The sequence below is a fragment of the Lentzea sp. NPDC036955 genome, from assembly GCF_055608005.1.
Genome location: NZ_JBVJRC010000011.1, coordinates 281227 through 338897 on the forward strand (window position 1 = coordinate 281227; position 57671 = coordinate 338897).

Sequence of the window (57671 nt, forward strand, 5' to 3'; positions counted from 1 at the left end):
TGACGGCGCTTTGGCCATCAGGGCAAGGGATTCTGCCGACTTCCTGGTCTTCGGCCGGGTCTCAGAGCCGCACGGGCTCCGTCCAGGTAACCGATCAGAGCGACAGGCGCACCTCGCCACGTGATTGCGGCGAGAGATGACGTCGCCTTCGAATCTGGCCATCTGCCGCAGGTCGGCGAGGTGCCACGCCCGCACCGCATCGCTGCCGAAACTGAACGCGACCTGGCCCGCGGTGACCAACTCCATTATCTGCTGGGTGTGCCCGGACAGCGTCGCCACTGTGGCCGGTGAGACCCCGTGGCCGGTGGCGAACCGGACCTGCCAGCCGTCTGCGGCCAGCGCGTTGAGCTTGTCGTGCAGTTCGTGCGCGAAACCGGGCCGCGTCGGTCGCGAGCTGGCGACGTCGGGTGCTCGCATCAGCTTCCAGGTGCAGGTGCTGGGAGACCCGGTAGATCGAGGACACCAGCCGCCCGCGCCGGGTTCTGGTGTGCCGTAGGGACGCCAGAACCCGGGACGGGTTGGCGTGGACGACGAAATTCAGGTCGTCGAGCAGATCGTCCAGCATGCCGGCGGCAACGGCGTGGTCTGGCAGGTGCCGCAGTGTGTAGAAGTCGACCTCGCTCCAGCCCTGACGGGCCAGGGCCTTAATAATGGCGGCATCCAGTGATCTGTGCTGTTCCTGGAGATGTTCGTCCAGCACGTGGTGGTAGAGGCGGTAGTAACCGTCGTTCCGTTCCACGAGGTAGTTGGCCGCGCTCTGGAAGACGATGTCGAGGTCGGGAAGTGTGTGCTTGTGTCCACTGTGGAGTGCGTCCGCGATGGTTAGCCAGGTGTCGTCGAGAGACAGTCCTTCGCCTCGCGCGAACGCCAGCGCGGTCAGCACCCGCCGCACCAGTGCCCGGTCAGGTCCACACGCGTCGAGATACTTGTCCAGCGCTTGGCCGACCGTTTCAGGCAGTTCGGCGACGTCGAACTCGTCGCGCTCGGCGAGCCAGCGGGTGGTCAGCTGGGCGATCAGGAAATTGTGCTGGGCCCGCGCGGCGACAACGCGGGCGTTTGAGCGCGAGAGCTGGGGCAGCCTGCGGCAGACGTAGTCGACGACATCGGGTTCGTGAAGATACCGCGGCGAATCGAGGTCAACCCCATGGTGCCGAACGGCCGAACGCGGTCAGAATCCGTTCGCGCTCACTGCCTGTCGGCGCGGTGGGGACAGCCGCCAGCACGCGCGTCACGCCGCTGTCCGTGAGCTCGCGCAGCAGGGTGGCGATGTCGCGGGCGGCGTCAACCGTGGACATCTCCTCGACCGCGTCGACCAGGATTACCGGCACGCGCCGACGGGAGCGCAACGCCACGATCAACTCTGCGCACGTGGCGCAGTCGAGGTCGAGGCCGTGAGCGAGCCGAGCCAACACCTCATCGCGGGTGAGGCCGGACGCGTGCACGACGACGTCGAACGCGCCCGCGGGCGGCAACGGTCCCGGCGTCGGCACTGGGCGATCGGCCGCTACCAGAAGGGTGTGCGAGCACGGCCGACTTGCCGGAGCTGGGACCGCCGGTGACGACGAGCAACGGCTTGCCCGTGCCGAGCCAGCCGCAGATCGCCTCGCGCGCGGCCTCGCGGCCAGTGAAGCACCACTCGCCGGACTCCGACTCCACCTCGGAACCACGCGCCCTGGGCAGCCAATGCGTGTGCAAGCCGGCGTCGAGGTCGAGCCGCCAGCCGGTGCGCAACCAGGGCAGCACGGCGGTGAGGTGTGCGACGGACACCGTGCCCAGGCCCGTCACCGCTTCGAGGTCGTGATCGAACGCGGCACCGTCCGACGTGGTGCTCCGCAGGCTCTCGCGCGAGGACAGCGGAGCGGGGTGAGAGACACAGGCTCCGCCAGCCGCAGGACCGTGACGTCCTGGTATTGCTCGATGACGACCGCTTCTCGCACGACACGTGCGTGCGGGAAAGCGACCGGCACCGCCACCGGCACGTCCGCGCAGGTGATCACCCGCTGTGAGTCCACCAGCAGAGCAGGAGCGCCGAGCACCGACGCCAACCACGGTGGGCGCTGGGCCAGGCGCTGAGCGATTGTCGCGGGCCTGCGGCGGACAGGCACGCTGTGGACGGTCAGATCGCCGTAGATCGCACCGGTCTGCACGGCGGTCCCGAACACGTCCCCGACCACCACGTTCGACGTGGCGGTCGGGGACGTGTTCGGGTCGTCGGCCATCTACTGATTCTGGATCACCGCACGTACCAGAAAATAGCGCCAGTCCGAGGATTTGTCCTGAGAGACGCTTGCCGAGAGGACGGCTGCGGCTCGCGGCTGAGGACCTTCACCCTGCCGCCGCAACATCGCCAGATGCCGCACAAGACGCGGGAACGTGTCGGAGCCTCGCCAACATAGAGGCTGATGTGGCGAGGCCCGACGCTCGTCTGCGGAACGCATGCCTAGATGTTGTCCAGCGGAACGGCTTCAGGATCTGAGTGGTCGATGCTTGTGTTGTCTGACAGCACATGCCACTCCACGGCCACGGAAATAGCCTCGGAGCGGCTGGCCGCGCCGACTTCTTCAACGATTTGATCTAGGACATCAAGTTCTGTGTCGCTGAAAGCCGGCTGCCACAGCGTGCGAGCCGATAGACCAATGGCTCGCGCAGGTCCACGTCGCCGAGCCTTTGATGATGGGAACCGGCTCGTTGCTGGCCGAGCATCTCGGCGTCGAGCGTTGATGAGGTCTGGAAGCACTGCCGCCTCCAGTGCGGCGTCAAGAGCATCCATCGCTACGCGAGCCTTGGTATGTCCTGATCGCCGCGCGGCCCTGACTGCGGCTGCGGTGATGTACGACGAGACGCGGTGAATCGTTTCGTCGTCAACGTCGCCTTCGCCCTTCGGATCGAATTCGTTGTCGGAGGGCTCCCCTTGACGAAGCTCTGAGGCTGTACGCGGCTCGGGCTCGGGCTTGGGTTCCGGCTTGGGCTCGGGCTTGGGCTCGGGCTTAGGCTTGGGCTTGGGCTCGGGCTTGGGTTCCGGCTTGGGCTCGGGCTTGGGCTCGGGCTTGGGCTCGGGCTTGGGCTCGGGCTTGGGTTCCGGCTTGGGCTCGGGCTTGGGTTCCGGCTTGGGCTCGGGCTTGGGCTCGGGCTTGGGCTCGGGCTTGGGTTCCGGCTTGGGCTCGGGCTTGGGCTCGGGCTTGGGTTCCGGCTTGGGCTCGGGCTTGGGCTCGGGTTCCGGCTTGGGCTCGGATGGCGCAGGAAGGGCTAGATCTGCGTCGGGATCGATCGATGGTCGGTTCTTGAAGCGTTCACGCTTGCCGCTCACGCCGCCGCTCCTACGGTGTTCATGACATCGCGGTGAAGGAAGGTGTTGAAAAGCCTGGCAAGGCGTTGGCTCTCCTTGTCCGACTTGTCGCCGATTCGTTCCACCATCACATAGCTCTCGTGGAGCGCAGTGCGGTGTGGGATCTCAACGCGGACTTGGCCACAGGGAAGTTCGGCCTGTTGATCCAAAACCGCAGCTGCCCCGAAAGCCTTGAAGGCGTCGCCGCGAAGTTCCTGGTTGATAGCCAGGCGCGTATCGATCCCTGTTACCACTACACCTGCCCAGCGAAGAGGGTGGGCCTGCTGGATCTTCTGTACGCGGTCACGGGCCTCCAGGGCCTTGCGTAGAGCGTCATCCATGTGGTTGATCGGTGCATACGCTACATCAGACGCGTACATCGCCTGTGTTACAAGAGTCCCTCGTCGGCCGCCTGTATCGAGGAGCCGGACTCGGTAGTCACCAAGTCCGGCCTCTTCCATGATGTCCCTCAGCAACCACTCCGGGCTGTCACCCTCGATCTTGAGCTGGCTCAGCCCCATCAAAGTTCGTCCACCTGGAACGATATGGACGTTCGGCCAGGGTGTGGCGCGGATCGACTCTCGCAGCTTTGCCGCTCCGGCGCTGATGTCCCAGTCGCCGTCTTGCTGCATGACGCCTGCTGCCAGCAGGACATCCCCTACCCCATCGGCTTTGTCTGGTACTTGCATTCTGCGGGAGAGGTTCAGCTCTGGGTCGAGATCCATCAGCAGGGTCTTGTACCCACATCGGGAGGACTCTGCTGCGACCTGGAACTGGAGGAAGCTCTTAGATGTGCCTCCCTTGCCGGACATAGCTACGGCAGTGGTGGTGGCTTCCTCGGTCTCTTCTGTTTCTGCCATCATGCACCCTTCCTGTGGCAGCTCGTCGCGCACATCTTGTCAGATGCCCGTCCTCCATCCCGTTTGGAGGGGTCGCATCTCTTCGGTTGTCCTATCGCCGCGAGGGCCACTGCGCCTAGTACTGGGGTTTGTGCTCATTTGCGCATGCAGATAAGCATCCTTGCTAGCATGCATCGCCGCATTCATGCGTGCTTGCATCGGTATACGCATCGGTCCTGAGCTGGGATTACATCAAATCTAGTGGATGTGTCACCGTGACAATACAACGGCGTGTGGTCCGTCATCGCAACCTAAACATCCCGTTTCTCCAGCCTAGATTGCCATCTGCGACCTCCTAGGCCATTCGGCGTACAAGTCACATTAGCCGCTGTGATCGGCGCGCAGTGGTCACAGTACGTAGGGGGAAATTACAGAATGTACGGGCCTGTATCAGCTTCCGATTGACAGGCGAGCGTATAGCTGTTCCGCAACATCGACGGCCAGCACCAGCCGTCATCGGCAGATCGGCGTTCTTCCCCAGCCGATTGGGCCCGCCCGCAAATCCTGAGCGGTCCTACGTCGTCGACGCCGGCGGGCGCTCGACTCGTGCGGTGATGGTCGGATGCCGAGACCAGTGTCGCGGCCCTCCTGATCTACGCGCAGGCCTAGCCAGTAGTTCTTGGCCTGTCTGATTGGGTTCGTAGTCCGGCCGCAGTGCTGCTTCGGAGTCCTCGTACTCCCACCAGCGGAGCACCAGCCGGGCGGTGGGTGCCGTGCCCGGCGTGATCGCGCCGGCCGCGGGGTGAAGAGCGACCGCGCCGAGGTCGAGTCGTTCAGTGAGCGTGGTGGTATCGGTGTAGAGCAGCGCTTCCTCGCCGGAGATCGGTGCGCCTGCCGGAGCGTGCCGCGCGCAGTACGCGCCACACGTGCGGTCCTAATTATCCCCGCTCCGTCGGGACCGAAGCCCGCTCGGCGCGGTGCACTGCTCTTCTCGGATCGGACATGAGTTCGTCGTTGTCGACGCGGACGAGGGCTGTGACCCTGTTCGCCGGCACGACAGGACCGTTCTGGCATCTGTGCGACCTTGACCTGCGGACTGCGGTTCTACGGGCTAGCCGGTGCGACGGCTCTCGGCGAGCCCGCGCCGATCGGTTTTCGGCCGGTCGCGTGGGGTCGGGCGTGTTTGGATGGGCCGGTGAGCAGCATCAAGCGTCACTTCGAGGACGTCGAGGCTCGGGGGTTTGGAGAGGTCGACGGGATCGCGGTGTGCCTGGGCTGTGTGCATGACGCGGTTTTGCGCGAGGAGCTGCGACCGGACCTTGGCGAGCATCGGTGCACGTTTTGCGGGGCGGTCGCGGACGAGGATGACGCCCGCGTGGCGGTGGACTTCGAGCGGTTCATGCGTGTGGTGATGGGCGGGGTGCGGTTCCTCTACTGCACCGTCGAGGACTCCTGCATGCCCTACGACAGTGAGGACGCTGTGTACGTGGGCGGTGACGTGCTCGACAAGCAGACTGTGGCCCAGGAGGTGTGCCACGGCGACGTGACCGATCACGTGCTGGAAGCCATTGCCGGGGCCATCACGGCGGAGCAGTGGACTCCGGCGTTGGGCAGTTTTGGGCCGACACGCCCGGACCAGCGGTTGCTCTACGGCTGGAGCTCGCTGTGCAATCAGGTCAAGTACCGGTCGCGGTTCGTGTTCCTGTCTACACACGATCCTGCGGCCGTGCATCCCGACACCATCGGCGCCCCGGAGTTGCTACACCACCTCGAGCAGATCATCGCCCGTCACGGGATGCGGCGAACGGTGCCCGCCGGGCGGAGGTTCTGGCGCGGACGCCTGACTGACGATCCCGGCAAGCTCGTCACGTGGGCCAACGCCGCGCAGTTGGGCAGCCCACCCCGCGACATCGCCTCCAACAACCGGTTCAGTCCCGTCGGGATCTCCATGTTCTACGGCAGCGATGCCTCGGACACCGTCTTGGCGGAGATCGGCAGCCACGGCACCGGCCGCCACGCCGTGGTCGGCGCGTTCGATACCGCCCGCGACCTGGCCCTGCTCGACCTGGTCGACCTCCCGCCGCTGCCCAGCGTCTACACCGACGCCGGCCGCGGGCCGGACTACTTCGACTTGGCGTTCTTGCGGGGGTTCGTCGCCGACCTGGTCCGGCCCGTCATTCCCGACGACCGCATCCACATCGAGTACGTACCGACCCAGGTCGTCACCGAGTACCTGCGCCTGGCCGCCACCGATCCGGTGGACGGCATCCTGTTCCGCGGCGCCCGCAACGGCGGCGTCAACGTCGTGCTGTTCTGCGATGCGGACGCCTGCGTCGACGCCGGAACGCCGGCTTCCCTGCGGTGGCGAGAGCCCATGCTCCAGTACGTCACGGGGTCGGCGGCGCTGCTGCCGCTTGTGACCTGACCTACCCAGCCTGCTTCGCCGTCACCGTGACGAAAGCAGACGATAGTAACGGGATGGCCCGACGTCGAGCCTGCCAACTCGTCATGCTGTGAGATCACGCAGGCGCAGCGCCTGCCTTGCTTGTTGGGCCGACCTGGTGCGATCGCGATCGACGGGGGTTGAAGGACCTGCTGGATGGTGTGAGAAGCCAGGGCTAAGAAGAGGCCTCATCGTAACGATGCGCCGTACGGACGCTCTTCCGCTACAACGATTGGCCGTGCGACACTGCTGCTGGGTTAAGCGGAGGGGAGGCGTCGTGGGCACAAGGCGAGAAGACCCGCAGGTGAACCGGCGATGCGCCCTTTCGGCCGGTTTCGACCGTCTGTCGGTCGACGCGGTTCCCGGCGTGGTACCGACTGGGCCGCGTCAGTGCGTTGTGAACCACATGATGGAGGGCAGCCATGGTGGATCACATTCCACCGCCGAACAGACCCAAGCCTCCGGAAGACTTCGGAGGCGGACTTCATCTACACCTTTCAACCGCAGCGGACGGTCTGGCATTGGCGGTGAACGCCGTGTCGATCGTGTGACTGTTGCTGGGCGATCCGGTGTCCGCGCACTACTGGTGGACGGCGGTGCCGCTGCTGAGCGGCCTAGCCTGGCTCCTACGCGGCAAAGCGTCCGCCGTCTTGGGCGCCGACCGCAGAGCACCACGGGTGTGGGAGCTCGTGGCACTGGTAGTGGACGTACTGTCCATCGCGGTGCTGAACGGGACGCCGGCGCAGGTCGCACGACTTGTTGCCATCGCCGTCCGAGCCATCGTCTGGTGGCTGAAACGCTCTAGGCAGTAGTTCGACGACGCAGGCTTCACGCCAAGTCGCCCACCGGGGCGGGTTGGCGTTTTCTTTTGGGTCAAACAGTCCTGCCATGGGGCGAATTAGTAGTTCTTGGCATGGCGCACTGGCTGGAACTTCAGGTCCAGTGCATGAGCGTCTCACCGCAGAGTATCCAGCCGGTCGCGGGGGCCCAGGCCAGGCGTAACCGCGCGGGCGGCAGAACGAAGACCGAGCGCGCCGCAACCAAACTGACCAATGACACGGCGTACTGCGCGTGCCACGTAAACCCGGCTGTTCCCTGCTGCCAGCGGTCGCCATCTCGCTGCGCTGTTCTGTTCAGCTTCAACCATGGCCCCGTCGTCGCCGACGCGCACCAGACCGCGATCCTGTTCGTCGGCGTGACGCCGGTAGCTTCGGCCGCATGTGCCGTCCTGACCTGCGGTTTTGCGATAGGATCGTGGTGTGCTGAGCACACTCGGGCGGGTGGGGCAAAGCCTGCCGGGTCGTTCGCCGCAGGCGAGGCTCACGACGGGTCGTGTAGCGAATCGGACTGATTCACGCAGGTCAGAAACTATCCCCTAGTCTCGCAGGATTTTTGTTCAGCATTTGGATGCGCCTACGCATCATATGTCGCCTGTGGAACCTGGGGGTGGCACGACGAGCGCACCGCAAGGTCATCTTGAACGGCAGACGCGCGCGGTTTGAGGACTTGGCGGCGTCGCGGACCGCCGGACGTGTTCAAGCACAAGCTCTGCTCGCCTTTACGGCGGGCGAGCCCGACACCGTCATCGTCGCCGGCATTCAACGCTCGGCGCACACCCTCCGCGCGTGACGGCCCGGTTCGCCGCCGACCGCCTCTGCGGCATGTTGTAATCCGGCTCGACCACACTTGTGCGCGGCCTCAAAATCGCATCACGCACCGCTCCGCCATCATCGCGCCTGCAACGACTCGGCCACTGAACCTGCAGGCCGACCGAAGGCGGCATCGAGCGCGTCGGGCACCGGTTCCGTGCGCTGGCGATCGGGGGCCGGTAACGACTCCGGCGGCGTGAACGAGCCTGCCGCTGGAGAAGTCTGCGTACATGCGCCGAGGCCCGGCACCCAGTCGGTGTCCCACAGCGCGAGCGCCCAGGACTTGCGTCGCGTCCGGACAGTTGATCACCGACTGAAGACCAGTGAGGCTGGTTCAATGGCGCGAAAGCTGACTCCGGCGATACGGGAGCGGGCGCCGGCCATCCTTGCAGTGCCGGCCCCACCGCGCCATCGGGGAGGACAGGGACTGTCACTCGGGCTGGTATGGGCCCTGCCCAGCCGCTCCCCCGACCCCGTGACGCTTCCTGTGCCCTGCTCATTACGTCAGTGCGCGCCGAAGACCCCGCTGGGGCCGGCTGACACCTCGTGGGCGGAGCACCACCCGCACGGCCTTCCTCCGCCGACTGTGTGAGCTCGAGAGGCCGGATCAGCTCGCCGGGCGCATGTCTCCCGATTGGCGATGCTCAGGGCCTGGTCACGAGTACGGCGGGTACGGGGCGGATGAGTCAAGCGAACCCGCCATGGCCGATCAGAGCCGGATACCAGCCCACTTCGCCATGCCGGCGAGAGTGTCTGACCGCCGTCGATCATGCTCGGCGAGGGTGACGAGTGTCTCGCGTACCTGCGGATGCTTCCGCGTCATCTGCGGCGTCACTTGCCGCGCGCGGTAAAGCGTGGCCAACGCCTTGTCACGATCGCCGTGCAGCTGGTAGGCGCGGGAGAGGTCGATCCAGTGATGCCCGACGCGCTCACGCGGGGTGGTCGCGTTGAACTTCGATCCGAACCTCTCGGCTCGCTTGACGGCTTCGGTGCCGTCCTGCCGTTCGACCGCCAGGCCAACCGACCAGATGTTGACCGAGTCTCGGTCGAACGCGAGCCGGTAGTGATCACTGCCGGGAGTGACCAGCTTGGCCAGGTCCCGGGCCTCGGCGAGGTGATCGTCGGCGGCGTTCGCGTTGCCTGCCCTCGCGGCCGCGAGGCCGGACTTCAGGTGGAGGATGCCGTGCATGGCGAGTGCGGCCTCGTCGCCGTGGCGGACCTCGTCAGCGATCTTGGCTCGTGCGTTGTCGAGGTACTGCAACGCCCCTCGCCACTCGGCGTTGACGATCAGCTCGCCGGCGACGTAGAAGTCGGCCGCGGCGCACGCAAGCGGGTCGCCGGACCGGTTCGCGGCCCACTCGACACGGTCCGTGGTGAGCGTCGAGAGGTCGTCGTATCCCAGCTTGTAGGCCACCTGGCCCGCTGCGGCGTACGCCTCGGCCAGCAAGCCGAACAACACCTCGCGCTCGTGCCCGTCGGCATGGTGGATCGCGGTTCGCAGCGCCCGGAGCAGGTTCGGCAGCTCGTCGCCGAGCGCATCGAGCCTTGCTCGGTGCCGGAGCTTCGATGCTTGCGCCACAGCCGCGCGCAGGCGGGCAAGGGACACGACGGGGACGTCATCCGGTGGTAGGCGGTAGGCCGCGATTTCACGACGCAGCTCGGCAATGCCCCTGTGCAGGCGCCGGCTCGACGGGGTGTCGTCCTCGTACGGCTGCCCCTTCAACTTCGCGGCACGGGTCCTCAAAGCAGCGCTGACGGAGGCGATGAAGGCAGGTGACGCAGGCACCTTGCCCTGTTCAACTTGCTTGACCAGGCTCAAGCTGACGCCCGCCTCACGCGCCAGGTCAGCCTGCGTCATCCCGGCGAGCTTGCGGTCGGTCTTGACCCGCTTGCCGACGCCGTCGATCTGTTCGTCAGCCGACATGATCAACCTGCCTCACGGCTCTTGGTTGGGTCATCTTCACGCTACCGCGCTGCGGTGCACCGCAACTTTGTCCCCGACTTTGTCCTTTCAAACCCAAACTGACACTTAAAGTCACTCTCCGCTACGGGAGGTGACGACATGGCTGCTGCGCTGCTGGTTCATGTGCTCGGCGCTGTGGCGCTGTACTGCGTCGTGTCGGTGGTGATCGAGTACGTGCGGCTCGTCCGCCAGCAACAAGACCCGGCTGGTTGTAGCGGCACTGGCGCCGTCACGACGCAGCCCGCCTCCCGTACGCACGGCCACGTTCCCCCACGGCACGCCCGTGCACGCGCCGGTGGCCGGCACAAGTTCGTGGCGGGTACGGGATGGTCACCCCTCGAATCCCCCGTACCCGCCACGTTCCACCGGGTCGGATCATGACCAGCGAACCGCGAGTCGGGCAGGCCGAGGCTGATCGCGTGGCCGCGGCGGCTGCCGTGTACCTGGGGGCGGCGGCGACGCTGGGCAAGCCAGAGCGGGACGCCGTGTGCGAGACGCTCGGGAAGTCGAGTGCGCCGTTCCGCCATGCATACAAGTCGATCAACCGATCAGAGCTTGCATTCGTGGTTGGCACGCTACTTCTGCTTTTCGGCATGTTCTCGATCGCTGGGGATGTGGCGCGCTGGGTTCCTGCTGTGCTCGTGGGCTCCGCGCTCGTCGTTCTGGGAGGGTCCTTGATCTCGACCTACCGCGTCGCTCGGACGTTTCTTGACGTTGCGGTCGGCGCTGCCGTGGTTGCCGCTGAGGGTGGTGACAATAATGCAGAGTGAACAAGCATTAATCGCGTTGAAAAATCGAGGGTTTAGGCCGATCCAACTGCCCGACAAGATGATGTTCACCCGCGGCTACGACGCGCCGTTCATGGATGTTGTCGTACTTCGCAGCGAGACAGACTCAACAGGGTACCGCTCGCGCGTCGACGAGAACGACTTCGACGTCATGACTCCCGACGATGTCGTCTGGGCGCTCGACGGGGAGTTCGCCGAAGTCGTCGACGGACTGCTCGCGCTCCCGCAGCCAGACGAGCGCTCCGCACCTTCGCTGGTGATCCCGACCCCCAGTTCGCTGTGGGTGCCGCCATCCATGCGCAGCGGTCACGATCGACGCGACCGATCACCGCTCGAAATCTGACGAACTCCACAACGAACAGAAGCGTGAAGTATGCCCGGTGAACATCGGACAACCGAACCCGACTCCGGAGGCGCACGGCAACCTCTGCGATTCCGTGCTGATCAGCGGATGCAAGGTAGAGGTCGAATGTTGCCGCGGCACTGCGGGCGCGGCCGTATCTGCACGATCGCTAAGTCGAGTCGTGGTGCGAGCACACGGACGTCATGCTCGCATTCGCGTTCGAGTGGATCGAGCTTCAAACACCGGCGAACCAGCTGCCCGCATTGGCGATGGTCAATCTGCATGGCACACGCAGGGTGCGCAAGCGTTCGGGCACCTCCGCGAGAGGATGCACGGAACCTGTCGACGGAGAAGGGACCACGGTGCCGAACACGATCATGATGCTTGACCACCCCAGTTGGTTGACCGGGGATGACGGCCGCGTGCGGCGGGTGTTCCGATCGGCTGACTCGGTCTGGTCGGTGGTCTGCACACCTCGCGTCGACGGCACGCACGTCGTCGACCGGCTGCTCGTCGCAGGCGCGGGCAATGGGCAGCCGGTCGTCGACCTCGTCGACCCGAGCAGCCTCACCGGTTCGCATCCCATCTCCGAGGCGTTGCGTGCCGACGGGGTGGCGGTGAGCCGTGTTCGTAACCCCGACCTGTGGGAAGCCATGGCGACATCGGTCGTCCGCCAGGTGATCCGCGCAGGACAGGCGCGCAAGCTGTGCCGCGCGTTCTGTGCGGCCTACGGCGAGCAGGTCGAGACGCCGGCCGGTCCGGCGTGGCTTTTCCCCACTCCCGAGACGGTGCTCACGTTGTCTGACAGGGAGTTCGCCGGTCTCGGTCTGAGGTTCTTCATGAAGAAGCTCCGGGCCGGTGCCGAGGCACACCAGAAGTCAGGACAGGACTGGGCCGAGCTGCCCGCGGCTGAACTGGTCGACGCGGTGCAGACCACCCGCGGAATCGGTCCGTGGTCGGCCGGCGCGACAGTCGCCGACACCACCAACGACTACAGCCTCTATCCATTCTCCGACCTTGCCGTGCGCACCTGGGCAAAAACCCTGACGCCGTCCCTGCCGTGGCCCGACGAACCACACGAGTTCGGGCGCGCATGGCAAGCGTTGGCCGGTGAGCAGTTGTCCGCGTTGACGCTGCTCACGCTCGCTTGGGGAGTTCGACATGCTAACGGAGTTGCCCTCTAGCCTCATAGCCGGTGCCGACCCGACACGCGAGGTCGACGCACTGTTCGTCAACGCGCCGTTGCGCGACTACAGCGAACGGCCGCGCGTGAACGACTTCACCTTGCCCGTGCTCGGTATGGCCTACATCGCGACCTACGCGGCCGAGCGCGGGTTTAACGTCGGAGTGCTCGACGCCGAGGCGTACGGGCTCGGCGTCGAGCAGACAGCCGAGGTCGTCAACCAGGTGGCGCCACGGTGGGCAGGGTTCAACCTGCTGGCCCCGACGTACGAACTCAGTGCCCGCGTCGTCGCCGACCTCGATCCCGGCATCAAGGTCATGCTGGGCGGACACCAAGCGAAAGCCATGCCGGCCGAAATCCTCGCCGATCCTCGGATGTCGCGATGCGCGGCCCTGGTGATCGGCGAAGGCGAGACCAGGGTCGCAAAGCTGCTCGACGACTACCGCAACCGAGCAACGTTGCCCGGTGTGATGTGGCTCGACAACGCCACGGGCGAGCCACAGGCCGGCCGCGGCAGAAGGAGCTACCTCGCCCCGGACATCAACGCGTTGCCGTTCGTCGACCGTAAGTACCTCGCGCAAGATCCCCACCACGACGCCGGCCGTCTTGAGGCGAACATGGTCGGTGCCCGCGGGTGCCCGTACGACTGCTCATTCTGCGGTGCCGCGGTGTCGGCCAACCCGGACGTTGACATTCGCGTACGCGACCCGCACAACATCCTCGACGAGATGGCCGAACTTCGCGCCACCGGAGTGACCGCGTTCCGGTTCGTCGACGACCTGTTCCTCGGCGCCCGCCGAGTGATCAAAACCATGATGAGCGCCTTCACCGCCGACCGGGTCGGGGAGTGGGCGAAGTGGGACGCCACGGGCCGAATCAACGTGCTCGACCGCGAGGGCAACGAGGTGCTCGACATGCTCGCGGCGAACGGCCTGCGTGAGGTCGCCCTCGGCGTCGAGTCGGGCAGCGAGCGCATGTTGACCCGGATCGACAAGCGGATCACGGGCGACATGGCTCGATCAGTCGTCCGGCGACTGACAGAACGCGGCATCAACGTAAAGGGGTACTTCATCCTCGGGTTTCCGACCGAGACCTGCGCGGAGATCGACGAGACGGTGCGCTTGGTCCACGACCTGTGGGAGATCACCGACCCCCTGCCGGGCACGTTCCGGGCCTCGGCGTTCGAGTATCGCCCGTATCCCGGTACACCGGACTGGACGCGGTTGATGGAGACCGGCAAGTACACCGCCGAGCAACTGCTCAACTACAGTGCCGTTGACCTCACCGCGGACGGCGTCGACGAGTCGATGCGTGAGCGCGACGAGTTCAATTTCTCGGTCAACATCCAGTTGAGCGAGGCACCCATCGACCACGTTCGACGCCGGCTCGTCGAGCTGTCCCACGCGCAGTACGACCGGAAGGCGGCAGCAGCGTGACCGAGCCGTCTTCCGGAAGGCTCATCACCCTTGAGGGTCCGTCGGGCGTCGGGAAGACGACCACGACGCGGCTCGTGCGCGAGCGGCTGCTCGCGCGGGGCTTCCCCGTGCACGCGACGACCGAGCCCTCGCACGGTCCGCTCGGCGAGATGGCACGGCACAACACCGACCGATTCAGCGGCCACGCCCTCGCCTGCCTCGTCGCGGCTGACCGGTATCACCACCTCGAAACCGAGGTGCTTCCCAAGGTCAGGGCCGGATTCATCGTGATTTCCGACCGGTACGTCGCGTCGTCCTACGTGCTGCAACGCATGGACGGCGTGCCCTTGCCGTTCGTGGAAGCGATCAATAGTGCGGCGAGCCGCCCCGACCTCACCGTGATCCTTCAAGCCCCACCGGACGTGACCGCTGCTCGCGTGGCTGCTCGCGGCGCGCACAACCGGTTCCACACCGGCGAGGACACCAGCAGACAAGAGGCCGAGCTGTACGAGGAAGCCGCGGCACTGCTCTCGCAACGGGGGCACCGCGTGCTCGCCCTCGACACCGCCAACTCGTCACCGGTCGAGGTCGCCGACTACCTCATGACCCGGATCGTCGAACTGGTGGAGGGGGCAAACGACGAAGCAGCGACCGCGTAGCCTGCCGGCATGGTGCACCAGCCCGCCGGCGCCGGTGACGTGACGAGTCCCGCGACGCAAGACCAGTTGTCCCCAGACCGACCGACGGTCATCGACGTGCACGTGTTGCTCGTGCGTGACGACGAGCTGCTGCTCACGCGCCGAGGACACGGCGCCTGGGCCGGAATGTGGCACTTGCCGTCGGGCAAGCTCGACCCCGGCGAGTCCGTGCTCGACGCCGCGGCGCGGGAAGCGGCGGAAGAGGTCGGCGTGCTGATCGAACCGGCGGACCTGCGCCACGTGCACACCGTGCACGTGGCCGGGTCCGGGCCGGCGCCCCGATTGGGGATGTTCTTCGAGGCGCGGCGGTGGGTCGGCGAGCCGGTCAACCGTGAGCCCGACAAGTGCTCAGGGCTCGAGTGGTTCCCGTTCGACAGCCTGCCGGACAACGTCATCCCGTACCCGCTGGCAGGCATCCGGGCCTACCGCGACGGCGTCGGGTTCGGCCTGCTCGGGTGGGAACCGCACGCCCGACCGCGTGTGTTCGCCTGAACGACAAGGCGCCCCCGCACTCTGATTTGGGTGTAGGGGCGCTTCGTTTCGGGCGGTAGCGGTGAGACTCGAGCCCACGGAGATCCTGGCGACTGCACCGCCGCCACCCCGCCCACGGCTGACACTGTGGCCGGTACACGCTGGAATGCGGTTACGCGTCATATGTCACTCATAGAATTCCAGCGTGGCACGACCAGCGCAGCACAAGGTCATCCTGACCGGGCAGGAGCGCGCGCGCCTTGAGCACCTGGCGGCGTCGCGAACTGACGAACGTGTTCGGGCACAAGCGCTACTCGCGTCCGCGGCGGGCGAGCCCGACACCGTCATCGCCGCCCGCCTTCAACGTTCGGCGCAGACCATCGCCGCATGGCGGGCCCGGTTCGCTGCCGACCGCCTCGACGGCCTGGCCGCCCGACCCCGTACCGGGCGTCCGCGCGTGCGTACCGAGCACGGTGCCGACAACGCCGTGGTGTACGCGCTCACCCGCCTGGCCCCCAACGGTGACCTGTGGACCAAGGCCGCGATGGCGACCGAGACCGGCTTGTCCGTGCGCTCCGTCGCGGCGACCTGGGCCGCCGCAGGCATCACACCGCACCGCCAGGATCTGTCGCGGCCTGGGGTCGACCCGCTTTGGCATGGTGCCGCCCGTGTGATCGCTGGACTGCACCTCGATCCGTCACTGCGTGTGCTGGCGTGCTGGCGCACCGGCGCACCGGCGCGTCGTGTCACGGCAGAGACCCCGTTGACCGGCTGGAACGAGGTCAACGACGACGTGGTGGGCCTGCTCACCGCCGCGCACGCCCGCATCGCTCGATCCGCACCGGAGCCTGCCGAGCGGGCCCCGGATCAGGTCCGGGCGGAGTGGCGGCGGTTCCTGCTCGCTCTGTCCGCGGCGCGACCCGCGGAAGCAGTTCTTCACCTGGTGTCCGATCGCGTTCTCGAGGACCGGATCAGCGTCAAGGAGCACGAAATCCTGCGGCGCCTTGATGCCCAGCTGCACATCTGCCCCGGTGTGCGGTCGTGGCAGGAACTCGTCCGCCGCGCCGTGACCACCACGCTCTGGGAACACCAGCTGCGGGCACGGCACAGCGGCAGCGACACGTCCGTGGACTGGCAGGCGCGCTGGCGCAACGAACTGCTGGCCGCCGCCCACCATCCCGATGCCGACGCTGTGCATCAGCTCGTGCGGCCACGCCAGGACACCGCCGCCGACTTTAAGTTGATGACCAAGCCGCGGCCGAGGACCCGCACTCAACTCGACCCGGCCGTTCCGGATCCGCACGGCGCGTGGCGTGAGCTCGTGACCCGCTGGGGTGATGACTCTCGGTACGTGTTGCCGGACCAGCCCTACCTGGCGCTGGCTCATCTGCGGACCCATGCTCACGAGCTCGCTCTCACCGGCGAGGACGCGGTGTCGGCGCTGGTGCTGCTCACCGCGCATCGACGGCGTCTCGACCTCGTTGAACTGCTGCTGTACAAGGTCGCGGACCAGACCTTGATCCGGCGCCGTGACATCGCCGCCACGCTCGGCGTCTCCGTCGGCTGGCTCGACGATCACAGGATGGCCCTGCGTCGGGTGGCCGCAGGCGCCGGCGAGACCCTGTTCCTGACGAGCGGCGGACCATCGGTTCCGGAGGCCGACCCGGCTGGCCAGCACGGGGACGCTTCAGCAGGAACGACGCTGGACACGATCATGCGGATGGGTGCCCGTTCGCTCGCCGAGTGGTTGGTCGAGCACTGGCAGCGGCACTACGACGAACTCGATGATCCCGACCACCAGCTGCCTGACCCGACTGACTACCTCGCCGTGGCTGAACACGCCTGCTTGCACCAGTACCGGGTCGTTCGCGACGAACGAGAGGATGAGGTTCTTGCCGCGTTGCGGGTGACTGTCCACCTCCGCAGCCGCATCGCTGGAGAACACCGGTTCTGGCTGACTCTCGGCCGGCAGCACAACGTGCCGCACAAGACCCTGGGCGCCGCGACCGGCCGCAGCGCGGCCGCCTCGGCGGCCCAACACCGTCGGCTGAGCAAGCCCGTCACAGCGCCCGCGCCGGTCACCGATGCTCCGGTCGCGGTGCGCGAGCCCTACTGGCATCCATTCTACGAACGCCTGTCGGCCGTCCTGAGTGGCCTACTGTCCGACGAGCTCCGTGCAGTGCTGCGGCGTGACCGAGACCTGCGCGACAGCATCGACGAACTCGACGTAGCGATCGAGGCCACAGGCGGCGAGTTCAGCACGACGGCGGTGTCGTGGCTGCTGGTGCTGATATCCGAGATTGCCATGAGCGAGCTCGTCCGCAACGTCCTGCAGGAACGTGCCACCGAGACCGAGGAGGAGGCGCAATTGCGCCGCTGTCTCGCCACCGAGATCCAGAAAGCGGCGCAACTACGCCGCGAGTTGCAGGCTGCCCGCGGCTCCGATCAGTGACTGTCCTCATGCCACGGTGAGCTCACTCGGAGTGAATCGTCAGCGGCGTCGTCGCCCAGTCGAGGCAGTGGTGTTCTTCCACTGAACGCGCGGGGTCGGTCAGCGGTGCTTCCACCTGTGTGCAAGCCGAGGCCGCGGTGTCAGACGCAGCGCACGACTCGGGATGGACAGCGATTTCGCTGGCGAGGTGTCAATGTCGCGACCGCTTCCATACCGCTCCCCCGCGTCTCGGCCGAGTGCTTCCGCTTGCACACCCGGAAAGCGCTGCGTAGATCAGGCTGTACCTCGGCGTGACCGCTCGCACCCACGTAGTACGCGCTCGGAGTCAAGCACCAAGCAGCATCGGGAAGCGTCGGCGCGACTGTGTCAGCAAGGTGCTTCCCGCCGCGGGGGTGGTGCGGTCACGGAACTCTGAGCGGAAACAACGCTTCCCGATAAGGACACACCAACCGCGTAGCACGATCTGACCTATCGGATAGGACCGGTCACCTTGCCCGCGGGAAGGGAGCAGTGCGCGGGTCTGTGAACAACCCGACTGGTATGCGCCTGCTCGCCATCCGTCTGCCCGGTGCGTCTCAGCGTGCGGTGCCGCAAGCAAACGGTTCAGTGCGTCCAGAGCTGGCTGCTCCCCTGCCGTCGGGCATCGGCTCTGTCGTGGTCTGCGTTCGGAACCAACAGTCGTGGAAGAGGCGCGCAGGTTGCGCTAGCACCTCGACTTTCGCGTCGGCGACTGACGAGCTGGTCGAGTTAGTGCTATCAGCGCCGTGCCGGTGACGCTCACCCGCACACACGTGGCGATCCAGAGAGCCATGTACCACACTGCGGGAGTTGCGGCTGACGGATCTAGCGGTGCTTGCCTCAGGCGAGGCGCTGCGTTGAGCGAGTTGGGAACCCGGTGCGGTTGCTGCGGTGAGGCGAGAAGGTCGCTACTGCAGCGAGCAGTTGCTGAAGCAAGGTAGCGGCTGCCACCAGCGGGTATAAGACTCCCAGCGACCCCGCTCGCTCCCCCGCTCCGGCCCCGGAAACTGCCGGCGCCGGAGCGGGACGGACCGAGCCCAGCGGGTGCTACCGGTACACAGCGCGAGTGCGCCGAGACTTCGCGGGATGCTCTCTCCCCCGCTCGACCAAGGCGAACCGAGGTACTCGGTCCAGCGGGGGAGTAGCGCCGGCTCAGTGTCGCGAGACGCTGCAGCGCAGAGGGATCACGGGGCATGGAGCGGCGAGTAGCGGTTGCGTCCATCCGCGAGGCGACCCGATCGCGGCGGACGTGTAGGAGATCCATCGCCGAGTGAGCGGCTTCTTCTCCATGCCTGGGCCGACACTTCTCAACTCAGCGTCTTTGTGTCACGTGACATAAGGGTGCATGTCGATCATTGCGGTGTGTCGTGATCATGTCGGTGCCGCGTGCGCTGGGAAGCGAGTTCATCAAGCGCGTCGAGGGCAGCGGCCTGGGTGGCGGCTTGGGCTCGCAGTCGAGCCAGGGGAAGCGATGTCTGGTTGGTGGTTCGCGCCGTAGGGGATGCACTCGTCCGCCGGAAGGGACGCGGTGCGGGGGACGGAACTTCCTCGGTGTTCGGGAAGCGGTCGGCTGCACCATTCGTCGGGCGCGATGCCGCGCGGCGGCGGTGTTCGGAAGCAGGCTTCCCGCCCGATTGGGCGGGGTTGACCTGCCACAAACGCAGGCGGCGTGCGACGCGATCCAGGATCTCGTCGGGAGGCTGAGCACTGGGGAGCGGGACATGTCGAGCCCCATCGGGAGCGAAGTCCACGGCGTAAATGAGTGCGTCGATGCTCCAGCGTGCCGCGAACCACGGCGCAAGAAGTCGGTCAGCGGACCGTTGCAGTTGCTGGGGCCAGTACGCCCTCCTGATGAGAAAGCGTACTACCGCGTGTATCTCGGCCGCGGTTGCGGGAATCACCCGGCTCGGCCAGGGCTCTTCGAGCATCTCAGGCATGGTGTGATCACCTCCGGCGAAGGGACTGCTCGTAGTAGGCACGGTCCCGCGCCAGCTGCAGTCGCTGCTCAGGGGACGTCGGGCCGGACGGTGCGACGGGAGCGGTTGGCATCCACGGTCGTGGGTTCGGGAACCGCACCGGGTGCGGTGGAGGCACTACGTCTTTTTCGCGTGGGGCGAGAGCGGTGCGAGCCTGTGCTACCACGCGATGCTGGACCTCGCTCGGGCCGCTTCCCGCCGGGGCTGCGGGCCGGTGGTGAGCAGTCGCTCGTTGTATCTCCGCGAACCCATGACGAGCGACTGCTTCCCGGACCATGACGCGGGCGTCGGCGGTGAACTGCCGAGCCCACCTCAGCACGTGATCGGGAGTCAACTGCGGCGCGCCATCGGGAAGCGCCAAGGCCGCGGCGTGACCGAACCGCTCCCGAGTTGCGTCTGCGACCCGGTCGCGCTCGCTTTGTGCGGAAAGGATCTCGCCGCTGCGTGTTCGCCAGGTAGCCAGCCGGGTTTCCGCCCAGCGGGCCGGGGCCACCAGCTTGTTGGCGGGCAGAGCGGTTCGGGGGATCCAGCTTCCCGGCGCCCACCGCAGCGCGTGCAGGAAGTCGGTGTTGGTCCAGCCGGCCTGCCAGAACGGTCGGCAGACCTGACGGATCTTCCGGCGGCTCAGTCGAGCCATGACGGGATCGGCGCCCTGCAGCTCTGCGGCGGCGACAAGCATCTGAAATCTGCCTGCCGGAACTCGATCATCGAAGTGGGCGGTCGGCTCCTCATCCATACTGGCGCAAAGCGTCTCTGAAGCTTCAGTGTTGACTAAAACCAGTTTTCCACTGTCAACAAGTTGCCTCGCACGCGAAAGAACAACCCTTCTACCTCGACGAGAAAGATCAAAGATCTTCGTTGGGGTCCAGGTTCTCGCTCGGATCGTAGTGACCGGCGTGGTGGCCGGATCGCACGTGCCGGGTGAGGCGGTCAGCGGAAGCGCTTCGGGTGCGGGGATGCAGAGCATATATACGGCGGCCCAGTTGCCCTGTTCGCGTGAGCCCATCGGGCGGTAGGTCGGGGTGCAGCCGGTCTCGAGCAGGATGAGCCAGCCGGTGAGACGTAGACGCCGTAACCAGCCGGCCATGGTGCTGCGTGCCCAGCGCGTGACCGTGATGAGGCGGTCCCAGGTCGGCCAGGTTTCATAGCACGAGCAGGGCGGTTGAGACTGTCATGTTCTCGGTCGAGCGAACCGGTGTGTGGCTCATGGGTCGGTGGTGATGCTCGTAGCATCCGGGGGATGCTGATCAGGTGGTCGCGGATCCATGTCGAGCTGGGCCTGGGCCCGGCCGTGTTGACGTACGACATGGTGCGCAGGGCGGTCGAGGCGGGTGTGGCCGAGGCGGAGGACCTCGACTGGAAGCAGGCGCTGCTCCCGCCTGCGGAGAAGAAGCAACGGGAGTTCGCCAAAGACGTCGCGGCGATGGCGAACACCCGCGGCGGCCTGATCGTCTTCGGAGTCAGCGAGGACGCCGAGCGTGCCGCCGAGCTGGTCGGGGTCCCTAACGGCGATACCGAGCGTCAGCGGCTGAGGACCCAAGCGTTGCGGTGGGTCCGGCCGGTGATCGGCGAGCTGGTGATCGAGTCGCTCGACGACGAGGACAACGGTGGTCCCGGCCTGATCGTGGTGTTCGTCCCGCCCAGCCCGGACGCGCCGCACGTGGTGGGGGAGAAGAACGAGATGGGCGTGCCCTACCGCTCCGGGCCGCACACGGACTGGATGTCGGAGGCGATGCTCGAACGCGCCTACCGGGATCGGTTCGCCCGCCGGGCCGACGACCGAGCCGCGCTGCACGCCTTGATCGAGGGTCTCATTCCCGAGTTGAACTTGAGTGACGCGGTCTGGCTGGTGGTAGCGACCAGGACGTCGACGTCTCCGCCACCCCAGGCGTCACGACCTGACAGGGTGCGCGTCGCCGGCACGATGCGCATCGCGCTGGAGTTGGCCGGCGATCTTCTGGGTGTCCACGCGAAACGCTTCCAGGTTCTGTCCGGCAGCGACAGCGGGTTCCTGTTCCACCCGCGTACCGGGCTGAGCAGGTGGAGGTTCCGGTCGAACCGCCACGTCCTCGATCCGCACGCGCGCGTCGACCGGGCGATGGTGGAACTGCACCACGACGGCAGCACCACCCTCGCGGTCAACCTGACCGCGCTCCTGCGCCGCGCGGATCTCGGCGAGGACAAGCGGCTGCGCAACACGCTGCCGGTGCCGATCGTGAAAGTGGACGGCCTGCTCGTCGAAGCCGTCGCCGTGGCTTCGACGCACGTCCGGCGCCTCGGCGGGACTGGCACCGTTCTGGCCCACGCCGTCCTGCTCGCCACCTCCGGCGAACCCCTTGTCGCTGTCGACGACGACTTCCCTGTCGCGGTCGTCGACGAGACGTGGCCGGTGCGGGTCCCGCTCGCGGTGGAGGCCGCGTTCGACGCCGACAGCGACATCCCGGCCCTGCACGCCGCGGCCCGCCAGCTCGCGGAAGACATCCACCAGCAGTTCGGCAGCTCCGAGGCCGCCCTGCCACCCCATCGCCATGGCGGCTGAGGTCGTCTGGCCATTGCCGGATGCTGGAGACGCGGTTGCGGGGGTCGTGGCGTGAGTGGCGTTGGCAGCCGGGTTGTTGAACGCACCGGCGCTGGTACGGCTCGTCGCTGGGTGTTGCGCGAACGGGACGTTGACTGCCCCTCCTCGCGGGTCATATGCCTACGTCGCGGGCGTCACGAACAGCGCCTGGAAAGTGAAGTGGCCTCCCGGTGGCGCCAGGAGGCCGTGCTCGATGCGTGACATCCGGGCCAATCCAGACGGCGTGCTCGAGGCCTGTCCATGGTCTCGGCTCGTACGATTGATAACCAAGCCTTGACTGTCTCAGAGCGCGGCTTCACCCAACACATCAATCCCTGACCTGCGTTGACACCACAGGGTGCGGCGCCGCCTGTCAGCTTGTAAGGGGATCTTGGTGACGCGATTCCGCCTGGCGTGATTGATCGGAGTGACAGCTTCGGCTTTCAGCGGCTAGTCCCCGTCGCCGCGCCGATCGCATACTCGGCGTGAGCGAACCTGTCGTTCAGCCCCGAACCGTGTGGCGCGGTCCGGACTGGACGCGAGACGGGCTCGTCGACGTCGTCGCTGACGGCGTGACATCCGGGCCATCGAGACCTCTGTCGAGGAGACCTTCGTGCTGTCACTACCGCGAGGGCGGGCACTGATGCCTGTCCTGATGTTGTGTTTGCCGCTTCCCGCACGCCTGCGGCCTCAGTGGTGGGAGTTGCCGCCATGGTGGGCGGTCGTCGCCCACGTCGTGTTCGCCACCGAGGTTTGCGTCCTGCTGGCGTTGGGGCTGGACCCGATCGAGGCGTTCGCGGTGCCGCTGCTGTTGACCGCCGTGCTCGGGCAGGTCGTCAAGGCCATCGCCGGCGTACGCGCGCCGTGGCTGCCCGGCCCCGCTCACGCGAGACCGGGCATGGCACCGGGCCCGTCGACGGCCTGAATCTCGTGGCCGGGCGACCTGAGAAGCCGCTGGACCCCGACGCAGGACCGCACGCCAGGTTCGCCCTGGAGTTGCGCGCGCTGAGGAGCGAGGCAGGGCTCAGTTACCGCGAGATGGCAGGGAAGGCGCACTACTCGGCGCCTTCCCTGTCCGGCGCTGCCAGCGGCAAGTCCTTCCCCAACTGGCAGCTGACACGCGCGTTCGTCGAGGCATGTGGTGGTGACGTCGAGGAGTGGCAGCAACGCTGGAAGGGCTACTCCGAACAGATCGGCGTCACCGCGACCCAACGGCTCGGCAGCCGCTACCGGCTGAACACCGTGGCGATCGGCAGCGGCGTGATGGGTCGCGTCTTCGCGGGCACCGACAACCACGGCCGCAAGTTCGCATTCAAGGTCTTGCGCAGCGACCTCGCCGACGACCCGGAGTTCGTCACCCGGTTCGTCAGCGAACGGTCAGTGCTGACCGGCCTGCAGCATGACAACCTCGTCCAGGTCCACGACCTCGTGGTCGAAGGCGGCACGGTCGCGATCGTCATGGACCTCGTCGACGGCGGCGATCTGCGCGCCGAGCTGTCGGAGTCGGGCCCGATGGACCCGGCTGCGGTCGCGCGGATCGGGCTGGGAATCGCGCAAGTGCTGGACGTCGCGCACGCCGCCGGCGCCCTGCACCGGGACGTGAAGCCGGAGAACGTGCTGCTCGACAAGTCGGCCACCCCGGCGACCCCGCGCCTGAGCGACTTCGGGCTGGCCGCCTTGATCTCCGGCAACCGTGCCCGCCGCAGCTCGGGCGTCATCGGCACGCCGACCTATCTCGCGCCGGAGATCATCCTGGGCGAGGACGCGACTGCGGCGTCGGATCTGTACTCCCTGGGGGTGCTGCTCTACGAGCTCGCCAGTGGGGTACCGCCGTTCACCGGCTCTGTCTACGACGTGCTGCGACAGCACAACGAAATCAAACCGCCGCAGCCCGAAGGTATCCCCGACGGCTTGTGGAAGATCATTGCCTGGCTTCTGGCCAAGAACCCCCAAGCCCGCCCCAGCGCCCAACGCGTGATAGCCGTCCTGCAGGCACTGGCCGACGGTCTCACCGCTCCCATGGCTGTGGCCCGCACACCGACCGCGGTGTCGAGACTCAGCGTGCTGCTCCGCGCATGGCGGGGCTGGACGTCGTTGAGGGAGCAGCGACGATTCGAACGCCGCATGACGCGGCCGTGGCGATCACGTAAACGCGCAATCCTGGTGGTGGCAGCGGTGGTGACGCTCGGGTTCAGTTTCGACAGCATCGCCACCATCGTCAGGGAGCCAACCACGCCGCAGCTCGTCGGCCTGAGAATCGATGATGCGCGGAATGCCCTACCTCGCACGGTCACCCTCACGGTGTCAGAGATCGTCGACACCTCGGTACCTGACGGCACCGTGATCGGACAGAATCCTCGAGAAGGCGAGCCGTTCGACCGCGACATCGCACTCACCGTCGCCCGCCCGCTCAAGGCCAAAGGGCTCTACGAGCTCCATTCCATCAATAGTGCCGGCTCCACCGCGCTCGTCGACGACAAGGTCATCATCGCCGGAACGCTCTACGACAAGGCACTTCTGGTGAGGCAGCTGTGCTCCCGTGAGCAGGCGTTCACCGAGTACGTCATCTCCAAGAACTACCGCACGCTCACCCTGAAGGCGGGGTTCAGCGACTTCGCGCACTCCTCCACCCTCAGCGCGACCGTGCAGATATTCGGTGACGGCCGGCTCCTGTCGGAGCAGACAGCGAAGTACGGGCAGGTCACACCGATCTCTGTCGACGTCAAAGACGTGCTCCGGCTCAGAATCCAGTGGACTATCTCAGGTCTTGCCACCGACACGTGCAAGTCCGACGACATCCTCGCCTTCACCGACGCCATGCTTCAGCCATGATCACATAGTTCCTGGAGCCGTCACCGCGCAGGCCCGCGCGGCGACGGTCCCGACGTCATCACGCAGCACATCGGTGGGTGCTTGCCGTCGCCGTTGCGCTGGCTCGCCAAAGGGGGCGGGTTGGTGTGCGTTGAGGGGTCGCAGGGGAGCGACTTGACTGACGTCATCGTGCTGCGGGCGCTCGCCCTCATCGTCCTGGAAGTGTGGCGGTGTGTTTGTCGGGGGTGAGCGCGACGTTGCGGAAGGCCAGCGGCTGGCAGCGTGACGCCGCCAGCCGCAGGCGGCTGCCTTGATCCGGGGCGGGCCAGCACGCGGCGCAGCCGGGTCGGGCCGGTGATCACCGTGCCGGCGAAACCGGTCTGGCGGGCGCGGCCGACGAAGTCGTCCAGCCGGGTCCGACGACGGCTGGACGAAGCTCGCCGCGCTACCGCGCCCGGTGTTGACCAGAGGTCTGTTCCAGGGTTGCCGCGGCGGGCCTGGTTCGTGTTCGTGCCGCAGACCGGCCGCGGCCAATGCCGGCTCGTTACTTTGAGGACCGGTCATAGTTCTCCTGGACCGGTGATCCTGCGGGCTGCGACGCGGCGCGGCGCCTGTGGGTGGTGGTGACCGGCAACTGGGCCTCGGGCTGCTCTGGCGTCCTTTCAGCGGCGACCGGGATGGGTGCGTCGGCCGGAGCGGGGGCACCCGCGGTGCGCTTGGCCGCACGACGCTGTGGACGGGTTGTAGGAGCTTTGTCTTCGACATCGAGTTCGTCGGTTTTCTGTGACGCGGCCGAAGTCTCTGTCAGGATCTCCGGACTGTGCAGTCGGTTCAAGGCGCGGTGCAGCGTGACCCGGACCGCGCCAGGGGTTGACCCGACGGCTTCAGCGACCTCTTCGGCACTCAGGCCGACCGCGACACGCAGCAGGATGACCTCGCGCTGCTTGTCTGTCAGGCCGTGCAGCAGCCGGGTGAGCCTGGCGTTCAGCTCTTTTTGCAGGGTGAACTCCTCCAGTTCGTCGGCCGGCACCGCATGGTCGAGCATCTCCGCGTGGTCACGAGCTAGCGCTCGATGTGCGTCGGCGACCTTGTGTGCAGCGATGCCGTAGACGAACGCGAGGAACGAGCTTCCCTGATCGCGGTACTTTGGCAGGGCGGTCAGCACGGCCAGGACGGCTTCATGCGCGACGTCGTCCGCGGCTTTCGGGAAATGGCCCAGCCGCGCGCGGCAGTACCTCACGACCAGCGGCATGAGGTTGCTGAGAACGGTCTCGACGGCGTAACGGTCTCCCTCCACCGCTTTGTCGATCGTCTTCGGGCCGAGTGGGCCCTCGTCCGTCGGTGTGGATGGGGTCGCCTGGCGACGAACGTCCTGCTCGATCGTGTCGGCCTGGTCCAGTTCGGCGACCAGATCGAGGACGGCGTCGGCGTCCGCGTAGTCCTTCTCGAGTGCGCGCGCGCGGTAGGACGCGGCGGCGCCGGCGTTGACGGAGGAGCGTGCCATCAGCTCGTCGAAATCCATCTCGCCGAGGTTGTCACGGTCGCTGCTGGATGCGGACATGGCTACCGCTCCTCTCGTTCGATGTCGTTCGTGTTCTCGGTCGTGTCCGGTGCCGCGAGAGTCGGGTAGTGCTGGCCGATCAGGCGTTTCGCGGAGGTTCTTGCCCGGTACAGCCGAGCGGCGATGGCTTCCGGCGTCGTGCCGAAGATCTCGGCCATCTCGATGTTGGTGTAGCCCTCCGCTACACCGGCCAGAAGGTCGATCTGCTCGTTCGACAACTTTCCTCGCAACATCCCCACCAGCGCCTGGGCGTCGAACTCGTAGCCCGTGGAGTACTCGACCGCGATGTCGGCGTAGGTGAGGACGTCGTCATGCATCTCCAGATGCGACCAGCGTTCGTGGTGCTGAGCCCAGGACTTCCACCTGCCCGCGAACACCAGTACGCAGCCTGTCAGGAAGTAGCCGCGCAGCGTCGCTCCCTTGGCAGGATCCCAAATCCCGTTGCGGATTCCTCGGTCGCGGAGCAGGCAGAAGGCCTCCGCTTGGACCCCGCGGACGAGGCTGTCCAACTCGGTGAGATCCCAGCCCTGGAAGCTCCCGTACTTCGGAAAAGGAGTCTCTTTCGTCTTCTTGAAGATGAGACCGCGCTTGCACCAGGCGATCAACAGCTTCTTCGTGGACACCATGAGCTCTCGCGCCCAGTCGCGGAACTCCGGGGAGCGGCAATCGGTGGCGCGGAACCGCGCACACAGCTCGGCGTCGGCGGCGAGCAGGTCGGCGTGGGCGAGCGGGAGCGCGACCGGTGTACCGTCGTTGCCCTCCGGCATCTCCGGCACCGGCTCGCCGGGCACCGTTGCGGCCTCGCTGCTGTCTTCCGGTTCCCTGCACTGCTCCGAGGGCTGGTCACCCCCGTGCACCGCCTCGTCAGGCCTGCTGCGTCGTGCCTGGCCTGTGTCTTGTGTGCCGCGGGGATCCGGAGCACTGCCCTCCTCACCGGGCCCCGTGGGGTTCTCGCTCATCTCGGTGCTCCTGACGGTGGGGTAGGAGGGAGTGTGTGGGACGTGCGAGTCGGCATGGCCGTGCGCCTTCTGTGCGAGGGGTTCTTGTACTGGGTCTATGTCGAACTGGGCGTGATGATGACGGCCGCCCTGAAAGTGTTCGCGATCACGAATTTCCCTGCCTGTCCGTGCTGTCGCCGTCATCGTGGTCGTGGTCCGCGCATAGATCCATGGAGTAAGGGCTCACCGAAGAGAACGGGGACCGACCGTGGGGAAGGCTAAGAAGGTCGCGCAGCCGGAGTCGGCGCCGATGATGACGTGGCCGTTGGCGGTCGTGGTGATCGTGACGGTCGTGTGCGGGTTCGGGTTCGCGTTCGCGTTGATCGCTGTGGCGGGTCTTCCACCGTGGTTGGCGACCGTGATCACGATGGCGATCGTGTCGGTGATCGTGTCGGCGTTGATCCCGCGGCGGGGCGAGGGCGGAGGGTGGCGCCGGATCGCGAACGCGATCCACGCCCTAGGCGGCGGCGACGGCTCCGGTGGTCCAGGCGGTGCGTGATAAACGCCGCCGTCCGTCGTCGTGACGCAGGAGCTCGAGCGCGACGATGCGGCGCTTTGGCGTGATCGCCATTGCCGCCCACCCCGCACGTGCTCGGCGTTGACGAGGCTGGCCTCGGCGAGGCGGGCTGGGCTTCTGATCAACGCCGGGCGTGGTGCTGCGCCTGGTTCACGCGGTCGTGGTCTTCGGATCACCAAGCAGCTTCATCCGACTCCTCGGGCGGAGGCGGAGGCGGCAAGGGGATGTCCAACTGAGAGGTGTGGGCTGAGCCCGAAGTCGCTGTCTGGTCTTTGAGCGGGATGACGTTGCCGACCCGGCGGGTGCGTTGCGGGTCCGGGCGTGTGTTGACCTTGGCGCGTGCCCATGCCTCGCGCCAAGGCGCCGGTGTCCGCCACTGCGGGAGCCCGAGCAGGTCGGTGTTGGTGTCGAACTGCGTGAGCAGCGTGGTGACGATGCTCATGAACAACTCGATCTGCGGAATGTGCCGGCCAGCGAAGACCTCGGACAGGGTGCCGGCACTGGCGGGGCGGGCGTTGTCGGTGGTCTTCATGACCTTGGCGAGTCCGCGCAGGCTGGGGTCGCCGGCGTAGAACTTCAGGACCTGAAGCTGGTGGCGCAGGTCGTCGAAGTTCTGCACGGTGTCCGGCTCGGGCTGCTGGGGACGCGCGCGTGCTTCGACCCGGTCAAGCACCGCTTTCACGGTCGTGGCTGGTGTGTGTCGGCGTCCTGCTCGTGCTCGCGGGGTTCCCAAGGACGATGCGTGGAGCAGCCGCAGGATCTCCAACGCCTCCTCGACCTGCTTAACGTAAGTCGTGAGTTCGCCGAGGCGTTCGTGAGCCGCTGCTGCGGCCGTACCGGACCAGTTGTTCTGCTGGTGCTGCAGGTCTTGGAGTTGCTGCGTCAGCCCGCGGACGGCGTCAGCGCGGAACTCCGGGGTGACGCCGTCCTCAGGCTCGATCGCAGCGTGAAGGCGCGCCGCAGCCTGGCTTAGTAGGTCACTAGGCGCGTCCGCGATCACCGACAACATGAAGGCCAGATCCCTGTCCTGGTTGCCGCGGGCGGTGATGGCGGTGGCGAGGTACTTCGCGTGCTCGCGGAAGTCCCGGTCGCCGTGGTCGTTCTGGGCGCGTTGCCTGTTCATGTGTCTCCCTTATTCCTGGCGGCGTTGCCGAGCCGTTGGCGGCGGTAGCGGCGCAGGCGCTGCTCGATCGAGCCGGCGGAGGTCCCGAGCCGCTGGGCGGCCTCCACGATCGAGCAGCCGTGCAACACGATCAGCTCCGCTGCCGGGCGGAGCTTGTCCGGCATGGTGTCGAGCTCGGCACGCACGAGCCCGTGCGCGACCACGACGTCGGCGGGGTCGTCGCAGATGCAGGTGTCGAGGACCTTGCGGGCGGCGGAGTCGACCTCGATCACCATCTCGACGTGGTCGACGAGGCGGTCGCGTTGTTGCTCTTTGCGCCAGCGCCGCCACACGGTCGGGAAGACGGCGACGCCGGCGCCGACGAAGAAGGTCGTCAGCGCCGCGCCGCCCTCGAACGTCCAGCCCTGGCCGATCAACCCCTTCTCGCGGAACAACTTGATGGCCTCGGCGATGATCTCGTAGGCCAGCTCCGCGCGGCCGTCGCGATCACGCACGAGCTGCTCCTGATCACGCTCGTCGCGGACGACCGGCCGCCCGCGCTGGGCGGTGTAGCCGAAGATCGTGCCCCGGCCCAGCCACGACATCATGACCGGGAACGCGTACGCGATCAGGTCGGCGATCAGCAGGTCATACTCCCTGCCGGCGAACCCGGCGGCGCTGATCCGGTTGTAGAACTCGCTGTCGGCTTCGCGCCTGGCGACGTTCTCGGCGGCCTTGCGGATCTCCTCCGGGTTCTCGGCGCCGATCCCAAGCGGGCCGGGACCGCTGGGCACGTCGACGAACGGGAACGCCGGACGGCCGGACGGCGGCTTGAACAGCCGGGCGAAGGCCAGCGCTTCCTCGACCAGCGATTCTTCTACTTCGGGTTGTAGGTCCGCGATGACAGCAGCCGGAAGCGCGACATGCGCTCCACCTGCCTGCGGCTCCGACAACCCACACTCCCGTTCTTCCGCGCGCCCTCAAGTGACGATGGCCCGCGCCGCCGAACTGCACGACGACACGAACCCTCGTATGTCGGGCCGGTCGCGGAAGCCTACGGATTGCTTCAAGATTTTTCCGGCGATCTTTTTTGTAGGCTGACCTGCGGTTCTCGGCCTATAGCCCCATCGACGGCCGGGGCGGTCCCGGTCACGATCACCGACAGGGGAAGACCGATGTCCCGCACGACCCCCGGACCCGCCGACGGCTCTGGCGACGGGCACCTGTTCACGCCGCGCACCGCGCTCATCCTCTTGCTCGCCGTCCTGGCAGGCGGCGCCGCAGTCGCGCTCAGCGTCTGGGCCGGGCAGCACATCGCCCAGGCGCTGCTCGTCGGCGCCGGCGCCACCGCGGCCGCGATCGCGTTCTTCAACTGGCTCATCAGCCCGCGCTGACATCCGTGACAGCCGAGCACGGTGTGGAGTCCAGTCCGTTGTTGCACGGGGCCACCCCACTCCGTCCTGGCCCCCGCCGTGGCGGTCGTTGCGCTGCTCGTGGTGCTGCAGGTGATCCAGCGCACGACGTTGAGTTTCGGCGCGGTCTCACCGTTGCCGGCGACCACCGCGCGGATGGCGTCGACGAGCTCCTAGGCGGAGTCCATGGACTTCTCGGGCGTCGTCTCGTGCGAGAAGAACGTGATGATCTCGGCGTTGATGGGGACCGGTGGGTTTGCGGTGCGCGCCAGCCGTCTCGCTGGCGACATGTCAAGCTTTTGTCCACTTTTCGCTCCGGTGCCGACGTGCCGGTCGCTGACCGGAATCGGCTGTGTGACGCGCTCACGTAGACGCTCGCCATGTTGCCGCCTACCCATCAGAATCGGTACCTCGAGGATCGGGGCCTACACGCTGAAACTGGACGTAACACCCTGACGACGCTCGCCACACATGCGCCCGTGTCGCGTGTGTGGTGATGCATCACGGGCATCGGGTGCTGGAGATTGCCGAGCACGTCGGCGCAGGAGTGCAGCGTTCGGTGCCAACGCGAACCGCCGGGTGCTCAGTGGATGGTCTTGTTGGTGATGGGGATGGTTGCTCCGAAGCCGAGGATGGCGGCGATGCCGGCCGCGGCCGTGTTGTGTGTCTGCAGGTAGGTGAGTACGCCCAGCAAGGTGGCGATGAAGAGTGCGATGAAGAAGATCACTGCGGTGCGCACGGTGACGAGTGATTGGTCGCCTGCGGCCGGTGGGGGTGTGCTCGGTGGGGTGGCGGTGATCACGTTGCGGGTACCTCGTGCTTGTAGATGGGGGTTACCTGCTTGGTAGCTGTGATCTCCCGTGTGTGTGGGTCGAACCGGGTTTCGATCAGGGTCGACCAGCGCTCGTCTTTGACCTGGCGGTAGATGTTCACGATGTGGTCAGCGAGGAACTGTGCTGCGCCGAGGGTCCCGATTGCGTGTACGCCGGCGAGGTACAGGAAGGTGCCACGTTGGTCCGGGCGGGGAAGGCGACCGATGTAAGCGTGGTCGCTGTCTGCGTCAGTGTTGTGCAGCGCCCGGAACTCGCGGTCTTGGCTGTAATCAACGAGGTACCAGCCGTGGGGGTCGACCTGGAAGCCGAGATGTCGATCGTTGGCGAGAACTTGACGCAGGAACGGCAGCAACCGCGGCGAAGTCAGAACGATGAGGTTGTCACGATTGAGGTCGACATCGCCTGGGGGCGGCACGATCTCGGTTACGGCGTCAGCGCCGACGGTCTTGGCGAGACCGTGCAGGATCTGGCAGGCCGCGTTCGCTTCCTCGCTGGCGACGGCACCGCGGTCGCTCTTGCCGGCTTCGTGTTTGCCTCCCACAGCGATGGTGAGGCGACCGATACCGCCCAGAAGTGCGCGCTCGGGCCACGGGCCAGTCTTGAGCAGCTGGTGGACGCGCTGCTTCGTGAGGCCGGTGCGCTTGCCGATCTCGGTCCCTCGGAGCGTCTCGGCCATCTTTGTCAGGGCCTCGCGGCGCAGGCGGGACACTTCGCCTTCGATCGCGCGGAGCCTGTCGCCGGTGGTGTTGGCCATGCGAACACGTGTAGCCAGGTCCTCCTCGGCGCGAAGTTCAGCGAATAGTCGCTGCGCGAACTCGTCGAGCGCCTCTGTCACGGATTCCTCCGGCTGCTGTCACGTGCGTGTCAGCGGTCATGTTCGCACATAAATCAAGCCCTCTTGACGCCCGTGAGTCAAGGGGGCTTGACGCAGTCAAGTCCCCTTGACTACCGTGCGGGCGCACCCTTTCGAGGGAATGAGCTCGACCTCAGATAGAACGAGGCCCCACCGGCGGCTACCGGCGAGGCCTCGACACGAGTCGTCACGACGCCTACGCGAGAGGCACGACCCGATGGACACCATCTTGACACCCGCACCACCTGATCGGCAGATCCTGCCCGGCGAGGACGCGCGTCTGCGCGCCGCAGTAGCTCTGGACGGGCCGTGCATGAGGAGCGTCGTGCCCGCGCCGACGCCCGAGGTCGTGCTGGTGTGCGACGAGGACCTGCTCGCTGACGCCCTGGCCAACGCGCTCGACGCCGCGGCGATGGGGCTGATCATCACCCCGCTCGACGAGCTCGCCGTGCGCCGGGTCCGCCGCCATCAGCGCCGCCCCCTCGTGCACACCGCGGCCGCCGCAGTGGTCCTGTCGTTCACGCCTGGGCAGGTGACCGCATGATCACCACGATCGCCAAGAGTCCCGTGGCCGCCACCGCCGCGCCTGCTGCCGTGTGGCCGGGGCACGCTGTGCTCGAGGCCGCGGAGGCCGCCGAACTGGTACTGCTCACGCCCGCGATCCCGCTGGTGCGGCACCGCCAGGTCGATGACGTGGGTGCCGTGATGCTGCTGCTGCTCGCGCACAACCTGCTCGTGCTCGGCGATCCGTGCGATGTCACGTGGCAGGGCCGCGTGACGACCGCGCTGCGAGTCGACCTGACCTCACGTGGCCGCACCCGGCTGCAGACCCGGCGCCGAGTGCTCACCGGCGGTGTGCGATGAGCCGAACGACCAACACCCACTCGGGTTCCACTGCCTCACGTGATCTGTCCGGCGATGGAGCTGCGTGGGAGGACCAGGTCGACCGGGGCATGCAATGGATCGCGCTGATCATCGCGCTGGCGTTGTGGGCGGTGCTCACCGCCGTGCGGTGGCTGGCAGGCGCGATCGTGTTCACCGCGCAGCGCCTTGCCGAGGTGCTCGCCGGGGTGATCTCGGACCTGGCGATCCAGCTGGACGAGCGCTGGCTGGTGGCCGGCGCGGAGGACATGACGAGCTGGGCGCGGCGGGATGCCGCGTACCGGGCGCACGTGCGCGCCGAGCGGGTGCCGGCATGAGCCGCCGGGGGACGCACCTCCGGCGGCGACTGGTGGGCTCGCCGCTCAGCGCAAGGCTGTTCACGCTCAGCCTTGCTGCGTTCACCGCCGAGCTGCTGGTGGCCGGGGCCGCTGTCGTCGTCCGTCCCCCTGGGGCCGAACACGGCGGGCACCGTCAGGCACACCTTGCTGATCGCGACGGCGTGCCTGTTCGGCCCGCCGATTCTGAGCGCCCCGTGGTGGACCGGTGACCACTGAGCTGCAGGACAAGGAGAAGTCACCCGTGGCAGAGCAAGGTCGGGTTCCCCGGCCGGTCGCCAAGGCACAGGCGGTCGCGTTGACCCGCGCGGCCGCGCGGGAGCAGGAACGTCTCGACGCCGAGCAGAGTCTGCGGCTCGCACCGGAGCGGTTGCGGGTGCAGGAACTGCAGCAGCAGGCCGCTGCTGCCGAGCGCGCGCGGCAGGCCGACGAGGAGCTGGCGGCCTTGCGCCGCGGGCACGAGCGCAACGTCTTGCTCGACGCCGAGCGGGAACGGCAGCGGGCCAAGATCGACCAGGAGCGGATGCGGCGGCGAACGTCGCGTGCGGTCTGGCGGTCCGGGCTTCTGCTCGGGGCGATGGACAACACGATCGTGCTGCTGGTGGTGTTCGCGGTCGCGACCGCGTGGATCGGCCAGTTCGGGTTTCTGCGCGGACTGCTCGTCGCCCAGGTCGGTGTGGTGCTGGCGCCGGTGTTCGCCGCGACCGGCGCGGCCGCGTTGGAATGCATCGGCCTGCTGATGGGCTCGATCGCCCGGCAAGCCGCGAAGTACCGAGACAGGGCGGTGCGAGCCCGGCTGGCCATGTGGGGCGTCATCTTGTTCTCCGCCTGGAGCAACTACACCCACTACGGGCTGGTCATGGCCGCAATGAGCCTGCTCGGCCCGATCTCGTGGGAAGTGCGCGAGTGGTGGGGCTCGCGGCATCGCGCCTACGAGGCGGGTGCACTGGTGGCCCGGCCGGTGCGGCCACGTTTCCCGCTCGACCGGTGGGTGCTGTTCCCCGCCTCGACGTGGACGGCGTACCGGGTCGCGGTACGCGACAACATCGGCGACGCCGAGACCGCGCTCGCGGGAGCCGCGGCGGCACACCGGGCACGCTGGCGGTCCGCGTGGCACCGCGGCTACCGCCACGGTGCACGTCACCGCAGTCACGTCGTCCAGCAGGCACAAACCGCCCTGCGGGAGCTGCCCGCCCTGCGCGCGCAGAACACCGCGCTGCACAACGAGCTCACGGGATTCACCCGCGCGGTGGGCACCGTGCTCGGCATGGACTTCACCGAGCTCGTACGCATCGACGACCACCCCGGCACCGGCGCCGGCGGCGAAGCCTCATCTCCCACAGCCCGCCGCCGGCGATTCACCTGGCTGCGGCGGCAAGGAACCGTCCCTGCGGAGCCCGCTCAGGATGGCGATTCCCAGAACGCCGAGGTCGGGGAGACGTTCCGGCCCGCCGTCAGCTCGACCTCGCGGCGCGGCAACAGGCAGAGGGCCAAGCAGCAGCGGGAGCAGCACGCGTTGAAGCTCGCCCTCCAGGAACGGGAGTCGGGCACGCAGATGGCGGGACGCGAGATTCACCGCGTCCTCGGTGGCCGGTGGGGCAACGCACAAGCGGCGATGAACGCGGCCCGCAAGCTGGTCGCACAGCAACCCGCTGGCGACACCACTGCCACGCCGGTGGAAACCGAAGCGGTGCCGGCCGGCGAGGCGTCGAGCGTCGCATGAGGACAGAAGGGGGCGATGTGAGCGAGAACGGACAGGGACCAGCGCAGATTCCGGACACCGGCGTGCACCAGTTCCGTCGCAACCGCGCCCTGCACGTCCCAGGACAGCAATCATCCGCAGCTTCGGGAGCGGACACTGACGAGGAGACGGAGGCCATGGGCCAGCCGCACCCGGTCGCACCGCACGCCGGGCACGGGGCAGACGCCCCGTGCCCGCCGGACACCGGTGGCGCGCGAGGGGACACTGACATGCCGGATGCGTACCCGGCGGACCTCGCGGTGCCGTCGACGGCTCTGGCTCGACGCCCGATGCCGGCTCCCATGCTCAGGCAGCACCGTGGCCTCAGCGCGCACGCAGGCCGGATCGTGCGGGCACGCGCAGCGTGGACCACAGTGAACGTGGTGCCCGCCGCCCGGCGGGGGATAGGCCGCTCCCACCGTGCGGTCCGTGCCTGGTGTACCAGGGAACGCGACTTCGAGATCGTCGACCAGTGGGTGCGCTCCAGCGACGCGAAGTCACTGGAGCGGGCCTACTACGAACTGCAGGACCTGAAAAGGAGCCGCTTCTACCGTCGGCTCGCCACCGCTCTCGCCGTACCCGGAGCCGGGTACGGCGGCTACCGGCTGGCCGTCAGCGAGCAGCACCAGAGCACCCTGATGCTGATCCTGCTCGGGCTGCTGCTGACCTTCGTCGTCATCGGCTGGGACAGCGACCAGCGACGCGCACAGGCTGACCTGGGCATGCACCCGTTGCGCGACGCGATGACCAACCGGCAGGTCGCCGGCAGCGTGCGGGAGGCGCTGGAGCACCTCAAGCTCACCGTCGTCGGGGCCAAGGCCCGCGGCTACCTCTGGGGCTGGGACGTTCAGATCCAGTCCCCGGCACTGCCGCAGATTCCGCAGAACCTGGTCAGCAGGCTGGAAGGAGCGTTGCAGACCCCGACCGGGTCGATCACGTTGCGGCGCAACCGGGACAACGCCTCAGTCGGCACGTTCCGCATCGTCTGGCGTGACGTGCTGCGCCACCCCGTTGCCGCGCCGTACCACGCGCCGCGCAGCCTGACGGTCACCCGGCCGCTGCCGGTGGCCGCGCAGGTCACCGGTGACCCGGTGTTCCTGATGCTGGCCAAGACCCACTTGATGATCATCGGGTCGATCGGGTCGGGCAAGACCGGCGCGCTCTGGGCGGTGTGCGACGCGCTGACCGCGTGCCGGGACCAGGTGCTGTTCCCGATCGACCTCTCGACCAACGACCCGTTCGTCGCCTGGCGGCCGATCGTCGGACGCCGGACCGCGACCACTCTGCAGGAGGCACACCAGATGCTCACCGCAGCGGTCACCGAGATGCGCGGCCGGATGCAGTGGATCACCCGCGAGATCAGCGAGGGCCGCCGGTCGCCGTCGGACAAGGAATGGATCATCGGCGGGGACGGTCCCCAGCTGACCGTGGTCATCGACGAGTTCAGCCGGGTCGCGGCCAACAAGGCCCTGCTCGAACTCGTGCTGGCCATCATCGTCGAGGGCCGCAAGGCCGCGGTCACCGTCATCCTGTGCAACCAGCGGGAGGTCAAGCAGTTCTTCGGTAACGACACCACGATCACGAAGCTGATCCAGGCCGCGATCTACCTGGCCATGGACCCCAAGGACGCACTGCAGAGCATCGACGCCGCCCTGCGACGCGACGGTGTGCGCCCCGAACTGTTCGAGGTCAGCTCCGGTGATGACCCCAAGGACGCCGGCCGCGGCTACATCATCGCGCCCGGAGTCCCTGTCGACAGCTACCGGATGTTCGGCCTCACCGGCGAGGAATGCCACATGAGGTCGATGGAACGCGGCCGCCACGGGATCGTCACGCTCCCGCCGCTGCCCGGGATCACCGCCGCCGACACGGCACCGACGCCGTCCAGCGACCAGGCACCACTGCCTCCGCTACTGGCCGGGATGCGCGCGGTCATCCACCAGTACGGCCGCGGCGCGGCAACCACCGCACAACTGCGTCGGCAACTGCCTCAGTTCGGTGTGGACATCGGCGACGCCAACGACGCCCTGTACCGCGAGCTCGCCGCACTGCTGGGACCGAAGAACGTGCTCAGCAGCGCCCAGCTCGGCCCGGTGCTAAACGATCCGAAGAACCCGCGCGGGTACACCGCCGCGCAGGTGGAGCAGATGATCACCACGTGGCTGTCGCTCACCGCTGACATCAGCCGACACTGACACCACGCCCGCAGGCGAACAACAACAGTCCACATCGGACTCAGGTAAGCGGGGGAGTGGTCCGCGCGCTCCGCGCGGTCCACCACCTGAGGGGGAGTAGCGATGCGTTTGATGGTGAGGGCACTGCCGTGCGCGCTGGTGCACCTCCTAGTCGACGCCGGTGGCGAGCGGCCTGCCGATCATGTCAGGTGAGTCGTCGACGGCGCTCAACGTAGAGGCGCCAAAGGCAACTGCCTCAACCATGCGGTCGCGTCGCCCCCACGTCTGGGCTGATCAAGGACGTCTCGATCACCCGAGACCCAGGCCTAGGACCCTGAGACCCAGGGATACACAGACAGGCTCAGAGAAGGCGAACCCTGTCCACCGGCGTAGAGACACACACAGCCGCGCCGAACTCGCGGTCTTCGGCGACCCGGATTGCCGCACCCAGCGTCGCTGCCCGGCCGCACCGAAGCGAACGCACCAGAGCCGTCGCGTTCCGTCTACCACCTCACATTGCGAAAACGCAGGTCAAACGCCTTCGCGTACCAGGAACGGGCGTGTCGTGCCGACGAACAGGCCCCTATCATGTCCGCGTCAACGACGATGAACCCATGACCGATCCCGAGAAGAACAGCGCAGCGCCCCAAGCAGGCGACGGCCCCGGCAGCAGGGGAGAGCCAGGACCGCACCTGTGGCGCGTACTGCGTGCGGCACGCGCCGGCGGCTCAACGATTTCCGGCAAGGAAGCGCTGCTCTACACCGATACCACCACGTTTGCTGAACGACTCGACCTCGGCGCGGTCGCTCTTCACCCCGCGGCCGGCGCGATCACGCCGGGCACGGCACCCACCGCCCGGCTGGTGCTCCGCTGGTGGGAGTACGAGGACTCCGAAGCAGCTCTACGACCGGACCACGAACCAGTGAGTCAGGCCAAGAACTACTGGCTCGGCCTGCGCGTAGATCAGGAGGTCGCGGCACTGGTCAGCCTGCTGCTCGGCATCCGATGCCGCTCCGGCGGAACCGTTCGCCGCTACAGCCTCGCCGACCCGGTCGGCCACCACACTGACCAGTTCGAACACGACGCTCCCATGCCGTTGCCGGCGCCGCGAGGCCAGCCGATGGTGCAACTGAACTCGGTCCAAGCCGTCCCGCTCGACGCCATCGCACCGCGGTTGCACACCTTCGGCGCCCTTCACGCCCTGCACGCGGTGGACCTCATGCGAGCCGCGGTCGCGTTCTCCGACGCACTCTGGATCGCCGATCACGATCCCGAGCTTGCCTGGCTGCACTGCATCACCGCACTCGAACTCGCCGCTGAACGCCTCAACGCCGACCACGGGGATCCCGTCCAACTGCTGCGCCAGGCCGAACCGGAACTCGCCCGCCTTCTTACCGAGTTCGGCGAGGACGCGCTGACCCGCGGAGCGAAGCTCATGCGTCGCCGCGTCGGTGTCTCACGCAAACTGACTGGCCTGCTCCAGGCCTTCCCGCCCGCAGCGCCAATGCACCGTCCCGATTTCGACTTCGTGCGACTCGACTGGGATGACCACGACGACATCCTCAAACGATTCAAGAAGATCTATCACCATCGCAGCGCCCGCCTCCACAGCGGCGTCCTCTTCCCCGCACCACTGCTACGCCCACCCATCGCCGCGCGAGCCGAGCACCCTGGCGGTATCGACGACACGGGCCCGCTCAGGTTCCGCTCCGGCCCGATCGACTGGAAGAACACCGACCTGCCGATGACGCTGCACTCCTTCGCGCACCTCACCCGCAGCTGTCTGCTGGCATGGTGGGACGCACTCGCAGACCCCGCGCCCCGCTCGACGCAGACGCGCTAGCCGTCCGCCAGCAGACCCATTACCTCGACCGCCCGGTCCCGATAGTTCTCCACTACCTGCAGCATCAGTGGCTCACCCGCCAACGTCACCGACGCGATCGTGTTCGCCGCCACCCCCGCGAGCCTTCCACCGACCATCGACGGGAGCGTGAACCACCGCCAGGCGGGATGCGCCTGCAACTGCTCGACCTCCGGCGGCACCCGCTGGAACCGCGCCGGCACCAGCTTGTCGAGGCTCGTCGGTCCCGCCTCGCGGCGCACGAGTTCGAGCAATCCCTGCAGGACCAGCATGGCGTGGCAGGCTTGCACCACAGTCACGGCCGCGATCGCCCGCTTCAGCAGCGCTCCCTCGATCTCCCACGCCAGGTCAATCAACCTGTGCAGCGCGAGCAACGGCACCAACACCGGCACGAGCTCCTCGCCCTCACGCTCCTGCACGCGGACGTGCGCCACCGCCGCCTCGATCTCGGGCGCCGTCGCGGAACCAGCCACCACGGCTGCCGCCCGCGCCAGATCCTCGTTGCTCACAGCATCCGTGTCCCCGCTCATCGCCTGGGCGAGCGTCGCGACTGCGTCTCGCCATCTCGGAGGTTCGACGAGCTGATCATTGAGATCGTTGGTACTGAACAGCTCATCCCACCTCAGCGGGCGTCCCGTCCCGCCGTGCCGCCGCGCCCGATCTTGGCGGGCCTGCCAACCCATGTCACCAGCGGAGTTCAATGCCATCGTTCTGATCACGCGGTTGAGGTGTCTGACGATCGTGGCCCGCAGAACCTCGTCCGATACCGGCATCCCGTGAACCACACGCGCGTAGACCTTGTCCGGTACCAGAAATCGGCCTCGCCGCGCGATCCTTGCCACCGCGATCAACCTGGGCAGCGCATCGGCTGGGGCCTTCGACGTTGTCCCACGTCCACGCCCCAGAGAACGCCTCACGTTGCGCGGCACCAGCCCACACGATCGCCATCGCTCCAGCTGCGACAGCGACACCGAGAAGCCCGCAGCCGCAGCTGCGGCAAGCAGGGCCGAATCAGCACGGCTCGGTGATCCACGCACCATCACCACAACTTACAACCCCGCGAGGTTCCTGGCGGGAACCCGGATTTCCACCTGGCTAGATGGACGCCATGCCCGCCATCAGCACGCCGACGCATTTCGGCAGCGAACTCCAGGTCACCGCGATCGTCATTGCTGTCGTCCTCATCGTCCTGATCATGACCACAACCACCTGCATGATCACCTGGCTCGCTCTGCGCAACACCAAACCGCGAGACCGTCCGGCCATCCTGCATGCCCTAGCATGCCTGGTTCGCGCACTTACAAAGTTCAGACATGCCGACGAAACCACCCAAACGACCAAGTCTGCGCAGGTCAGCAAGCCCAACAGATGACAGGGTTGAATAGATGCGTGATCGTTGAGCAACTGCGGCAGGAAGGAACCGCACAGCTCAGTCGCGCCCTGAGAAGCAGTGCGAGAGGGTCCCGGACCCGAGCCACGCGAGACCGTGTGCCACGGTGACGGATCCCCGTCGATACTGATCGGTTCGCTCGACGCTCGCTCGAGAGGTGTCTCTTACGGTTCGCCGAGCGTGCCTGTCGGCCTGAGAGTGTGTCGCGGCGCACGCCGGACGGGACTGCTGGGCGCTGACGACACACGTGGGAAATTCGGCAACCTCAGCACTCCGGATAGGACTTATCACGCATAACGGTCATTATGCATCAAACGTCGCCGCGTCAGAGGTGAGGTGCTCACCGAGTGCACCACGGATCCGCCTGGAGTTCAGGCCGACAGCACCCGTTCCTGGGTTTTCGGCAACGCTCCCCCGCTGAACCTGGAGGATGACCCGCCGTTTTCGGAGTGCCGCGCCGCCGACGCACCTCAGAACCTTGTGGTGAGGCAGCAAGGCTTTCGCCGTGTCACTCAGTGGAATGGCACGCAGCCGCAGCAGCCGTCACCACGTAGTACCGGAAACCCGGTTTCCGCGCCGACCGGCGTCCATCGGGGGCCCGTCACCGCTGGTCAGACGCGAACCCCAGATGCTCGTAGCGAGTCCTCGGCATGCGACGGCGTCGCTAGCAGATGATGAGCGCGACCTCCACGGGTGCCGGCGCCGGTAGTCGGACCAGGAATCACCGGTGCCGCACAGGGTTGGCTTGGTCGCAGGACCGCCAGGTAGATGATCTCCTCGACGATGGCGACACGTCCCCGGCCTGGAAGCGTCAGCGTGGCGGACACTTTGAGCAGTTGGCGGCCGCCAGTCGCGTCGAGGTCGTCTACGGGGTCAGCGACGTGGGTGTGGCGGCGTACCGAGTAGCGCCGCAGCAGCGCACCGAGCGGCAGTTCGTGCTGGTCGAGTGCTTCTCGTGCTGCCTGCGGAAGTCGTTGCCGGGCAACGATCGCGTTGACATGCGCGACGACGAGTCGCGTTGATGCGGGAATTGCGGCGCACAGCACGCCGGCGCGAGCGAGAATCTGATGAGTGCCCTCGTGCAAACGCAGTGCTGATCGCTCGTATCCGGTCGGGGGGCGCAGCTCGTGCTGGTGCAGTTGGTGGTCGAGTGGGATGCGCAACCACTGCTGCAGTGTCGCGGTGAGCTCGTCGGTGTTCTCGATCAGATCGATGAGGCGACCCCGGGCGTCGACCTCGGCTGCGGTCAGCGCATCTCGAAGCTGTTGCATGGTGGTCATGTGACTTGTCCCCCTGGCGATAGTGGCGACCCGCTCGAGTCGCGAGCGTCCGTTCACGACAGATCAGGACAGGCGCCGATGCCCCGTCAGGGTGCGCTGTGCCAGGGAGCTGGGCCAACAGTTGGCGGCAACTCCGCGAACGCGGTATCCGGTCATTACACGCAGTAGTTGTGTGAGGCGATTTTTGCTTGGTTGCGCGTTAGTCGTTGACCTCACCTGCTGTGATCGGGCATGGTCTTGGTCACGCTCAGTGCAGGGCTGCTGGGCGTGTCAGACGCTGCGAGCGCGGGCGCGGTGTGGGAACCGATGGGTCGCACGGTGCGCGAGTGTCTGGCCGGCACGTGTTTGGTCGTGTGGAGCTCCGGTGTGCCGGAGCGCTCGCTGACCAGCACGGCCGTCTCCGGCTTGTTCACGAGCCGGATCCGCGCGCGGGAACACCAGTGGGGCGAGGAGATCTTTTCGTCGCGGTGGTGGCCTGACCGACCACGTTGGGGGACGTGGAGATGCTGCTGCTCAGTCAGCAACGGAACGACGACGCCGTGCCACAAGCTGGTTCACGGCTGCACCAGATCACGGCCCCAGACGAGTCTGCCACCGGGTTGATCCCCGGGACGACGGTGTTCGTCGCCGGCGTGCTCATCGTGCTGGCCGTGGTGCTGACCTGGCTCGGACCAGGCGTCGAGGCCGCGGCTGATGAGGGCGTCGGCGTGCACCACTCGGTATCGCCGCTGCGCGGCTGACGCGTCTGACTCTGCTCGTTGGTCAGCCGTCGTCGGCTCATGGTGCCGATTCGTGCTGGTCAGGAGCCTTCTTGTACTTCTGTCTAGATTCGGGGGAATCACGGACATGGCTCTACGACAGCGTTTCACGCTGGGGGCTGCAGTCGGTGCAGTTCTGCTGGCCACAGCCTGCACCGGCTCGGGTGGTGAACAGCCACAGGCCAAGGACAACGGCGCACCGCAGGCCGAGTACCAAGTCGATCCAGGCGTGCCGGAGATGTACAGGGCCAAGGCACTCGCCGACGGCAAGAACAGGGCGATCGACGCGTGTGGGCTGCACGACCCGGAGGCCGCGCAGAAGGCGACCGGGGACCAGCCCGACGAGATCCTGCCGTCCAGCTCCGGCTTGAACGAGTGCGACCTGCGCACCCACAAGGGTGAGTTCGAAGCCACCTGGACCTTCTACCTGGAGGTCGGCGCGCTCTACGACGCCTCGGCGCGTCGCAACGATGCGCCGGAGAAGCTCGGCGGGCTGGACGTATTCCTCTCCGAGGAGGAGAGGACCTGCACCGTCTCCAAGCCGCTCGACGACAACCACGCTGTGCAGATGCGTGTGAGCACGTCGGTCAGGTCCGACGAGAAACCCGACAAGCCGGCGTGTGCGGTGTTGCGCGAATACGTCACCGCACTGGCGCCGATCTGGCAGGACATGCCCAAGCACGGTTCCGGCCGCACGAAACCCGACTTGACGCTGGTCAAATTGGACCCGTGCACGGCCGCGGCCGCCACGCTGGACATGTTCGAGGAGGGAATACTCGAGACCGGCGGACCGGCGTCGTGCACGGCGCGGTCCCGCAAAGCGATGCCACCGCAGCCGCGGGACAAGGGCGCCGGCCGACCTGAGGTCACCGTGGCGTGGACGATGAACACCGACCCGTCGAAGCTGGTCAAGGCCAATGACGGCACGGCGCGTCAGATCACCGTCGACGGCCGCAAAGCCGTGCTGTACAAGGGAAACCTCGGCTGCACCACCTACATCGTCTGGGACGACCAGATCAAGGTCGACCAGGACAACCGCGTCGACGACGACGACCTCACCCAGCAGATCCGGGTGCAGACCGCGACGTGCGACACCGCAGAAGAGGTCGCGAAGAAGATCGTGGCGAAGGTGGCACAGCGATGAACCGCCGACGCGCACTCGCACTCGCGCTCTCCTCCCTGGCCGCACTGCTCGGCGGCTGCACCAGCATCGTGTCCGGCACCCCGACACCGCAGACCGACCAGCCCGGCGCGACCACATCGACGGGCGGCGGCTCGTGCTCGCGCAGCGAAAGCCCCGAGCAGTGCGTCGAGTGGCAGGACACCAAGGCCAAAAGCGGGCAGGAACTGCTCGCACAGGCGAAGCAGGACCCGCTGGTCACGGCGCAAATGCTGTGCTCGGCGGTTCCGCCCACGGTGTGGGACCGCTACCTCGGCGCCGGGCATTTCCGGGTGATCGACGAGCGCCAGTCCTGCACGATCAGCTCCGACGACACCGCAAAGACGCCGGAGGGCAAGTTCGCCCCCGTCATCGAGGTCCACCTCTACCTCTCCCCCGTCGACACGATCGCCCGCGACCTGCAAATCCTGCGCTCCCGCAAGGACACCGCAGCGATGGTCTCCGAGCTGACGCTGGCCGGCAAACCGGTCATGCGGGTCGGTGAGGCAGAGGACGCCGACAGCAAAGGCCGGGACAAGGAGGAGCTCAGCGTCGCGGTGCTCGGCGACGTCGGCCAACCCGGTGCACTGCGGATCCGGCAGAGCATGCGACCACCCCGCGGTCAGCCCTTCGACGCGCCGATCGACCGGTCCAAGCTGGACGCCATGCGCGACCCCGTCGTGATCGAGTTCATCAAAGCCCTTTTCCCATAAGCCTTTGTCCTATCTCGGGGGAGATCATGACCATCAAGAACACAGGACGGGCGGTGCTGGCGACCGCCGCGGTCACGGTCGCGTTTCTGTCCACAGTGCCCGCGGCACATGCGACGGCCGCGACGCAGGATCGCAAGACGATCGAACTGGGGGACCTGGATCCACGGGTGGACGCCAAGTCGGTGAACGCGGCGTTTGACCCGTGTGCGGTCGGGTGGGAGGCGATGCCGCCCGAGGTTCGCCCGGCCGAGAACACCAAGCCCAAGCTGCGCGCCCCGGACAAGGACGATGCCTTCTCCACCGCGTGCCGCTACGACAACGGGGACAAGACGGTCGTGACCGCCGAACAGGGTGGCACACCCAAGCAGGGACGCAACTTCATCGTCCTCATCGCCTGGGCGAAGCCAGGCCTGATGTCGACTGCGCAGTCTGACCACAAGGGCTCGCAGTCCACGCGGTTCGGCTCGAAGACGGGCCTGCTCAAGGCAGGCACGAACAACGCCAGCAAGGAGGCATCCTGCACGGCGCTGATGCCCCTGGCCAACGGGTCCGCCGGCGTCGCCATCACCAACGGGCGCTTCACCCAGATCGACACGTGCGCGATCGCCAAAGCGATCGCGACAGCGATCGCGGAGAAGACGCCGTGACGGCACAGGTCGCCGGCGCCGTCACGGTGATCTCCGGTGACGACGACGTCGTCGCTCCGGCTCGCGCGCGTGTTGGCGCGGGCCCGGAGACCGAGATGGAGAAGACGCAGCCCATTCCGCAGCTGACGACGGCGAGGCTGGTGCTGCACGCGTTCCGCATGAGGCTGGCGGGCCTGCGGCGCGGGGACGCGACGGTGAAGCTGCTGCTGGCCGGGATCCTGATCGCCTTGGTGGCTATCCTGCTGCGTCAGCCCGACGCGGGCCGAGCAGCGGCCGCGCACGCTGAAGCACCGGCACCAGAGACGACGTCGTTCACGCCGGCGCCACCGATTTCGGAGCGGATCCCCCGTGTGGCACAGGAAGATCCGAACGCAGTGCCACCTCAGGTGATCGGAGGCCGGGCACTTGCCGCACTGCCCGCCGCAGTGGTGGGGGCGCAGTTGCCGCAGGTGTTGCGCGATCCGTCACCCGGCGCCGAGCCGGGCTCGCTGGTGCTGCACCCCACCACCGGTGTCGCGGTCTACGCAGAGCCGGGTGGGCCGGCCGTGGCGGTGCTGCCCCCGCGGCAGATGCTGTCGCCGACGTGGGTGCCGGTCGTCGACCGCCGACCCGGCTGGGCTCTTGCCCTGTTGCCCGCGCGGCCACACAGCAGCGGAGCGGCGGCCGCAGGATGGATCTACCTCAACCCCACCATGCAACTCGCCGACGCCGGGGCCCGCATCGAACTCAACGCGACCACGGGCGAAGTGACGGTGCTCGCCGAGCTGGGCCGCGCCGAGCCCGAGCGATCCGTGCTCGGCCGCCCGGTCTCCGGCCATCCGACGGCTGGACGGTCCGGGGCCCGCAGCTTCGTCGCGATCGGCGCGAACGTCGATGGTGTGCCGTGGCTGTTGCGGCCGCTGCTGCCCATCGCCGTCGACCCAGCGCGGCTGTGCACAGGATTTTCCGTCGCGATCAGCGTACCGGGCCTGCCCGTCACTTCGGCGCTCGGAGCGCTTGACGACACCGGATGCGTACCCGCACCGGCCTCCCTGCGCCGGGCCCTGGCAGACGTGCCCGCCGGCACCCCAGTGGTGATGCGCTGACCCAGGACGCGACAACCTGAGCAGGCGCCTCACGGTGACGAGGTGGTGGGACGTGCGCGACCCGCCGCCCCATCACCGCGTCAACTGTCCTCAGGATCGCCGAAACCTGGCTGTACCAGGAGAACGGGACCAGAACAGCCTTCGGCCGGTCCCGATAAGTGATCATGATGTGCGTCCCGATTCGGTGAATCCGCAGAACCGAGACACGCGCCAACACTCAGGGACGGTAGTCCCGCTCCACTGGAAAACCGGCCAGGACGTCACTTTGTGGCCAGCGAGGGACACATGGGCTGGACCTCGAAGCATTCGAGTCGGCGGCGCCGTCAAATCATGGAAGATCAGATCCGAACGTCGTTTTCCCGCTTCGGGATCGCGGTTAGGAAGTGTTGATTGGGCGGGTTGTCGCGCAGCCACCCGTGCTCGCGCAGCCAGTTGATCAGCTGTTTCGTGCTTGCCTTGGTAAGGCCGAGACTTTTGGCCACTGACTGATGGTCGGGAAACGCCAGACCTGGACCTTGATCTGCGATGGCTCGGAGAACATCGTTCAGGACCACCAAGTGGTCCCGGCCGTCAGCGACCACGGCCAACTCCGGCAGTGTCACACCCTTCTTGGTGGTCACATGCCATTCGCCGCCCTCACAGCGGTATTTCCCGTGAAAGACCTGATCCGTAGAGACAGACGGTTGCGCATTCCTGGATCGGATGAAGTTCTTGGCTTCACGCGCGCTGTCGAAGCAGGCTTTCCCGCAGGTGTTGCAGCGTCGTCGCCCAAGTAGACTGTGTCGGCTTGGCAGCTCACGGGGTGCCAGCCCGCGCCTAGTGGACGATCTCCTCACCTTCGTCACTATAAGTCAATCCGGGCTTGCGCCGGCGCGCTGCGGCAGCCAGATGCGACGGGAACAGCGCTAAGACGGTTGTAACGGCACGCGAGGCGGCTGCGACGTACCGGACGATGGCCCGCATGTCCGCCCCCGGATGCGGGCCTTCTTCCTGGCATGATCCCGCGTGGGATGTGGCACCGAGCCTGGCTGGTCCTCGAAACCGCACTGGGATTCCAGCGCAGTTCAGGTGGCGTCGTGTGGCGAGCCGCGCCCCCGCAGCAACACCAGTCCAGACACCAGTCCGGCGTCCGGCGCCGAGAGCCACACGTGTGTGCAGCTGCTCAGAAGCAGCGCTCGCGCCGCGGTGTTGGTGACGAGCAACTCGACGGTGACGTGATGCCATCCCGCCGCGACGGCCAGGTCGCTCATCGCGCGGATCAGGTCCGTCCCCACACCTCGGCGTTGCCACGCATCCTCGATCAGGATCGCGAACTCGCATGCGTCCTCGCTGAGGTGAATCGACCCCACCCCGACCAGTTCCTCACCCAGCCACGCACCCAGCCCGATCACATCGTCACGACCTACGACGGAGCTGGCGAACCCGTGCAGCGCCGGAGCCGCGGTGCCAAAGCGCTGCTGCAGCGTCATCGCCGAGCACCGCCCGAGCATCCGCCGCACTTGCACCCGATCAGCGGCGGCGAGCCGCCGAACCGAGATCGCGGCCGCGCCTGCCAAGCCACTCACGGTCTCCGTCACACCGCACCGACCATGTCTGCGCTGCGCAACCAAGCACGAAGCCGCGCCTGACCACGGTTGCAGCCGCCACGGTGCATACCTCGTTCGACCGACGTCTCGTCGTTGATGGCCATCGTGCTTCCCCCGGTTCGCCGATCCTGACCTCAGCCAGACCAGGACGCGCGTGAGGCAGGGCGGGGGGACACCATCAGCACGCTGTGCGGCCAGGGGGATCGTCCAGCTTCGCTGGACAGAGCCCTGCTGGGCGCACAGCGTCCGGTCGTCACTGCGCCGGCTGTTGCCCATGCACGCTGTCACGCGCTGGTCGCGCAGTCACCGATTGAGCGCCAGAACGCGAACCAGCAGGCTGGTCCCCTGACATCCGCAGGCACCAGCGGAAATGGGCGTTGGGGTTTCTCGTGTCCGATCGCCCGCATGACCTCTCGACTCGACTACAGTTGCGTTCGCAAATGAGAGCGTAGGCGCGGGCGAGTTCCGCGATGACGAGAGGACCGACATGTCACTGACGTTGCACGAGGCACAGGCACTTTCGGCTGAGGACCTTGCAGGCCTGCTCGACACCGAGGCTGCGGAATGGCAGACCCTCATCGACGAGGGCCGGATGACAGCTGATCACTGGACGCGGCACGAGGATTTCGTCGCGTGCCGATCGCTTCCCGGACTCGGCGAGCTGTTCTCGGACACGAGCCAGCTCGACGATTCGCTCCTTGCCGTCGTCCAGTAACGCGCACGTAAGCGCCGACCTCGGCGCACTGAGCCTCGAGATCCGCAACACCGCTCCGCTACTCGACTCCGGCCCCGCTTCTGCGGCACACGCCGGCACCTCGAGGCCGCCACTGCGTCAGTCCTCGGATCAGCAACGGCACCAGCAACGCGACAACCAGCAACCGCACGCACTGAGCCGTGGAGACCACCGTCATGTCGGTCCCCGTCGACGCGGTCGTGGCGAGCACGGCGGTGATACCACCCGGTGTGGTCGCCAGATAGGCGTGTGTGAACCCGACGCCGGTGACGGTGCCGAAAACCCAGGCGATACCCGCGCACGCAGCGCACACCGAGACGATCGCGATGATCAAGTGTGGGAGCACGGAGATCGTGCTGCGAAGCTTTGCCCGGCTGAAGTGCAGCCCGACGTCCAGGCCCGCCATTACCAGCACGATGTCCCGGAGCAGGCCGTCCGGCCCGAAACCCGTTGCTGTGCCGGTGAAGGTGACCAGCACGGTCAGGATCGCCGAGCCCAGCAGCGCAGGTGCAGGCAACCGCAGCTTGGCCCCGAGTTGTGATCCGAGGATGCACACCGCGGTGAGTACGAGGAGCGGAGCCACTCCCCTGGGTTGTTCTACGACCTGAGCCACGTCAGGCCAGGCGACCATCGACTGCAGCACGGCGGAAGGCCGGCCGGTCTCCGTATCCACCGCGACGACCAACAGTGGGGCCGTGACCGCCACCAGCGCGACGCGCAGGTACTGCGCGCACGCGACCTGCCACGCGTCGGCGCCGAGCTCGCTCGCGCTCGCGATGATCGAAGCCGAGCCGCCAGGGGCCAGCCCGAGCAGGGCATCCAAGGACGCGACCGTCGACACGCGCGCCAGCAGCAACGCCACGACGACGCACACCACGATCGTGGCAATCGTGGCGGCCAGCGACGCGAGCACGATGCCGGAGGCGTCTTGCAGCACGTCGGGCCGCAGGTAACTGCCCATCAGCATGCCGATCAACGCGTGAGCCGCACGAGATCCCTGGGCGGGAGCCGCCACCTCGGTCTTGTTCAGCATCGCCACCGCCGCGCCTGCCACCGTCGCGGTCAGCAACTGGGGAGCGGGCATCCCGAGAACCTCGGCCGCTTGAGCGAGGACCAGGCACACCCCCATCAGCACCAGCCCCACGACGAGCGCTGGCGTGCGCCTGAGTGACCGCCGTAGCCAGGGATCAGAGCGGGCCACAGCCGCATTGCCCATCACCATCAGAAGATCACCGGGTGGTCGCCGTGCGGTACGACACGCCCCGCGCACAGCAGCCGAACCGCCTCGGCCAGCGCCAGCATCTCCGCATCGCGGCCGATCTCGGCCAGGGCACCGGGGCTGCTCACGCCGTGCGCGACCTGCACCGATCTCTGGACGAGGATCGGCCCCTCATCAACGCCGGTGGTCGCGAAGTGCGCGGTCGCACCGACCAAGCGGACGCCCCTGTGGTGCGCCTGGTGATAGGCCCGGCCGCCGACGAACGAGGGCAGCAAACAGTGGTTTATGCGGGCAACTCACGTGTCCGGGCGATGGCGTGTCGCGGATAGCGCCTTACCGAATAGGTCTGCAGGGGCGCTGCGCGTTCTTCCAGCGCGACCTTCGCTGCTAGCTCGACGCGCTCACCACACAGACCAGCCCGTTCACCGGGCCGGTCCCCCGCGAACACGCCCAGTCCGCTCGGTGGGTCCGGCCAGCGCTGGTAACCGAGGTGGCGTTCCGGACTTGGAGCTCCAGCCGGCAACTGCGTCACGCGGTGTGGAAAGGGCTACGACCCGATCTCACGCCGCATGACGCGACGCTGTAGGCGATTCGATCGACTCGGCGTCGGCGAAACGGTGACGGCTCCCCGCAGTAGCAGGAAGCCGTCGATGTCCCGGCGCGATCAGTGCGGGGTGCTCAGGAAGGCCTGAAGGGCGGCGCTGAGTCGGCGCCACACACCGCGGCCGCGGCCCGGCAGCAGCACCGACACCACCACCACGGTCAACACCAGCGTGATTGCCGTCGCGACCCTGTAGTCCACGCCGGCGACCACGATCAGCAGCAGCTCGAACGCGAAGGCGAGCCCGAGTGTCACGACAACCACCACCGCGGCCGCCCACGTGATCGGCACCGGATGCTCGGCCTTGCTACGACGACCGCCCGCCATCGACGTCACCTCCTCGCCCACACCGGTCACGTCCCCTGTTCTCATCTGGGGTATAGGTCGTGAATGCCTTGCCGGGTAACGACAAACGGTGTCGGTCCGGCAGGGTGTGGTTGCGGGTTCCGCAGCGTGATCTTGTTACGCTGGGCAGGTCTCTGGCGACTGCACGCACTGGCAGTGACCACGCCTGGGCGGAAGTTACCCCTTACGTTGACGGCACGAAGCCGTACTGTGTCCATAGCGATCCCTCTCGACACGCATCGGTGGGCGGTTGCTTCCGGCGGGTTCCTGAGTGCAAGTCAGGGACCCGCCGTCTTGTTCGCTGCCAGACACCCGCTTCACGACGAGTCATGTCGGGGGTCCTTCGGCGACTGCTTCTGATCTTGAGACGTGTGTCCTACGCCACGAAGGAGAGCACGAGTTCGTCACGACGTGTGGGCTGTTGGAGCGCGGGCTGTAGATCGTTTGGCCGTTCCTCCTGGGCGGGATTACGTCTGATCTGGCCGACACATCATCACTGAGGAGTGGTCGGCGGGGAACACCCGGTTCAAGATTCTCTCCGTCGCTGGCAAGGTTCACCCGGTTCCGAAGGCCCTGGTCACTCGCAGTGCGTGGGTCTCAGGACGCGCACGTGCCCACTCATGTGAACGCCTTGATCGTCCGGTTCGCGCCCCCTCCGCGGGCGCGCTCAGGAGCGACGACTCCGAGAGGATTCGCCGATGCTCGAACCTGACCTCGTGCCGTATGGAAGTGTGGACGGAATCACAGCCTCCCCTAGTGCTCCAGGCCTGGATTAGCAGACCGGACTGTCCGCAATCCCGGCGTCGGGTCCGGCGGACGATCAACTTCGACCGGTGGGTGCTGGAGCGGGCCCGTGCGACCGTGACCAGAGCCCAGACCTCGGAGCAGACGACCGAGTTTGTCCAACTGATCACGCGGGTCATCATGGTGCTGTGTCGTCTGATCCCGCCGAACCGTGCGTGACGTCTTACCTTCCCCGGTTGATCGCCTGGCTCAACCAGATGGTCGAGATCCACCACCCGCGCCACCCGGCAGACTGGAACTATTGCTGCGTCGAAGAACTCGTTCTCGACCGCGGACAATCAGGTGTTCCAACCTCACTGCGAGCAGGCGCAGACCACGGTGCCGAACGTCAGTGCTACGCCAACGCGAGGCATTACGCCGCCACCTACGGCCTGACCTACGTCGAAGGCTTCGCGCTGTATCAGAACGGCCTGGCCACAGCCCACGCCTGGTGCGTCGACGACCACGGCGGCGTCCATGACCCTACCTGGCCGATCAACTCAGGCCTGGCCTATCTCGGCATTGCCTTCCCCGCGAGCCCAGACGAGGTCCGCCGGACCCGCCTGGGCGCAGCCTGCCTCCTGCACGACGGCCACCTGGATGGCTACCAGATGCTCAGATCAGGACTGCCTGACAACGCGTCAGCTCACCGAAGCCGGTAGGCGTGCAGAGCAATGTCGTCTTCCGGGCACCTGTGGCCGCAGCGGACACCGACGACAACGGCGTCATCAGTCATCCCCTCTGTTGCGGGTGTTCTCGACGTGGCGAAGGTGGCGGGTTTGAGCTTCGGCGCGCCCGCCGCGCGAGGGTGCCTCGTTGCTGACCACGCCGAAGCTGTCGCCGCAGGTGCACGCCAGGTGGGTTCCGTTGCGCCGGGCGCCCCGCAGTTGCCGGGACGAGACGATGGCCTCATGGGTGATCACCAGCGGCAACGTCTCGGCGAAGGCCAGCGCCGCGGTCGCGGAGACGTCCGGGGCGGCCTGACGGTCGCGTTCCCAGGCGCCGTGCACGTCTGCGGCCCACGCCAGCCAGTCGGCCACCGCCGCTACCGACACCTCCTCGCCGGCCAGGCGGAAGGCCCCGGTGGACCGTACCGCCTCGGCGGCCCGGCGCAGCCGCATCGCGGGTCGCATCCGCCAAGCCCCGGTGGACCCGGACGTCGTATCCCCGTTCGTAGCCGGGTCAGTGGTCATCGTCTGCTCCTTCGGCGACGGACATCAGGTCGGCGAGCGTGCCCACGTCGGCGGTGCGGGGCGGTACACCGGGAACGACCGTTTGCAGCTCGAAGTGGCCGTCGTCGCGGCCCCTGCGTGCGGCATGCCGCAGCAGTCCGGACAGGACGTGCTCGGTCGCGGTCATGGTGCTGCGTCCTGGATGAATGGGTGCTGAACGTGGAGGGCGTTCCAACGACGGGTCAGCTCGGCGGCGGCTGGCTCGGTCAGCGAGGCGTGGTGCAGGCTCCAGTAGTTCGCGCGGCCCTCCGGGAGCTCGGCCAGCTTGAACTGCTCGACGAACGCCCGTCCGGCGTCGGTCAGAACGATCTCCGGTGCGTCGTCGGCGACCGACTCGGGCGCGGCCTGCACCAAGCCGAGGTCCCGGGCGACCGCGAGGTGGTCGCTGAACCCCAGCAGGGAGCCGAAGTGCGCGTAGATGTCGCCGTCGGGCCGGGCTGCGCCCACGATGACGGCAAGGACGTGAGTCCAAGAGGTCATTTCACTGCTCCATGTCGGGGTTTGCAGGATGCCGTTCTCGAGGGCGGGTTGGGAGAACCACTCGACGAGCACGACCAGGACGGTGCGGTCGACATGGTGGTGGTCAACATCGAACTTTCCGAAGTAGCGGCTCGTACTACGCGGGCTCGGTGAGGTCGGGGTTGCTCTCGTCACCCTTCGAGCTGAACGGGCCTGCGTTCAGCTCGGTGGTGGCCAGGTCGACCTTCTCGGCGCGGTCGCGCCAGACGTAGCTCCACTCCCCGCGCACCGTCATAGAGCTCGCCCACGGGAACGCGTTCGCGGCCACGCCCTGGACTACGCCGATGAAGGTCGTGATCGCCGCGTCGATGCGCGGCCCTCGGATGTTGCGGCGGAGCCCCGCAGGGACCTGCAGCTCGAAGGTCAACCGCAGGACACGTGGGCTCTCACTATCTCCAGACATGTCGGTGAGATTACTCAATCTCGTCGAGATTGCAACCTATCGCCGAGAATCAGGCACTACGTCGGCCGCGCAGGCCGAACGCGACGTCACCTGAAGCGTGGACTGCCCCGATCTCCGAGCGACATCCGGCCGCTCCTCGTCCTGCTCGTCGACGAACCCGACCTCGAAACTCGCGGCCTTGCCACCGTGGCCACCGCTTCCGCACGCAGCCCAAGCACGCCATCCGGCACTCCCGCCCTGAATCAACGACACCTGCATCGGCTGCAGCGGCCGCGACGGCCTGGCCGCGAACGCCGTGGCGTTCAGCCGCCCCGGCGGGTTCAACGTCGCATGCGCCACCGTCTGCCACGCCTGCGGCGGCCGCTCGTTTCTGCACATGATCAGGTAGATCAGAAGGAACGTCGCGTTCGCCACCACGCCGGCACTGCGGCCGGCAGCGAGCCGGCTGCTCGAGCGTGACGGACCCGCACTGGGGATGATCCGACTGGCCGTGCTGGAGACGCTGCGCACCACTTCCCAGACGTGATCGAGGCAGCTGCGCTGTCCCTGCGCCCCCGATCTGAATGTCTCTGAACAGCAGGAACAGTGCCGATGAGCAGTGTTGGCCGCAGTGTGATCAACCACCGATCAACGGTCGGATCAACCATCACCGGTTGATCCGACCGTTGATCTGAACACTCGTCCGGTCGTTGATCGCGCCAGCGGCCTCAAGCCCTGCCGGCTTCCTCAGCGGGTAAGTGGGACGTCCGTCAACCAGCATGAGCCGAGCTGCGGGCAGCGTGCGCGGGCCCAGCGCCGGAAGTACGAGCACCAGGCCGCGCGCTTGCACCGCCACCGGGCGGTGCCGGTCGGCTGTCGGATGGCGGTGAAGTACCTGCACCAGCGTGTGAAGCTGCCTCTGGACTGGTGCCCGTCCAGCGGCAGGCCCTGATCACATCAGCCACGTCCATCACGCTGACCGCGATCAACGGCCGCGGCGTGACCGCAAACCTGGTGGCAGCGTCCGCGAGGGCACGCGCGCGATGGTGGGCGGACCGCTGATGGCGGGTCGGTCACGGCTCAGATCGAACGCAGGTGGCGGCCAGGCGTGCGGTAGGTGATGTGCCACGTCCGGGTGCTCTTGGCAGGACGCCAGCGGCCGTTGTGGCCGGGCTGGGCGGGGACTGGGGCGTCGCCTGGCCGCGCGGAGTCGGCATGGCGGGCGTCGGGATCGATCAGCGCGAGCACGAAAGGCAGCACCATCCACACCGCGAGACCGCGCATGCTCGCGACTGTGCTCGGGCCGCCGACCGCCCGCAGGTCAACGCCGTAGGCGCCGGCGGCCGCAGCGTCGCTGACCGCGCTCATGTCGGAGATGGCTGCGCCGAGGGTTGGCCGGTCGAGGTAGACCGGGATCGGAACGAGGCCGTCCCAGGTGCAGTCGGTGTTTAGCAGCAGGCGTAGTTCGGGGCGGCCGGTGTTGGCGTCGCTTTCGAGGTGCACGTAGACGCCGTGCGGCCGGAACATGTCGACGGGGACGTCGAGATCCGGGAGCGCCGGTGGCAGCGCGAGATAGCAGCACCACTCGGGCAGTTGGCCCGCCCAGCTTTCCAGCGGCGGCAGCGGCACGCGATGCCAGTCCACAGCACCCGCGGTCGCGGCCTGCCGCAGCGAGTCGTAGGCAACTTCGGCCACCGCGGTGTCCGGGACGTAGACCCCCCGTCCCATCTCCCACAGCGCCAGCGCGGCACTGCGACCGACCTCGGTGGCCGGGTTCCCGCCGTAGGAGATCGCGAGGGTGTGGAAGGCCGCCATCGGCAGCCAGCACCACTGCGGCCACTCGATCCCGGCGTTGCTGGCTCTTTCGCGCATGCTCTCGGCGGCCGGCAGTGCTTTGGGGTAGCGGACTCGGAACTGCTTGAGCAGACCGTCGATGCCTGCGATCGTCGGTTCGGCTTCGCGTGGAGGTGGCTTGGCCATGGGAGTGGTTCCTCTCGTTCCTGGGCATGGAGGATGGCACCCGCGAAGGTGCTGCGGCGCAGGCGTTGCGATCCTCGCCCTCTGCTGAGGGCGCACCCCCCGCGTCTGGGGGAACGAGCGATGACGATGAGGATACCCACCGCGCGTAGCGGCAGCCGGAAGGTCCTGTCCGGCGCGACCGCGAACGACGACCGCGCGCCGGGTCCTGCCGGCTGCTACTGCGAGATCCGGACGGTTCTGCCCTGGTAGACCAAGATGCGCCGCTGGCAGTGCTACTCGAGTGCCGTCATGAGCACGTGGACTTCGTTGGGCGCCGCCAGCGCGCCGTGCGCCACGTTGAGGTCGAGACCGGTCTGTCGCACGACGCCGCTGAGGGCGCGGTGCTTGCGCAGCCCGCTCGACAGCGTCAGCCGCGCCACCGCCGTGTTGCGGTCCGCCCCCGCGGCCTTATGCACCGCCACACGATCAAGTCGAGCGCTGGCAGCGCCACCGGTGCGCCGCCCAGGCCGTCGTTCACCGCTGATTATCATCGACGGAGATACCAAGACCATGGCCCAGTGGGCGGCACACCCGCGGTGCCGGGCGACTCTGGCCTTCTTCCGGGCACGTTCGAATGCCGGGCGGCCTCCCGTGGACGCGCTGCAGACGCCCGCTGCGCGCCACATCCCTGCGGTGGCGGGTCGGTGTGACGGTCGGCGACGACGACATCCCAGCGGACGCACGCGGTCCTGACGGTGCAGGAAACAGATTCGGCGCTGTCGTATCATGGTGCCGGCAAATGTGCCTGCCTGCTTCCGAACCCCGTGTGCCCACGCCACCGGGGTGGCGAGGACAAGGGTCCCGGACTCGCACACCACAACCCGCAGGCGCGGGCCAGCCGCGCCGCATGTTCCTTCGCGGAACGCGTGGGGTTCCGTTGGAGGCTCTCATGGTCGACGACCGTGCCCGCAAGAAGAAGATCCGCGCCCACATGGCTGCCACCGGTCTGCGGTACCTGCAGGCCGCGCGGGACATCGATGGATCCGGCCACAGCTACATGCGTACCGCGTGGAGCAACTCGGCCTGGCCGCGACTGATGCCGCGAGAAGCGATGAACCTCGAGGTCGTCATCGACACGGCCAGCGTGCTAAGCCAGGACGGGGATCTTGCCCACCTGGTGACCACCCACCCGGTGAGCAACCAGTTCCCCAACGGTGTCAACACCGTCTTGACCTGGCAAGACAATGACGACGACGAGGAGACCGCGCTGCTGCGCCGCCATGCCCAGGCCGCGTTCACCGCGGCGGTCACCGCGCTGGCCCGGCCGGTGCCGACCACGGTCGCAGACCTGGCCCACCTGCTCGCCGATCTCGGCGTCGTCGAGCACACCCGCACCGAGGACGGCACAGAGCAGTGGCGGGCGCCCCTCGAGATCCCCGACCCCATGGACGCGCTGCCCCTGCCCGCGGACTGGATCGACCGGGAGGAGCGCATCGGCTGGCGCACCCGGACCGCCGGGCCCGCGATGGCGCTGCGGCGCAGTCTGCGGGCATATGAGGGTCGTCCGCAGGTGGATACCACGTTGCAGCGGCTCGCCGGCGAGGCCGACATGCCGGTCAGCGCTGTGCGGGCCGGACTCGACGGCCTGATGTACCGCTTCGGCGTTTCTGTGCTGCGCCAGGGCACGGCACTGGATCGTCGCGACCTCGATGTCCTGGCCGAGCACGCCCGCATCGGCATCGTCGTTGACTGGACCAGCTTCACTTTCACCACCGAGCCCGACGAGGGGACGGAAGAGACGCAGATCGTCTGGAAGAGTGCGCCGTGGCTGGTCTACCGCAGCATCGCCGAAGACCCGCGAGTCCCCGCCGACTCCCGCGACCTCATCGGGTACATGGGCTTCATGTTCGACAAGCCTGACGGCGGCACTTTCACGACGTGCATGGCCTCGCTCGCCACCCAGCAGGCAATGTCGGTAGAGGCCGCCGTGAACTCGCTCTTCGACCTTGAGAAGGCCGGCCTGCTGCGCTGGCGTGCAGATACGCAGACCGCCGAGCTGGCCGCGGCCCCGCACCAATT

General features: G+C 67.3%; 55 protein-coding genes and 2 pseudogenes (1 of these 57 running past the window's edge). 31 read left to right on the forward strand and 26 right to left on the reverse strand.

Annotated elements, in window-relative coordinates; all coding sequences use genetic code 11:
* Positions 1–94 precede the first annotated feature (94 nt).
* A complete protein-coding gene (locus ACZ7CF_RS34735) occupies positions 95–883 on the reverse strand; it encodes a hypothetical protein (protein ID WP_470371741.1) in 789 nt (262 codons plus the stop codon).
* A gap of 54 nt (positions 884–937) precedes the next feature.
* Between ACZ7CF_RS34735 and ACZ7CF_RS34740 the strand changes: the two genes are divergently transcribed.
* A complete protein-coding gene (locus ACZ7CF_RS34740; protein ID WP_470371742.1) occupies positions 938–1060 on the forward strand; it encodes a hypothetical protein in 123 nt (40 codons plus the stop codon).
* A gap of 76 nt (positions 1061–1136) precedes the next feature.
* On the opposite strand, the gene ACZ7CF_RS34745 is transcribed toward ACZ7CF_RS34740, so the two are convergent.
* From ACZ7CF_RS34745 to ACZ7CF_RS34760, 4 genes are all read right to left on the reverse strand, one after another.
* The gene (locus tag ACZ7CF_RS34745) at positions 1137–1472 is read right to left on the reverse strand and encodes a hypothetical protein (RefSeq protein ID WP_470371743.1); all 336 of its coding nucleotides are present in this window, start codon (positions 1470–1472) and stop codon (positions 1137–1139) included.
* Positions 1414–1785, reverse strand: a complete 372-nt coding sequence (locus ACZ7CF_RS34750) for a hypothetical protein (protein ID WP_470371744.1) — start codon at positions 1783–1785, stop codon at positions 1414–1416. Before ACZ7CF_RS34750 ends, ACZ7CF_RS34745 begins: the two co-directional genes overlap by 59 nt.
* A 655-nt stretch (positions 1786–2440) precedes the next feature.
* Positions 2441–3307: a hypothetical protein gene (locus ACZ7CF_RS34755; RefSeq protein ID WP_470371745.1), complete on the reverse strand. Its 867-nt coding sequence runs from the start codon at positions 3305–3307 to the stop codon at positions 2441–2443.
* Entirely contained in the window at positions 3304–4188 is an 885-nt protein-coding gene (locus tag ACZ7CF_RS34760) for a ParA family protein (protein WP_470371746.1), read from the reverse strand. The genes ACZ7CF_RS34755 and ACZ7CF_RS34760 overlap by 4 nt, the downstream gene beginning before the upstream one ends.
* Before the next feature lie 1171 nt (positions 4189–5359).
* Between ACZ7CF_RS34760 and ACZ7CF_RS34765 the strand changes: the two genes are divergently transcribed.
* Entirely contained in the window at positions 5360–6589 is a 1230-nt protein-coding gene (locus tag ACZ7CF_RS34765) for a HEPN-associated N-terminal domain-containing protein (protein WP_470371747.1), read from the forward strand.
* Positions 6590–8965: 2376 nt separating this feature from the next.
* Here the strand turns inward: ACZ7CF_RS34765 and ACZ7CF_RS34770 are convergent.
* Entirely contained in the window at positions 8966–10180 is a 1215-nt protein-coding gene (locus ACZ7CF_RS34770; RefSeq protein ID WP_470371748.1) for a helix-turn-helix domain-containing protein, read from the reverse strand.
* A gap of 138 nt (positions 10181–10318) precedes the next feature.
* On the opposite strand from ACZ7CF_RS34770, the gene ACZ7CF_RS34775 reads away from it, so the two are divergent.
* From ACZ7CF_RS34775 to ACZ7CF_RS34825, 11 genes are all read left to right on the forward strand, one after another.
* Positions 10319–10600 (forward strand): hypothetical protein, encoded by a 282-nt coding sequence (locus ACZ7CF_RS34775; RefSeq protein ID WP_470371749.1) that lies wholly within the window; start codon positions 10319–10321, stop codon positions 10598–10600.
* A complete protein-coding gene (locus ACZ7CF_RS34780) occupies positions 10597–10989 on the forward strand; it encodes a hypothetical protein (protein ID WP_470371750.1) in 393 nt (130 codons plus the stop codon). Before ACZ7CF_RS34775 ends, ACZ7CF_RS34780 begins: the two co-directional genes overlap by 4 nt.
* Positions 10979–11350 (forward strand): hypothetical protein, encoded by a 372-nt coding sequence (locus ACZ7CF_RS34785; protein WP_470371751.1) that lies wholly within the window; start codon positions 10979–10981, stop codon positions 11348–11350. The genes ACZ7CF_RS34780 and ACZ7CF_RS34785 overlap by 11 nt, the downstream gene beginning before the upstream one ends.
* Before the next feature lie 203 nt (positions 11351–11553).
* On the forward strand, positions 11554–12534 hold the full coding sequence (locus ACZ7CF_RS34790; RefSeq protein ID WP_470371752.1) for a DNA glycosylase family protein: 981 nt from the start codon (positions 11554–11556) through the stop codon (positions 12532–12534).
* Entirely contained in the window at positions 12512–13969 is a 1458-nt protein-coding gene (locus ACZ7CF_RS34795; protein ID WP_470371753.1) for a B12-binding domain-containing radical SAM protein, read from the forward strand. The genes ACZ7CF_RS34790 and ACZ7CF_RS34795 overlap by 23 nt, the downstream gene beginning before the upstream one ends.
* A complete protein-coding gene (gene tmk, locus ACZ7CF_RS34800) occupies positions 13966–14607 on the forward strand; it encodes a dTMP kinase (RefSeq protein ID WP_470371754.1) in 642 nt (213 codons plus the stop codon). The genes ACZ7CF_RS34795 and tmk overlap by 4 nt, the downstream gene beginning before the upstream one ends.
* Before the next feature lie 9 nt (positions 14608–14616).
* A complete protein-coding gene (locus ACZ7CF_RS34805) occupies positions 14617–15138 on the forward strand; it encodes an NUDIX hydrolase (RefSeq protein ID WP_470371755.1) in 522 nt (173 codons plus the stop codon).
* Between the two features lie 184 nt (positions 15139–15322).
* Positions 15323–17569, forward strand: coding sequence for a helix-turn-helix domain-containing protein (locus tag ACZ7CF_RS34810; RefSeq protein WP_470371756.1), 2247 nt, complete (start codon positions 15323–15325; stop codon positions 17567–17569).
* A 3234-nt stretch (positions 17570–20803) separates the two neighbouring features.
* Complete coding sequence (locus ACZ7CF_RS34815) at positions 20804–22102, forward strand: AlbA family DNA-binding domain-containing protein (RefSeq protein ID WP_470371757.1); 1299 nt, start codon at positions 20804–20806, stop codon at positions 22100–22102.
* Between the two features lie 721 nt (positions 22103–22823).
* Positions 22824–23045, forward strand: coding sequence for a hypothetical protein (locus ACZ7CF_RS34820; RefSeq protein ID WP_470371758.1), 222 nt, complete (start codon positions 22824–22826; stop codon positions 23043–23045).
* A 5-nt stretch (positions 23046–23050) separates the two neighbouring features.
* Positions 23051–24952: a protein kinase domain-containing protein gene (locus ACZ7CF_RS34825; RefSeq protein ID WP_470371759.1), complete on the forward strand. Its 1902-nt coding sequence runs from the start codon at positions 23051–23053 to the stop codon at positions 24950–24952.
* 802 nt (positions 24953–25754) lie between these two features.
* On the opposite strand, the pseudogene ACZ7CF_RS34830 reads toward ACZ7CF_RS34825, so the two are convergent.
* Positions 25755–26435, reverse strand: a pseudogene (locus tag ACZ7CF_RS34830) (sigma-70 family RNA polymerase sigma factor); the annotation flags it as partial.
* A 59-nt stretch (positions 26436–26494) separates the two neighbouring features.
* The gene (locus ACZ7CF_RS34835) at positions 26495–27451 is read right to left on the reverse strand and encodes a hypothetical protein (RefSeq protein WP_470371760.1); all 957 of its coding nucleotides are present in this window, start codon (positions 27449–27451) and stop codon (positions 26495–26497) included.
* A 247-nt stretch (positions 27452–27698) separates the two neighbouring features.
* On the opposite strand from ACZ7CF_RS34835, the gene ACZ7CF_RS34840 reads away from it, so the two are divergent.
* Complete coding sequence (locus ACZ7CF_RS34840) at positions 27699–27989, forward strand: hypothetical protein (RefSeq protein WP_470371761.1); 291 nt, start codon at positions 27699–27701, stop codon at positions 27987–27989.
* Between the two features lie 190 nt (positions 27990–28179).
* Here ACZ7CF_RS34840 and ACZ7CF_RS34845 read toward each other — a convergent pair whose 3' ends face one another.
* Positions 28180–29130 (reverse strand): hypothetical protein, encoded by a 951-nt coding sequence (locus tag ACZ7CF_RS34845; RefSeq protein WP_470371762.1) that lies wholly within the window; start codon positions 29128–29130, stop codon positions 28180–28182.
* Entirely contained in the window at positions 29127–30062 is a 936-nt protein-coding gene (locus ACZ7CF_RS34850; RefSeq protein WP_470371763.1) for an RNA polymerase sigma factor, read from the reverse strand. Before ACZ7CF_RS34850 ends, ACZ7CF_RS34845 begins: the two co-directional genes overlap by 4 nt.
* Positions 30063–30284: 222 nt before the next feature.
* Here ACZ7CF_RS34850 and ACZ7CF_RS34855 point away from each other — a divergent pair, with 222 nt between their 5' ends.
* On the forward strand, positions 30285–30503 hold the full coding sequence (locus ACZ7CF_RS34855; RefSeq protein WP_470371764.1) for a hypothetical protein: 219 nt from the start codon (positions 30285–30287) through the stop codon (positions 30501–30503).
* Between the two features lie 601 nt (positions 30504–31104).
* On the opposite strand, the gene ACZ7CF_RS34860 is transcribed toward ACZ7CF_RS34855, so the two are convergent.
* Positions 31105–31323: a hypothetical protein gene (locus ACZ7CF_RS34860; RefSeq protein ID WP_470371765.1), complete on the reverse strand. Its 219-nt coding sequence runs from the start codon at positions 31321–31323 to the stop codon at positions 31105–31107.
* Complete coding sequence (locus tag ACZ7CF_RS34865; protein WP_470371766.1) at positions 31320–32189, reverse strand: sigma-70 family RNA polymerase sigma factor; 870 nt, start codon at positions 32187–32189, stop codon at positions 31320–31322. The genes ACZ7CF_RS34860 and ACZ7CF_RS34865 overlap by 4 nt, the downstream gene beginning before the upstream one ends.
* A gap of 235 nt (positions 32190–32424) precedes the next feature.
* Between ACZ7CF_RS34865 and ACZ7CF_RS34870 the strand changes: the two genes are divergently transcribed.
* From ACZ7CF_RS34870 to ACZ7CF_RS34895, 6 genes are all read left to right on the forward strand, one after another.
* A complete protein-coding gene (locus tag ACZ7CF_RS34870) occupies positions 32425–32751 on the forward strand; it encodes a hypothetical protein (protein WP_470371767.1) in 327 nt (108 codons plus the stop codon).
* Positions 32748–33071 carry a hypothetical protein gene (locus ACZ7CF_RS34875; protein WP_470371768.1) on the forward strand — a complete coding sequence of 108 codons (324 nt, stop codon included), beginning with the start codon at positions 32748–32750 and terminating at the stop codon, positions 33069–33071. The genes ACZ7CF_RS34870 and ACZ7CF_RS34875 overlap by 4 nt, the downstream gene beginning before the upstream one ends.
* Complete coding sequence (locus tag ACZ7CF_RS34880; RefSeq protein WP_470371769.1) at positions 33068–33406, forward strand: hypothetical protein; 339 nt, start codon at positions 33068–33070, stop codon at positions 33404–33406. Before ACZ7CF_RS34875 ends, ACZ7CF_RS34880 begins: the two co-directional genes overlap by 4 nt.
* 226 nt (positions 33407–33632) lie before the next feature.
* Entirely contained in the window at positions 33633–35147 is a 1515-nt protein-coding gene (locus ACZ7CF_RS34885) for a DUF2637 domain-containing protein (RefSeq protein ID WP_470371770.1), read from the forward strand.
* A gap of 392 nt (positions 35148–35539) precedes the next feature.
* Positions 35540–37360 carry a hypothetical protein gene (locus ACZ7CF_RS34890; protein ID WP_470371771.1) on the forward strand — a complete coding sequence of 607 codons (1821 nt, stop codon included), beginning with the start codon at positions 35540–35542 and terminating at the stop codon, positions 37358–37360.
* Between the two features lie 593 nt (positions 37361–37953).
* Positions 37954–39183 (forward strand): hypothetical protein, encoded by a 1230-nt coding sequence (locus ACZ7CF_RS34895; RefSeq protein WP_470371772.1) that lies wholly within the window; start codon positions 37954–37956, stop codon positions 39181–39183.
* Here the strand turns inward: ACZ7CF_RS34895 and ACZ7CF_RS34900 are convergent.
* The gene (locus ACZ7CF_RS34900) at positions 39180–40043 is read right to left on the reverse strand and encodes a hypothetical protein (RefSeq protein WP_470371773.1); all 864 of its coding nucleotides are present in this window, start codon (positions 40041–40043) and stop codon (positions 39180–39182) included. The two genes, ACZ7CF_RS34895 and ACZ7CF_RS34900, sit on opposite strands and share 4 nt — an antisense overlap.
* Before the next feature lie 266 nt (positions 40044–40309).
* On the opposite strand from ACZ7CF_RS34900, the gene ACZ7CF_RS34905 reads away from it, so the two are divergent.
* The gene (locus tag ACZ7CF_RS34905; RefSeq protein ID WP_470371774.1) at positions 40310–40573 is read left to right on the forward strand and encodes a hypothetical protein; all 264 of its coding nucleotides are present in this window, start codon (positions 40310–40312) and stop codon (positions 40571–40573) included.
* 629 nt (positions 40574–41202) lie between these two features.
* Here the strand turns inward: ACZ7CF_RS34905 and ACZ7CF_RS34910 are convergent.
* Positions 41203–41871: a hypothetical protein gene (locus ACZ7CF_RS34910; RefSeq protein WP_470371775.1), complete on the reverse strand. Its 669-nt coding sequence runs from the start codon at positions 41869–41871 to the stop codon at positions 41203–41205.
* Positions 41872–42368: 497 nt separating this feature from the next.
* On the opposite strand from ACZ7CF_RS34910, the gene ACZ7CF_RS34915 reads away from it, so the two are divergent.
* From ACZ7CF_RS34915 to ACZ7CF_RS34935, 5 genes are read left to right on the forward strand one after another with little or no spacing between them, the layout of a single operon-like run.
* A complete protein-coding gene (locus tag ACZ7CF_RS34915; RefSeq protein ID WP_470371776.1) occupies positions 42369–42611 on the forward strand; it encodes a hypothetical protein in 243 nt (80 codons plus the stop codon).
* A gap of 52 nt (positions 42612–42663) precedes the next feature.
* Positions 42664–43773, forward strand: coding sequence for a hypothetical protein (locus ACZ7CF_RS34920; protein WP_470371777.1), 1110 nt, complete (start codon positions 42664–42666; stop codon positions 43771–43773).
* On the forward strand, positions 43770–44501 hold the full coding sequence (locus tag ACZ7CF_RS34925) for a hypothetical protein (RefSeq protein ID WP_470371778.1): 732 nt from the start codon (positions 43770–43772) through the stop codon (positions 44499–44501). The genes ACZ7CF_RS34920 and ACZ7CF_RS34925 overlap by 4 nt, the downstream gene beginning before the upstream one ends.
* 26 nt (positions 44502–44527) lie before the next feature.
* Positions 44528–45148: a hypothetical protein gene (locus tag ACZ7CF_RS34930; RefSeq protein ID WP_470371779.1), complete on the forward strand. Its 621-nt coding sequence runs from the start codon at positions 44528–44530 to the stop codon at positions 45146–45148.
* A complete protein-coding gene (locus ACZ7CF_RS34935; protein ID WP_470371780.1) occupies positions 45145–46233 on the forward strand; it encodes a hypothetical protein in 1089 nt (362 codons plus the stop codon). Before ACZ7CF_RS34930 ends, ACZ7CF_RS34935 begins: the two co-directional genes overlap by 4 nt.
* A gap of 338 nt (positions 46234–46571) precedes the next feature.
* Here ACZ7CF_RS34935 and ACZ7CF_RS34940 read toward each other — a convergent pair whose 3' ends face one another.
* Complete coding sequence (locus tag ACZ7CF_RS34940; RefSeq protein WP_470371781.1) at positions 46572–46853, reverse strand: helix-turn-helix domain-containing protein; 282 nt, start codon at positions 46851–46853, stop codon at positions 46572–46574.
* Between the two features lie 444 nt (positions 46854–47297).
* Entirely contained in the window at positions 47298–47810 is a 513-nt protein-coding gene (locus ACZ7CF_RS34945) for a GNAT family N-acetyltransferase (protein ID WP_470371782.1), read from the reverse strand.
* A 496-nt stretch (positions 47811–48306) separates the two neighbouring features.
* On the opposite strand from ACZ7CF_RS34945, the gene ACZ7CF_RS34950 reads away from it, so the two are divergent.
* Positions 48307–48534 (forward strand): hypothetical protein, encoded by a 228-nt coding sequence (locus ACZ7CF_RS34950; protein WP_470371783.1) that lies wholly within the window; start codon positions 48307–48309, stop codon positions 48532–48534.
* A 58-nt stretch (positions 48535–48592) separates the two neighbouring features.
* On the opposite strand, the gene ACZ7CF_RS34955 is transcribed toward ACZ7CF_RS34950, so the two are convergent.
* Positions 48593–49696 carry an AbrB family transcriptional regulator gene (locus tag ACZ7CF_RS34955; RefSeq protein WP_470371784.1) on the reverse strand — a complete coding sequence of 368 codons (1104 nt, stop codon included), beginning with the start codon at positions 49694–49696 and terminating at the stop codon, positions 48593–48595.
* Between the two features lie 77 nt (positions 49697–49773).
* Positions 49774–50046 carry a formyltransferase family protein gene (locus ACZ7CF_RS34960; RefSeq protein ID WP_470371785.1) on the reverse strand — a complete coding sequence of 91 codons (273 nt, stop codon included), beginning with the start codon at positions 50044–50046 and terminating at the stop codon, positions 49774–49776.
* Between the two features lie 131 nt (positions 50047–50177).
* Between ACZ7CF_RS34960 and ACZ7CF_RS34965 the strand changes: the two are divergent.
* A pseudogene (locus ACZ7CF_RS34965) lies at positions 50178–50357 on the forward strand (ATP dependent DNA ligase); the annotation flags it as partial.
* A 78-nt stretch (positions 50358–50435) separates the two neighbouring features.
* Here ACZ7CF_RS34965 and ACZ7CF_RS34970 read toward each other — a convergent pair.
* Entirely contained in the window at positions 50436–50729 is a 294-nt protein-coding gene (locus ACZ7CF_RS34970; protein WP_470371786.1) for a hypothetical protein, read from the reverse strand.
* 968 nt (positions 50730–51697) lie between these two features.
* On the opposite strand from ACZ7CF_RS34970, the gene ACZ7CF_RS34975 reads away from it, so the two are divergent.
* Positions 51698–52162, forward strand: coding sequence for a hypothetical protein (locus ACZ7CF_RS34975; protein ID WP_470371787.1), 465 nt, complete (start codon positions 51698–51700; stop codon positions 52160–52162).
* 66 nt (positions 52163–52228) lie between these two features.
* Here the strand turns inward: ACZ7CF_RS34975 and ACZ7CF_RS34980 are convergent, their stop codons facing one another.
* From ACZ7CF_RS34980 to ACZ7CF_RS35010, 7 genes are all read right to left on the reverse strand, one after another.
* Positions 52229–52693, reverse strand: coding sequence for a hypothetical protein (locus ACZ7CF_RS34980; protein ID WP_470371788.1), 465 nt, complete (start codon positions 52691–52693; stop codon positions 52229–52231).
* Positions 52683–52859, reverse strand: a complete 177-nt coding sequence (locus ACZ7CF_RS34985) for a hypothetical protein (protein ID WP_470371789.1) — start codon at positions 52857–52859, stop codon at positions 52683–52685. Before ACZ7CF_RS34985 ends, ACZ7CF_RS34980 begins: the two co-directional genes overlap by 11 nt.
* Positions 52856–53284: a hypothetical protein gene (locus ACZ7CF_RS34990; RefSeq protein WP_470371790.1), complete on the reverse strand. Its 429-nt coding sequence runs from the start codon at positions 53282–53284 to the stop codon at positions 52856–52858. The genes ACZ7CF_RS34985 and ACZ7CF_RS34990 overlap by 4 nt, the downstream gene beginning before the upstream one ends.
* Before the next feature lie 64 nt (positions 53285–53348).
* The gene (locus tag ACZ7CF_RS34995; protein WP_470371791.1) at positions 53349–53654 is read right to left on the reverse strand and encodes a hypothetical protein; all 306 of its coding nucleotides are present in this window, start codon (positions 53652–53654) and stop codon (positions 53349–53351) included.
* Positions 53655–53690: 36 nt separating this feature from the next.
* A complete protein-coding gene (locus ACZ7CF_RS35000) occupies positions 53691–54071 on the reverse strand; it encodes a hypothetical protein (protein WP_470371792.1) in 381 nt (126 codons plus the stop codon).
* Between the two features lie 642 nt (positions 54072–54713).
* Entirely contained in the window at positions 54714–55613 is a 900-nt protein-coding gene (locus ACZ7CF_RS35005; RefSeq protein ID WP_470371793.1) for an AcrVA2 family anti-CRISPR protein, read from the reverse strand.
* A 272-nt stretch (positions 55614–55885) separates the two neighbouring features.
* Positions 55886–56074: a hypothetical protein gene (locus ACZ7CF_RS35010; RefSeq protein WP_470371794.1), complete on the reverse strand. Its 189-nt coding sequence runs from the start codon at positions 56072–56074 to the stop codon at positions 55886–55888.
* A gap of 467 nt (positions 56075–56541) precedes the next feature.
* Here ACZ7CF_RS35010 and ACZ7CF_RS35015 point away from each other — a divergent pair, with 467 nt between their 5' ends.
* Positions 56542–57671: the 5' portion of a DUF6042 family protein gene (locus ACZ7CF_RS35015; RefSeq protein ID WP_470371795.1), read on the forward strand. The gene runs 13 nt beyond the window's last position; 1130 of the gene's 1143 nt are visible here — the first part of the coding sequence; its start codon is at positions 56542–56544; the stop codon falls past the right edge of the window.

Excerpts from the sequence above, each read along its gene's own strand:
- ACZ7CF_RS34760 (WP_470371746.1), bottom strand. The coding sequence starts at position 4,188 with ATGATGGCAGAAACAGAAGAGACCGAGGAAGCCACCACCACTGCCGTA.
- ACZ7CF_RS34770 (WP_470371748.1), bottom strand. The coding sequence starts at position 10,180 with ATGTCGGCTGACGAACAGATCGACGGCGTCGGCAAGCGGGTCAAGACC.
- ACZ7CF_RS34775 (WP_470371749.1), top strand. The coding sequence starts at position 10,319 with ATGGCTGCTGCGCTGCTGGTTCATGTGCTCGGCGCTGTGGCGCTGTAC.
- ACZ7CF_RS34780 (WP_470371750.1), top strand. The coding sequence starts at position 10,597 with ATGACCAGCGAACCGCGAGTCGGGCAGGCCGAGGCTGATCGCGTGGCC.
- ACZ7CF_RS34785 (WP_470371751.1), top strand. The coding sequence starts at position 10,979 with ATGCAGAGTGAACAAGCATTAATCGCGTTGAAAAATCGAGGGTTTAGG.
- ACZ7CF_RS34790 (WP_470371752.1), top strand. The coding sequence starts at position 11,554 with ATGCTCGCATTCGCGTTCGAGTGGATCGAGCTTCAAACACCGGCGAAC.
- ACZ7CF_RS34795 (WP_470371753.1), top strand. The coding sequence starts at position 12,512 with ATGCTAACGGAGTTGCCCTCTAGCCTCATAGCCGGTGCCGACCCGACA.
- ACZ7CF_RS34805 (WP_470371755.1), top strand. The coding sequence starts at position 14,617 with ATGGTGCACCAGCCCGCCGGCGCCGGTGACGTGACGAGTCCCGCGACG.
- ACZ7CF_RS34815 (WP_470371757.1), top strand. The coding sequence starts at position 20,804 with ATGCTGATCAGGTGGTCGCGGATCCATGTCGAGCTGGGCCTGGGCCCG.
- ACZ7CF_RS34835 (WP_470371760.1), bottom strand. The coding sequence starts at position 27,451 with ATGAGCGAGAACCCCACGGGGCCCGGTGAGGAGGGCAGTGCTCCGGAT.
- ACZ7CF_RS34845 (WP_470371762.1), bottom strand. The coding sequence starts at position 29,130 with ATGAACAGGCAACGCGCCCAGAACGACCACGGCGACCGGGACTTCCGC.
- ACZ7CF_RS34855 (WP_470371764.1), top strand. The coding sequence starts at position 30,285 with ATGTCCCGCACGACCCCCGGACCCGCCGACGGCTCTGGCGACGGGCAC.
- ACZ7CF_RS34870 (WP_470371767.1), top strand. The coding sequence starts at position 32,425 with ATGGACACCATCTTGACACCCGCACCACCTGATCGGCAGATCCTGCCC.
- ACZ7CF_RS34875 (WP_470371768.1), top strand. The coding sequence starts at position 32,748 with ATGATCACCACGATCGCCAAGAGTCCCGTGGCCGCCACCGCCGCGCCT.
- ACZ7CF_RS34880 (WP_470371769.1), top strand. The coding sequence starts at position 33,068 with ATGAGCCGAACGACCAACACCCACTCGGGTTCCACTGCCTCACGTGAT.
- ACZ7CF_RS34895 (WP_470371772.1), top strand. The coding sequence starts at position 37,954 with ATGACCGATCCCGAGAAGAACAGCGCAGCGCCCCAAGCAGGCGACGGC.
- ACZ7CF_RS34905 (WP_470371774.1), top strand. The coding sequence starts at position 40,310 with ATGCCCGCCATCAGCACGCCGACGCATTTCGGCAGCGAACTCCAGGTC.
- ACZ7CF_RS34910 (WP_470371775.1), bottom strand. The coding sequence starts at position 41,871 with ATGACCACCATGCAACAGCTTCGAGATGCGCTGACCGCAGCCGAGGTC.
- ACZ7CF_RS34925 (WP_470371778.1), top strand. The coding sequence starts at position 43,770 with ATGAACCGCCGACGCGCACTCGCACTCGCGCTCTCCTCCCTGGCCGCA.
- ACZ7CF_RS34930 (WP_470371779.1), top strand. The coding sequence starts at position 44,528 with ATGACCATCAAGAACACAGGACGGGCGGTGCTGGCGACCGCCGCGGTC.
- ACZ7CF_RS34950 (WP_470371783.1), top strand. The coding sequence starts at position 48,307 with ATGTCACTGACGTTGCACGAGGCACAGGCACTTTCGGCTGAGGACCTT.
- ACZ7CF_RS34980 (WP_470371788.1), bottom strand. The coding sequence starts at position 52,693 with ATGACCACTGACCCGGCTACGAACGGGGATACGACGTCCGGGTCCACC.
- ACZ7CF_RS34985 (WP_470371789.1), bottom strand. The coding sequence starts at position 52,859 with ATGACCGCGACCGAGCACGTCCTGTCCGGACTGCTGCGGCATGCCGCA.
- ACZ7CF_RS34995 (WP_470371791.1), bottom strand. The coding sequence starts at position 53,654 with ATGTCTGGAGATAGTGAGAGCCCACGTGTCCTGCGGTTGACCTTCGAG.
- ACZ7CF_RS35005 (WP_470371793.1), bottom strand. The coding sequence starts at position 55,613 with ATGGCCAAGCCACCTCCACGCGAAGCCGAACCGACGATCGCAGGCATC.